Origin of the sequence: Pantoea sp. LMR881, from assembly GCF_027157825.1 — a bacterium.
GTDB lineage: Bacteria > Pseudomonadota > Gammaproteobacteria > Enterobacterales > Enterobacteriaceae > Pantoea > Pantoea haifensis.
Genome location: NZ_JAPVOK010000002.1, coordinates 1,441,378 through 1,499,048, shown reverse-complemented (window position 1 = coordinate 1,499,048; position 57,671 = coordinate 1,441,378). Strand labels below are relative to the sequence as shown.

At 52.0% G+C, this 57,671-nt stretch carries 44 protein-coding genes, 1 tRNA gene and 12 pseudogenes (2 of these 57 only partly in view); 39 read left to right on the top strand and 18 right to left on the bottom strand.

The window, feature by feature from the left end; genetic code table 11:
* Positions 1-1,041, bottom strand: the 5' portion of a protein-coding gene (gene pepD, locus O3W44_RS08955) for a beta-Ala-His dipeptidase (RefSeq protein ID WP_269292792.1). It extends 420 nt beyond the left edge of the window; the window shows 1,041 of its 1,461 coding nt (coding positions 1-1,041); the start codon lies at positions 1,039-1,041; the stop codon falls past the left edge of the window.
* A 254-nt stretch (positions 1,042-1,295) separates the two neighbouring features.
* Between pepD and gpt the strand changes: the two genes are divergently transcribed.
* The 3 genes from gpt to crl all read left to right on the top strand — a co-directional run bounded on the left by gpt (position 1,296) and on the right by crl (position 3,558).
* A complete protein-coding gene (gene gpt / locus O3W44_RS08950; protein ID WP_269292791.1) occupies positions 1,296-1,754 on the top strand; it encodes a xanthine phosphoribosyltransferase in 459 nt (152 codons plus the stop codon).
* 116 nt (positions 1,755-1,870) lie between these two features.
* Entirely contained in the window at positions 1,871-3,118 is a 1,248-nt protein-coding gene (gene frsA, locus O3W44_RS08945; protein WP_269292790.1) for an esterase FrsA, read from the top strand.
* 38 nt (positions 3,119-3,156) lie between these two features.
* Entirely contained in the window at positions 3,157-3,558 is a 402-nt protein-coding gene (gene crl / locus O3W44_RS08940) for a sigma factor-binding protein Crl (RefSeq protein WP_269292789.1), read from the top strand.
* A gap of 143 nt (positions 3,559-3,701) precedes the next feature.
* On the opposite strand, the gene O3W44_RS08935 is transcribed toward crl, so the two are convergent.
* Positions 3,702-4,811 (bottom strand): porin, encoded by a 1,110-nt coding sequence (locus O3W44_RS08935; protein WP_269292788.1) that lies wholly within the window; start codon positions 4,809-4,811, stop codon positions 3,702-3,704.
* A gap of 240 nt (positions 4,812-5,051) precedes the next feature.
* Here O3W44_RS08935 and proB point away from each other — a divergent pair, with 240 nt between their 5' ends.
* The 12 genes and pseudogenes from proB (at position 5,052) to O3W44_RS08875 (ending at position 19,254) form a co-directional block, all read left to right on the top strand.
* Positions 5,052-6,155 (top strand): glutamate 5-kinase, encoded by a 1,104-nt coding sequence (gene proB / locus O3W44_RS08930; protein WP_269292787.1) that lies wholly within the window; start codon positions 5,052-5,054, stop codon positions 6,153-6,155.
* A gap of 10 nt (positions 6,156-6,165) precedes the next feature.
* Positions 6,166-7,418: pseudogene (proA, locus tag O3W44_RS08925) on the top strand (glutamate-5-semialdehyde dehydrogenase).
* 359 nt (positions 7,419-7,777) lie between these two features.
* Positions 7,778-8,509: a S24 family peptidase gene (locus O3W44_RS08920; protein WP_269292786.1), complete on the top strand. Its 732-nt coding sequence runs from the start codon at positions 7,778-7,780 to the stop codon at positions 8,507-8,509.
* 424 nt (positions 8,510-8,933) lie between these two features.
* Positions 8,934-9,212 (top strand): transcriptional antitermination N peptide, encoded by a 279-nt coding sequence (locus tag O3W44_RS08915; RefSeq protein ID WP_269292785.1) that lies wholly within the window; start codon positions 8,934-8,936, stop codon positions 9,210-9,212.
* A 199-nt stretch (positions 9,213-9,411) separates the two neighbouring features.
* Entirely contained in the window at positions 9,412-9,879 is a 468-nt protein-coding gene (locus tag O3W44_RS08910) for a glycoside hydrolase family protein (RefSeq protein WP_269292784.1), read from the top strand.
* A complete protein-coding gene (locus O3W44_RS08905) occupies positions 9,876-10,223 on the top strand; it encodes a DUF7940 domain-containing protein (RefSeq protein WP_269292783.1) in 348 nt (115 codons plus the stop codon). The genes O3W44_RS08910 and O3W44_RS08905 overlap by 4 nt, the downstream gene beginning before the upstream one ends.
* Positions 10,220-10,512: pseudogene (locus O3W44_RS08900) on the top strand (hypothetical protein). The gene O3W44_RS08905 and the pseudogene O3W44_RS08900 overlap by 4 nt, the downstream one beginning before the upstream one ends.
* A 202-nt stretch (positions 10,513-10,714) precedes the next feature.
* Positions 10,715-12,463 carry a glycosyl hydrolase family 28-related protein gene (locus O3W44_RS08895; protein WP_269292781.1) on the top strand — a complete coding sequence of 583 codons (1,749 nt, stop codon included), beginning with the start codon at positions 10,715-10,717 and terminating at the stop codon, positions 12,461-12,463.
* 156 nt (positions 12,464-12,619) lie between these two features.
* A tRNA-Thr gene (locus O3W44_RS08890) sits at positions 12,620-12,695 on the top strand.
* Positions 12,696-13,830: 1,135 nt separating this feature from the next.
* Positions 13,831-14,298, top strand: coding sequence for an inverse autotransporter beta domain-containing protein (locus tag O3W44_RS08885; protein ID WP_269292780.1), 468 nt, complete (start codon positions 13,831-13,833; stop codon positions 14,296-14,298).
* Positions 14,252-14,800: an inverse autotransporter beta domain-containing protein gene (locus O3W44_RS08880; RefSeq protein ID WP_269292778.1), complete on the top strand. Its 549-nt coding sequence runs from the start codon at positions 14,252-14,254 to the stop codon at positions 14,798-14,800. The genes O3W44_RS08885 and O3W44_RS08880 overlap by 47 nt, the downstream gene beginning before the upstream one ends.
* A gap of 338 nt (positions 14,801-15,138) precedes the next feature.
* The gene (locus tag O3W44_RS08875) at positions 15,139-19,254 is read left to right on the top strand and encodes a putative Ig domain-containing protein (RefSeq protein ID WP_269292777.1); all 4,116 of its coding nucleotides are present in this window, start codon (positions 15,139-15,141) and stop codon (positions 19,252-19,254) included.
* Positions 19,255-19,429: 175 nt separating this feature from the next.
* Here O3W44_RS08875 and murP read toward each other — a convergent pair.
* The 3 genes and pseudogenes from murP to O3W44_RS08860 all read right to left on the bottom strand — a co-directional run bounded on the left by murP (position 19,430) and on the right by O3W44_RS08860 (position 22,841).
* Positions 19,430-20,871 (bottom strand): annotated as a pseudogene (gene murP / locus O3W44_RS08870) (PTS N-acetylmuramic acid transporter subunit IIBC).
* Positions 20,871-21,783, bottom strand: a pseudogene (gene murQ / locus O3W44_RS08865) (N-acetylmuramic acid 6-phosphate etherase). The pseudogenes murP and murQ overlap by 1 nt, the downstream one beginning before the upstream one ends.
* Positions 21,784-21,857: 74 nt before the next feature.
* Positions 21,858-22,841 (bottom strand): porin, encoded by a 984-nt coding sequence (locus tag O3W44_RS08860; RefSeq protein ID WP_269292776.1) that lies wholly within the window; start codon positions 22,839-22,841, stop codon positions 21,858-21,860.
* A 669-nt stretch (positions 22,842-23,510) separates the two neighbouring features.
* On the opposite strand from O3W44_RS08860, the gene cspE reads away from it, so the two are divergent.
* Positions 23,511-23,723: a transcription antiterminator/RNA stability regulator CspE gene (gene cspE / locus O3W44_RS08855; RefSeq protein ID WP_269292775.1), complete on the top strand. Its 213-nt coding sequence runs from the start codon at positions 23,511-23,513 to the stop codon at positions 23,721-23,723.
* Complete coding sequence (gene ymcF / locus O3W44_RS08850; RefSeq protein WP_269294404.1) at positions 23,710-23,901, top strand: cold shock small protein YmcF; 192 nt, start codon at positions 23,710-23,712, stop codon at positions 23,899-23,901. Before cspE ends, ymcF begins: the two co-directional genes overlap by 14 nt.
* Before the next feature lie 96 nt (positions 23,902-23,997).
* On the opposite strand, the gene O3W44_RS08845 is transcribed toward ymcF, so the two are convergent.
* From O3W44_RS08845 to O3W44_RS08830, 4 genes are all read right to left on the bottom strand, one after another.
* The gene (locus tag O3W44_RS08845; protein WP_269294403.1) at positions 23,998-24,513 is read right to left on the bottom strand and encodes an SRPBCC domain-containing protein; all 516 of its coding nucleotides are present in this window, start codon (positions 24,511-24,513) and stop codon (positions 23,998-24,000) included.
* 237 nt (positions 24,514-24,750) lie between these two features.
* Complete coding sequence (locus O3W44_RS08840) at positions 24,751-26,322, bottom strand: methyl-accepting chemotaxis protein (protein WP_269292774.1); 1,572 nt, start codon at positions 26,320-26,322, stop codon at positions 24,751-24,753.
* Between the two features lie 305 nt (positions 26,323-26,627).
* On the bottom strand, positions 26,628-26,759 hold the full coding sequence (locus tag O3W44_RS08835) for a hypothetical protein (protein ID WP_269292773.1): 132 nt from the start codon (positions 26,757-26,759) through the stop codon (positions 26,628-26,630).
* Between the two features lie 63 nt (positions 26,760-26,822).
* Positions 26,823-27,764 (bottom strand): chemotaxis protein, encoded by a 942-nt coding sequence (locus tag O3W44_RS08830; RefSeq protein ID WP_269294402.1) that lies wholly within the window; start codon positions 27,762-27,764, stop codon positions 26,823-26,825.
* Between the two features lie 186 nt (positions 27,765-27,950).
* On the opposite strand from O3W44_RS08830, the gene O3W44_RS08825 reads away from it, so the two are divergent.
* The gene (locus O3W44_RS08825) at positions 27,951-28,343 is read left to right on the top strand and encodes a YgiW/YdeI family stress tolerance OB fold protein (RefSeq protein WP_269292772.1); all 393 of its coding nucleotides are present in this window, start codon (positions 27,951-27,953) and stop codon (positions 28,341-28,343) included.
* Between the two features lie 45 nt (positions 28,344-28,388).
* On the opposite strand, the gene dbpA is transcribed toward O3W44_RS08825, so the two are convergent.
* On the bottom strand, positions 28,389-29,771 hold the full coding sequence (gene dbpA / locus O3W44_RS08820) for an ATP-dependent RNA helicase DbpA (RefSeq protein ID WP_269292771.1): 1,383 nt from the start codon (positions 29,769-29,771) through the stop codon (positions 28,389-28,391).
* A 413-nt stretch (positions 29,772-30,184) separates the two neighbouring features.
* Here dbpA and O3W44_RS08815 point away from each other — a divergent pair, with 413 nt between their 5' ends.
* A complete protein-coding gene (locus tag O3W44_RS08815) occupies positions 30,185-30,403 on the top strand; it encodes a hypothetical protein (RefSeq protein WP_269292770.1) in 219 nt (72 codons plus the stop codon).
* Positions 30,404-30,454: 51 nt separating this feature from the next.
* Here the strand turns inward: O3W44_RS08815 and O3W44_RS08810 are convergent.
* Positions 30,455-31,818 (bottom strand): annotated as a pseudogene (locus O3W44_RS08810) (amidohydrolase).
* A gap of 88 nt (positions 31,819-31,906) precedes the next feature.
* A complete protein-coding gene (locus tag O3W44_RS08805) occupies positions 31,907-32,767 on the bottom strand; it encodes a LysR family transcriptional regulator (RefSeq protein ID WP_269292769.1) in 861 nt (286 codons plus the stop codon).
* An 87-nt stretch (positions 32,768-32,854) separates the two neighbouring features.
* On the opposite strand from O3W44_RS08805, the pseudogene O3W44_RS08800 reads away from it, so the two are divergent.
* From O3W44_RS08800 to yniD, 6 genes and pseudogenes are all read left to right on the top strand, one after another.
* Positions 32,855-34,026: pseudogene (locus O3W44_RS08800) on the top strand (cyanate transporter).
* 221 nt (positions 34,027-34,247) lie between these two features.
* Positions 34,248-35,901 (top strand): annotated as a pseudogene (gene lldP, locus O3W44_RS08795) (L-lactate permease).
* On the top strand, positions 35,898-36,686 hold the full coding sequence (lldR, locus tag O3W44_RS08790) for a transcriptional regulator LldR (RefSeq protein WP_269292768.1): 789 nt from the start codon (positions 35,898-35,900) through the stop codon (positions 36,684-36,686). The pseudogene lldP and the gene lldR overlap by 4 nt, the downstream one beginning before the upstream one ends.
* On the top strand, positions 36,683-37,870 hold the full coding sequence (gene lldD, locus O3W44_RS08785) for an FMN-dependent L-lactate dehydrogenase LldD (protein ID WP_269292767.1): 1,188 nt from the start codon (positions 36,683-36,685) through the stop codon (positions 37,868-37,870). Before lldR ends, lldD begins: the two co-directional genes overlap by 4 nt.
* A 58-nt stretch (positions 37,871-37,928) precedes the next feature.
* Positions 37,929-38,357 (top strand): OsmC family protein, encoded by a 429-nt coding sequence (locus tag O3W44_RS08780; protein WP_269292766.1) that lies wholly within the window; start codon positions 37,929-37,931, stop codon positions 38,355-38,357.
* Positions 38,358-38,474: 117 nt separating this feature from the next.
* On the top strand, positions 38,475-38,582 hold the full coding sequence (gene yniD, locus O3W44_RS08775) for a small membrane protein YniD (RefSeq protein WP_269292765.1): 108 nt from the start codon (positions 38,475-38,477) through the stop codon (positions 38,580-38,582).
* 116 nt (positions 38,583-38,698) lie between these two features.
* Here yniD and O3W44_RS08770 read toward each other — a convergent pair whose 3' ends face one another.
* On the bottom strand, positions 38,699-38,929 hold the full coding sequence (locus O3W44_RS08770) for a hypothetical protein (protein ID WP_269292764.1): 231 nt from the start codon (positions 38,927-38,929) through the stop codon (positions 38,699-38,701).
* A gap of 383 nt (positions 38,930-39,312) precedes the next feature.
* Positions 39,313-39,963, bottom strand: a complete 651-nt coding sequence (locus O3W44_RS08765) for a CPBP family intramembrane glutamic endopeptidase (protein ID WP_269292763.1) — start codon at positions 39,961-39,963, stop codon at positions 39,313-39,315.
* A 218-nt stretch (positions 39,964-40,181) separates the two neighbouring features.
* Here O3W44_RS08765 and O3W44_RS08760 point away from each other — a divergent pair.
* Positions 40,182-42,784: pseudogene (locus O3W44_RS08760) on the top strand (bifunctional diguanylate cyclase/phosphodiesterase).
* A gap of 267 nt (positions 42,785-43,051) precedes the next feature.
* Positions 43,052-43,348, top strand: coding sequence for an I78 family peptidase inhibitor (locus tag O3W44_RS08755; RefSeq protein ID WP_269292762.1), 297 nt, complete (start codon positions 43,052-43,054; stop codon positions 43,346-43,348).
* Between the two features lie 180 nt (positions 43,349-43,528).
* On the opposite strand, the gene O3W44_RS08750 is transcribed toward O3W44_RS08755, so the two are convergent.
* Positions 43,529-43,783: a biofilm development regulator YmgB/AriR family protein gene (locus O3W44_RS08750; RefSeq protein ID WP_269294401.1), complete on the bottom strand. Its 255-nt coding sequence runs from the start codon at positions 43,781-43,783 to the stop codon at positions 43,529-43,531.
* 437 nt (positions 43,784-44,220) lie between these two features.
* Between O3W44_RS08750 and O3W44_RS08745 the strand changes: the two are divergent.
* Positions 44,221-45,494: pseudogene (locus O3W44_RS08745) on the top strand (multidrug efflux MFS transporter).
* On the opposite strand, the gene O3W44_RS08740 reads toward O3W44_RS08745, so the two are convergent.
* Positions 45,376-48,510, bottom strand: coding sequence for a beta-galactosidase (locus tag O3W44_RS08740; protein WP_269292761.1), 3,135 nt, complete (start codon positions 48,508-48,510; stop codon positions 45,376-45,378). The pseudogene O3W44_RS08745 and the gene O3W44_RS08740 sit on opposite strands and share 119 nt — an antisense overlap.
* A 263-nt stretch (positions 48,511-48,773) precedes the next feature.
* On the opposite strand from O3W44_RS08740, the gene O3W44_RS08735 reads away from it, so the two are divergent.
* The 4 genes and pseudogenes from O3W44_RS08735 (at position 48,774) to O3W44_RS08720 (ending at position 51,596) form a co-directional block, all read left to right on the top strand.
* Positions 48,774-48,923, top strand: a complete 150-nt coding sequence (locus O3W44_RS08735; protein WP_269292760.1) for a hypothetical protein — start codon at positions 48,774-48,776, stop codon at positions 48,921-48,923.
* Positions 48,924-49,129: 206 nt separating this feature from the next.
* Positions 49,130-49,384, top strand: coding sequence for an anti-adapter protein IraP (gene iraP, locus O3W44_RS08730; RefSeq protein WP_269292759.1), 255 nt, complete (start codon positions 49,130-49,132; stop codon positions 49,382-49,384).
* A 141-nt stretch (positions 49,385-49,525) separates the two neighbouring features.
* A pseudogene (locus tag O3W44_RS08725) lies at positions 49,526-49,809 on the top strand (PsiF family protein).
* Positions 49,810-50,070: 261 nt separating this feature from the next.
* Positions 50,071-51,596 (top strand): annotated as a pseudogene (locus O3W44_RS08720) (FAD-dependent oxidoreductase).
* 122 nt (positions 51,597-51,718) lie between these two features.
* Here O3W44_RS08720 and proC read toward each other — a convergent pair.
* A pseudogene (gene proC, locus O3W44_RS08715) lies at positions 51,719-52,530 on the bottom strand (pyrroline-5-carboxylate reductase).
* A gap of 91 nt (positions 52,531-52,621) precedes the next feature.
* On the opposite strand from proC, the gene O3W44_RS08710 reads away from it, so the two are divergent.
* From O3W44_RS08710 to O3W44_RS08700, 3 genes are read left to right on the top strand one after another with little or no spacing between them, the layout of a single operon-like run.
* The gene (locus O3W44_RS08710) at positions 52,622-53,131 is read left to right on the top strand and encodes a hypothetical protein (RefSeq protein WP_269292758.1); all 510 of its coding nucleotides are present in this window, start codon (positions 52,622-52,624) and stop codon (positions 53,129-53,131) included.
* Positions 53,132-53,140: 9 nt separating this feature from the next.
* Positions 53,141-53,584: a DUF421 domain-containing protein gene (locus O3W44_RS08705; RefSeq protein ID WP_269292757.1), complete on the top strand. Its 444-nt coding sequence runs from the start codon at positions 53,141-53,143 to the stop codon at positions 53,582-53,584.
* 17 nt (positions 53,585-53,601) lie between these two features.
* Positions 53,602-54,057 carry a YaiI/YqxD family protein gene (locus O3W44_RS08700; protein WP_269292756.1) on the top strand — a complete coding sequence of 152 codons (456 nt, stop codon included), beginning with the start codon at positions 53,602-53,604 and terminating at the stop codon, positions 54,055-54,057.
* Here O3W44_RS08700 and O3W44_RS08695 read toward each other — a convergent pair.
* A complete protein-coding gene (locus tag O3W44_RS08695) occupies positions 54,054-54,722 on the bottom strand; it encodes a DUF2076 domain-containing protein (RefSeq protein ID WP_269292755.1) in 669 nt (222 codons plus the stop codon). The two genes, O3W44_RS08700 and O3W44_RS08695, sit on opposite strands and share 4 nt — an antisense overlap.
* Before the next feature lie 283 nt (positions 54,723-55,005).
* Here O3W44_RS08695 and aroL point away from each other — a divergent pair, with 283 nt between their 5' ends.
* The 4 genes from aroL to O3W44_RS08675 all read left to right on the top strand — a co-directional run.
* Positions 55,006-55,530: a shikimate kinase AroL gene (gene aroL / locus O3W44_RS08690; protein WP_269292754.1), complete on the top strand. Its 525-nt coding sequence runs from the start codon at positions 55,006-55,008 to the stop codon at positions 55,528-55,530.
* A gap of 116 nt (positions 55,531-55,646) precedes the next feature.
* Positions 55,647-55,838, top strand: a complete 192-nt coding sequence (locus O3W44_RS08685) for a YaiA family protein (RefSeq protein ID WP_269292753.1) — start codon at positions 55,647-55,649, stop codon at positions 55,836-55,838.
* Positions 55,839-56,111: 273 nt separating this feature from the next.
* Entirely contained in the window at positions 56,112-56,864 is a 753-nt protein-coding gene (locus O3W44_RS08680; protein WP_269292752.1) for an IclR family transcriptional regulator, read from the top strand.
* 168 nt (positions 56,865-57,032) lie between these two features.
* Positions 57,033-57,671, top strand: partial view of an OPT/YSL family transporter gene (locus O3W44_RS08675; protein ID WP_269292751.1) — the 5' end (the start) only. Its footprint extends 921 nt past the window's final position; only the first 639 of its 1,560 coding nucleotides appear in the window; it begins with the start codon at positions 57,033-57,035; the stop codon falls past the right edge of the window.

The following is a 57,671-nucleotide window of genomic DNA, read 5'->3' as shown; positions in this document are numbered from 1 at the left end:
GTTGAGCGACGTTTCTACCACGCCTTTCGCTACGTCAGAGTTGCGGATGACGCCGTTTGGCGTACTGTTCAGCAGGTTCAGGAAGCGATCGCGGCTTTCAGTGGTCAGCGCCTGGCCTTGATGTGCCAGCGGCTCAGTCACCAGCGCGATGTTTTTCTCTTTCACGCCGTGCTCGTTTTGCAAGGCAGAAAGGAAATGCGCGGCGGCGGCTTTCAGCGCATCGACCTTGTGGCTTTCAACGGCCAGCGTGGCGAAGGCTTCACGTGGGATCGCATTACGCAGCGTGCCGCCGGTAAATTCCACCAGACGGACATCCAGCTCTGACACATGCGCGGCCAGGAAACGTGCCAGCAGTTTATTGGCGTTGCCGAGACCCATATGAATATCGGCACCAGAATGGCCGCCTTTCAGACCTTTAAGCGTCAGCTTCAGCGTTTCGAAATCGGCAGGCACCGCTTCGCGCGAGAGCGGCAGCGTAGTGATAAAGTCGATTCCGCCTGCACAACCCATGTAGATTTCACCCTCTTCTTCAGAGTCGGTGTTAATCAGGATCTCCGACTGTAGCCAGTCAGGCTGCAGACCAAAGGCGCCATCCATACCGGTTTCTTCGGTCATGGTGAGCAGCACTTCCAGTGGGCCGTGTGTCAGAGTGTTATCTGCCAGCACCGCCAGCGCAGAGGCCATACCGATACCGTTGTCGGCACCCAGCGTAGTACCGCGCGCTTTCACCCACTCACCGTCAACGTAAGGTTGAATCGGATCTTTGGTGAAGTCGTGCAGGGTGTCGTTATTCTTCTGCGGCACCATATCCAGATGCGCCTGCAAGGCAACCGGAGTGCGGTTTTCCATGCCAGCAGTGGCGGGTTTACGAATCAGGATGTTACCCACCGCGTCGCGTTCACACCAAAAGCCTTGTTCTTTGGCCCAGCCGACAATGTAGGTCGCGAGAGCTTCTTCATGGAAGGAGGGGTGCGGAATCGAACAGATTTTCGCAAAAATATCCCACAGCGGTTGGGGCGAGAGTTGAGACAATTCAGACACGACAAGTCTCCTGTGTCAGTGCGCCGGAGAAGCTGAAGGGCGCGAGTTTCCAGTGAAAGATCGCCGTCAGAGAATCTGACGAGATGAAGCTGAGAATATCACTGTTTTTTACCGGGTGTGTAATCAGACGTACTAAAAACCCGCAACCCATGCGCAGGTGCTGGTTTTTAGTGCGCCAACTCCTTATAATCTCGCGCAACCTTTTCCCTGTTGCACATTTTTTAAGCCAATTCGGTTGGCTGGGATTCCTTTATATGAGCGAAAAATACGTCGTTACCTGGGACATGCTGCAAATTCATGCCCGTAAACTGGCTCAGCGCCTGCTTCCTGTCGAACAGTGGAAAGGCATTATCGCGGTTAGCCGCGGCGGCCTGGTACCGGCTTCGCTGCTGGCACGTGAATTGGGTATTCGCTATGTCGATACCGTCTGTATCTCCAGCTACGACCACGACCATCAGCGCGAAATGAAAGTACTGAAGCGTGCAGAAGGCGACGGCGAAGGCTTTGTGGTGATTGACGATCTGGTTGATACCGGCGGCACCGCGCAGGCGATTCGCGAAATGTATCCAAAAGCTCGTTTTTGCACCATCTTCGCGAAACCGGCAGGACGTGAACTGGTTGACGATTACATCGTCGACATTCCGCAGAACACCTGGATCGAACAGCCATGGGACATGGGCGTGGTTTACATTCCGCCTATCGTGAAAAACTAATTGATCTGCCTTAAACAACGCCCGGTTTTCCGGGCGTTGTGCTTTTTGCGTCTCGCACCTTGCCATACCGTGCAGTACACTTAGCCATCGCCGCGTCTGTCGCAGGAGAGCTAAGTATGTCAGGCAAAAACCTCAGCGAGGAGCTGTTTAAACCTCGCTTTAAACATCCCGAAACCTCTTCACTTGTCCGCCGCCAGCATCATGCCACGCGCACCGTGCACAGCACCCTTGATGGCAATACGCAGCGCGGCTGGTATCGCATGCTGAATAAGCTGATGTGGACCTGGCGTGGTCTGACGCCGCAAGAGATCAGTGAAGTGCTGGCGCGTATTGCGATTAGCACCGTTGAGCATACCCATGACGCCTTGCTGGATACGGTGATTGGCTATCGCAGCGGCAACTGGAATTACGAATGGTCTAAGCAGGCTGCGCTGTGGCAGCAAAAAGCACAGGATGCCGACAACGACACTCAGGCCGGTGAATACTGGCTCCATGCTTCGCATCTTTTCAGTGTGGCGGCCTATCCCTATATAAAAGGTGACGAATTAGCCGACCAGGCGCAGGTGTTAACCAATCGGGCTTATGAAGAGGCGACCGCGCGTTTGCCTGGCGAGCTGAAATTGCTCACTTTTCCGATCAGCGGTGGCAGCCCGGTGAGTGGTTTTCTGCATATGCCACCCAATGTTAAGGCACCTTATCCCACCGTGCTGTTTTGCGGGGCGCTGGATTCCCTGCAAAGCGATCACTATCGTCTGTTCCATGATTATTTTGCTCCGCGCGGCATTGCCATGCTCACCATTGATGTACCGTCGGTGGGGTATTCGGTGAAGTGGACGCTTAATCAGGACACCAGCTTTTTGCATCAACAGGTGCTAAGAGAGCTGGAAAACGTCCCCTGGGTTGATCATACCCGCGTCGCCGCGTTTGGTTATCGCTTTGGGGCGAATGTTGCAGTACGCCTTGCCTATCTTGAAGTGCCGCGATTGCGTGCGGTGGCTTGTCTGGGACCGATCGTGCACAGCCTGTTTACTCAGCCTTCGCTGCAAGATGCGGTGCCAGATATGTACATGGATATGATGGCCAGCCGCCTGGGAATGGCTTCAACTTCCGACAGCGCGCTGCGCACTGAACTGCATCGCTATTCACTCAAAACCCAGGGATTACTGGGACGCCGGACGCCAACGCCGATGCTGGCGGGTTACTGGCAAAAGGATCTTTTCGGGCCGGAAGAGGATGCCAGACTGATCGCCAACTCATCCGCAGACGGCAAAGCTTTGGCTATTCCGGCAAAGCCTGTGATGGCGAGCTTTGATCGGGCGTTAAATGAAATTTGCGACTGGATGGATAAGCGGTTAAAAAGGTAACTGGCAAAATGCACAGTTAATACTTATGGAGAACTAGCATGACGTTACCGAGTGGTCATCCCCGCAGTCGCCTGCTTAAGCGATTCACTGAGCTGGGACCGTATATTCGCGAAGGAAAATGCGCCGAAACGCGTTTCTTTTTCGACTGCCTGGCTGCCTGCGTCAATGTAAAACCGGCACCGGAATTGCGTGAGTTTTGGGGATGGTGGATGGAGCTTGAAGCCCATGCCGACCATTTTACCTATGTTTATCATATCGGCCTGTTTGATAAAGAAGGCGACTGGTCTGTCGCAACCATCAAGGGTAAAGAGAACAATCAGCGTGTGGAAGAGACATTACGTAATTTTCACACCCGTCTGAAAGCCATGCTGAAAGAGCACGAGTTAGGTCTGGAACCGGCCAGCGGCTTTGAAGAGAAACCGGTGAAATTGAGTGCCTGACAGGTAATCAAATAAGAAAGGGCGAGTTTTTTAACTCGCCCTTTTTACAGACACATTCACATTGAGGGTAAAGCACTGCGCTATTCCATTCTCTCTGCCGCGCAGCAATCAGAGGCGGGAGATGCAGGAGTAGCGCAGATTCATCAGAACTGGTAAGTCACACCCAGCGCAACGATGTCATCGGTGTTTTTCGCCAGCGTGTTGTCGTCATCCAGCAGGTTGATTTTGTAATCAACAAAGGCTGACATATTTTTGTTGAAGTAGTAAGTCGCACCGACGTCAACGAATTTGTAGTAATCAGCATCGCCGATACCGTTTTCGATATCCTTAACTTTGGTCTGCACGTAAGCCAGTGACGGACGCAGGCCGAAATCGAACTGGTACTGGGCAACGACTTCAATGTTTTGCAATTTATTTGCGTAACCGCTCACCGCCACATCGTTACCGCCAACCTGGGCCGTTCCGCTGATGGGGTTCATATTGCGGGTTTCTGCATAGTTTGCTGCCAGGTAAACGCCATCGTTGTCATATTTCAGACCTGTTGCCCATGCTTCTGCTTTGTCGCCAGTACCATACGCAGCATCTTTCTGAGCGAAAGTACGGTTTGAAGAAGAGACCGCGCCTTTGATGCTCAGACCATCAATGATTTTATAAGAGAGTGAAGCCGCCATGCCGTCGCCGTTTGAGGCGGAATCCGCGCGTGAGGTGCTTTCATTTTTGCCCTGGTACTGTAAGGCGAAATCCAGGCCATCAACCAGACCAAAGAAATTGGTGTTGCGATAGGTTGCGACGCCGTTAGTACGGGTCAGCATGTAGACGTCAGCAGCGGTATAAGCGGTGGCACCGAACTCTGGCATCATGTCAGTGATCGCTTCTACATCATAAATCAACCCGTAGTTACGGCCGTAATCCACCGAGCCGTAGCTGCCGAATTTCAGGCCTGCGAAACCGAGGCGGGTTTTGTTGCCAACGTTAGAATCGCTTTCCGGGTTATTGACGTTGTACTGATATTCCCACTGACCATAACCGGTCATCAGGTCGTTGATTTGTGTCTGACCTTTAAAGCCAATACGGACATAAGATTTGTCAGCGTTGTTGCTGGCGTTGGTCTCTGCATCACTGATGTAACGCATCGCTTTCAGTTTGCCGTAAAAATCCAGCTTGTTGCCGTCTTTGTTATAGATTTCTGCTGCGTGTGCCGTTGATGTCAGGGCCAGGGCTGATACCAACAGTGCCAGTGTGCTCTTCTTCATTTAAAAAATTCCCAATGAGTAAATTTTGTAATACCTGTGAAAGGTTTTGTAAAACACGGACTTTTTACCGGGAAGTGATGAAAGTTTTATGACAGTTCCAATCTTTTCTTGTTAATCGCGAACTTTTGGACTACCTCACTGTCCGGTGATTTTCGTGCTTTTCCCCCGCTGGCTGTTGGCTTCCTTAGCGACTCCTGCTAAAACGTCTTTTCGCATAAATTTTTCACTACGGCAGGAAATATGAGTGGCAGTCAGACCTTAGTGGTCAAATTGGGAACCAGCGTTCTCACCGGCGGGTCACGTCGGTTGAATCGGGCGCATATGGTGGAACTGGTTCGCCAGTGTGCACAACAGCATGCAGCCGGTCACCGCATTGTTATCGTCACCTCTGGCGCTATCGCCGCAGGACGCGAGCACCTTGGTTACCCGGAACTGCCACCGACCATCGCCTCAAAGCAGTTGTTGGCTGCGGTGGGGCAGAGTCGTTTGATTCAACTGTGGGAACAGCTTTTCTCAATTTATGGCATTCACGTGGGGCAGATGCTGCTGACACGTGCTGATATGGAAGATCGCGAACGTTTTCTTAACGCTCGCGACATGTTGCGCGCGCTGCTGGATAACCACATTGTGCCGGTTATCAATGAGAACGATGCGGTTGCCACCACTGAAATCAAAGTGGGCGATAACGACAATCTCTCTGCGCTGGCGGCAATGCTGGGCGGCGCGGATAAGCTGCTGTTACTCACCGATCAGCAAGGATTGTTTACTGCCGATCCGCGTCATCATCCGCAGGCGGAGCTGATCAGCGATGTGCATGTGATTGATGATGCACTGCGTGCGCTGGCGGGCGGCAGCGTCTCGGGCTTAGGCACTGGCGGCATGTCAACCAAGCTGCAAGCGGCTGATGTTGCCTGTCGCGCCGGTATCGATGTGATTATTGCCGCTGGCAGCCGCAGCGGCGTGATCGCTGATGTGATTGAAGGCAAGCCGGTAGGGACGCGGTTTCATGCGCAACAAACGCCGCTGGAAAACCGTAAACGCTGGATTTTTGGCGCGCCGCCCGCCGGTGAAATTACTGTGGATGATGGCGCATTGTCTGCCATTCTTGAACGTGGCAGTTCGCTGCTGCCAAAAGGCATTCGGGACATTCAGGGCAATTTCTCGCGTGGTGAAGTGATCCGCATTCGCAGCCTGCAAGGGCGCGATGTTGCTCATGGCGTGTCGCGCTATAACAGTGATGCCATGCGGATGATTGCCGGACATCACAGCCAGCAAATTAGCGACATTCTTGGTTATGAATATGGTCCAGTGGCGGTGCATCGCGACGACATGATTGTCAGTTAAGGAGCGGACAATGCTTGAAGAAATGGGAAAAGCGGCGCGTGCAGCAGCCTACAAACTGGCTGAACTCTCCACCGTAGAAAAGAATCAGGTTCTGATGACCCTTGCCGATCGTCTGGAAGCTGAAAGTGCCGATATTCTGGCGGCTAACCAACAGGATTTGGCGGAGGCGCGCCAGAACGGGATGAGCGCCGCGCTGCTTGATCGTCTGACCTTAAACGTTGAGCGTTTAAGCGGTATTGCGAACGATGTCCGCCAGGTCTGCCAGCTGGCCGATCCGGTTGGGCAATTAATTGATGGCGGCCAGCTTGATAGCGGCTTGCGTATTGAACGTCGTCGCGTGCCGTTGGGCGTTGTGGGGGTGATTTATGAAGCACGCCCTAACGTTACCGTGGATGTGGCCAGCCTCTGTTTGAAAACCGGGAATGCGGCGATCCTGCGTGGGGGAAAGAAACCTGGCGCACCAATGCGGCAACTGTTCGTGTGATCCAGAATGCCTTAAAGCAGCACGGCTTGCCCGGCGCGGCAGTACAGGCTATTGAAAACCCCGACCGTGAATTAGTGAACCAGCTGCTGAAACTGGATCGCTATGTCGACATGCTTATCCCACGGGGTGGTGCAGGGTTGCACAAGCTGTGTCGTGAACATTCAACCATTCCAGTCATCACCGGCGGCATCGGCGTTTGTCATATCTATATTGATGCAACCATGGAGATTGAACCGGCGCTGGAGGTCATTGTGAATGCCAAAAAGCAGCGTCCCAGCGCCTGTAACTCACTGGAAACGTTACTGGTGGATCGCGCGATTGCCGATCGCTTTTTGCCGGTTTTTTCTGCGCGCATGGCACAGGAAAACATTCCCCTGCATGCCGATGAAAACGTGTTGGCACAATTGCAGCAAGGGCCAGCCAGCGTAACAGCCATTCAGCCGGGTGATTACGATGATGAGTGGCTGTCGCTCGATCTTAACGTCCGGCTGGTGGCCGATATGGATGAGGCCATTGAGCACATTCGCACACACGGCACGCAGCACTCTGATGCCATCCTGACACGCAGCACCCGGAATGCGACACGTTTTGTCAGACAGGTAGATTCATCAGCGGTCTATGTTAATGCCAGTACGCGTTTTACCGACGGCGGGCAGTTTGGTCTGGGGGCCGAAGTTGCGGTCAGCACACAGAAGCTGCATGCGCGTGGCCCGATGGGGTTAGAGGCGTTAACCACCTACAAATGGGTTGCCTGGGGTGACGATACGTTGCGCGCGTAACAGCGACTTTATTTAACAAAACGGGAGTCTTTTAAGGCTCCCGTTTTTTTATGCTCCATTTTTCGGTCCAGCAGATTGTAGAGGTTTTGTGGCATAAGTTTATTTTTCACGCAGGCGCGTTTGTTTTGCGCCTGCGTGCTGATTGAATTTCGCACAATTCGCTACGGAACATTCCTGAAAGCCCCTGTGATACGGGGTGTAAGCCAATATTTTTTGGTCAGCTGAAAAGTGAAGGAGATAATGATAATTAGAAATGCTTGATAAACCGGTTAGGTAGTAAACGGACGGTAATATAAAATGAACTGGTAGCAATAATGAAAATAACATCCAGTATCTCCTTAATGGCTGATTATTAACTAATGGTTAAAAAAGAAAGTACGAAAGAAGCTTTCACTGCCAGGCTGATCGCCGCTTGCGAAAGTGCTGGTATTGTCGGACATGGACGAAACAAACAGGTTGCGAAGGCGTTACAACAGCAAGGTTGTAAAATCTCCACGCCGGGTGTGTGGAAGTGGTTTAACGCACAGTCAGTGCCGGATAATGGCAATTTGCTGGCGCTCAGCCGTCTGCTTGGGGTCCGGGTTGAGTGGCTGCAGTTCGGCATGGAAACGTCGCCTGAGCCGTTGTCGCTAGCCGCTTTCGCGGGCCGTAAAAATGGCTTCCGGGTCGACAGCCTCGACATTGGCCAGAAAACCGCGGCGGGCATTCCAGCCCGTGATGAATTCGTCGAAACCATCCAGGCGATCGAATATGGTCAGGATGAGGCGCGGGTGCTGTTTAATGGCCGCCCGGCAGAAAATATCCGACTGATCGCCATCAACAACGATTCCATGTCAGACACCTTTGCGCCACGCGATCAACTGTTTGTCGACATCAGCGTGCGGATGTTTGATGGTGATGGCATCTACATTTTTACGCTGGATGACCAGCTCTACCTGAAACGCCTGCAGCTTCAGCATAAAAAAATCGCTGTTATTTCAGACAATAAGCGTTATGAAACCTGGTATCTCAGTCGCGATGAAGTCGATAGCCTGAAAGTACTGGCGAAGGTGATCATGAGCCAGGCGCGTCAGTATCAAATTCTCGGGTAAGTAGGGGGTTTGAGCCTGTATCCAGCAGACCGCTGAAAAAAATAATCGGCACAAATTCAAAATTTAACCAACAGTAAATAAAAAATTAACTGTCAGTGTTTGATAAAGCATAAGAACCTGTTAATAATTTGAACATGGATGAACGAAGCAGTTTTCATCACGGATGAGCCGCTCTTAAACAATTGAGGCGCTGCACAAGCGCGAATCAAACCACCCAAAAGTCAGTGAACTTTGGGATGGGGTGGATGCGCAACATGCAGCGTCGTCAGATGCCGTTTATTTTCCTCTCCTGCTTGCTACCTGGCTGTTATTACAGTCGGGCAGTTAGCGTGCGAGCATTAACGAACGGCATTCGGGCCCGTTCGGTACGCCGAAAGCTCGCGCCTGCCACCCCATCGCCAAAGACTCATTCACAGGAGGAGTTATGGCGATTATTCACTATGGCAAAAGCGTTTTTATGGGCAACGCACGTACTCGTCGCCACCGGCGGCGTCAACCACTCAGTCGTCTGAAGCAGAGTATTGATCAGGCACTCAACTACGAACCCGAAACACTCACCTTGCGTCGCGCAGAAAAAATTTGTCAGCGTCCGGTTACGTCTCGTGTTGACCGCGCGATAACGGCACCGCGCCCGCAAAACCCAGAATCACCTTCATTCGATAATTGTTGCCTGCCGCACGTTCATCTCTACGCCGTACGCTGAGCAACACAAAACTCACCTGTTCAACACCCACCTTTTAGCGATTTTCCAGTTTTTTCTGGACGTAATTTATCTGCTCATTCTTCAGTTCCGCTGCAGCTTCAGCCGTTTTTATCGCTGCATTTAATTTGGCACTGATCAGTGAGGGTTATGTATTGGGTTCCACAGGCCGCTTCGCCTGTACTGTCATTGAGGGATATGTATGAGTCAGATTATCGCAATACTGAATTTTGAAGAGGGCTATGTTGAAGCGCCTTATCTCGACACGCTGGGTTTTCCTACTGTTGCAGGCGGTATCCGTATCGGACCGAAGGGCGCACCGCTCACCAACTACGCCTTTCGTGTCCCGCGCCGGGTGGGGGATGTCTGGAAGCAGTGCATTCTGGAAGGAAAGATTCAGGAGATGCAGGCGCGGGAATCGATCCATAACGCTTTAAGTCACTGCAATGAGGCGCGCACGGATGTGCTGCTGAGCATGGCCTATCAACTGGGCGTGGAAGGGGTTGCGCAGTTTAAAAATATGCTCAGCGCCATTGCGAAGGAAAACTTTGACGAGGCGGCAAACGCCATGCTCAGCAGCTTGTGGGCGCGTCAGACACCGGGACGTGCACGTCGTCACGCTGAGGTCATGCGTCGCGGTACCTATGACGTTTACAGGGGGCTGCTATGAAATGGCTCATTTTTTTAGTCGCTGTCCTGCTGGTAATCATCATTTTGCTGCTTTTGCAGCGATTCACCACGCTGCAGTTTGTTTCACATGCGCGACTGTTATTTAAAACCTGGTCGGTCTGGCTGGCTTCACTGGGCTCGATGATCTGCGCCTGGGTGCAATCTTTCCCGTCATCAGCGTTAGATGCGTGGAACACCTTACCAGAAGACGTTAAATCCATCATTCCCCACAACTATCTTGGCTTTGTCGGCGCCTTCATGGTGGCGATGGGAGTCATTGCGCAATTTGTTCGGCAGAAAAACTTGCTGAACGAGAAACGACAAACAGAGGGAAGCAAATCATGACGTTTATCACTTCACTACTTGGCGGCGGCTGGCACTGGCTGGCGGCGTTAGCGGCTGTTATCGCTGCGCTGGGTGCCAGCTATTTCGGCGGCAAAAAGGTTGGCGCGGTGAAAGAAAAAGCCAAAGCGGATGTCGCCAGCGCGCAAAAGAGGCGGCGCGCGTTAATGACATTGCACGCCAGCAACAGAAGAACCGTGAGGAGGCCATCCGTGTGGAGACTGACAACCGTAACCTTGATGACGCTGCTGCTCGCAACAAGCTGCAGCAGTCGAAATACAACCAACCCTGAGCCGGTAGCCATTACCGATTCAGCCTGCGTACTTTTTTCCCTATTTACACCCACGGTGACGATGCCAAAAGATAGATATTCGCACCGTTCGCGCTATCAACACCCATAACGACATGTGGGACACCCTGTGCGGCCAACCGGCCCAATCGAAGTAACCTGCTGATTATCAGCGAATTATCACACTTATCCTGAGGAGGATATTATGATTGAAGTTACCTCATTTGCAGCACTCCGCACGACTGCTCCGTCTAAATCTGGCGAAGTTGCCTATCTCAACCGTTACTACGATAAAGACTCCTCTTTCCGTGGCGGCGGTGACTTTGTTGGCTTTATCGGCACTACAACGCTGAAAGATGATGGCGGCACCGTCGCGGTAGGGAGTGGTTTCTACTGGAAACGCACCATTAACGATCCTACTGAAGTGAATATCTTACACTTCGGTGCAAAAGGTGATGGTACTACTGATGATACCGATGCCTTTAACCGCATGATGTCGTGGGCGCAAAGCTATAACGCCAACGTGAAGGATCTTCCGGTTCGTTTTCCTGGCGGTAAATTCCTGATCAAGCCGATCGATATCAGCGATACAGAGATCGCTTTCTTTGGCTTGATGGGCGATGACCAGGAGTTAGGCTCGCTGCCGCGCACCACTATCGTTTCTGATAAAAGTGCGAACACGGTGTTCAAGGTAAAGGCGCGCCGTACCGCGATCAAAGGTATTACCTGGAACGGACAGGCAACAGCCGACGTTACCACCAACAAAGGCACTATCACGGCCGATATGTGCAGCAACGTTCAGCCGTTCTTCGAAAATACCTGTATCGAAGGGCAAACCGTCAATATCAGTTGCTTCCGCGCCCAAGGCACTGGCGGCACGGTGTTCAAACTGCAAGATACGCTCGACAGTAAGTTTGATCAGATCTACACGCTGAATACTTTCTCACGCGTCTTTGATGTGGGCTGGTCAAACTCACCGAACGGTGTCTGGGATCACTCCACTGCTATCGAGTTAAGCAACGCTAACTTCCAGACCGGTTACGGTGACGCCACGCTTTATATGCCACGTATGACGCAGGGGATTTTGCGTAACGTGTGGATTGAGCATACGCGTAATCCTGGTAACCTCTCTGATGGCGGCTGGACAATTGATACGCTCAATATTGAGGATTGTGGTAGTGCATTCAACCTTGATAACGCCCGCGTGCTGATGCGTCAAACTGGCCTGCAATCTGGCGCGACGGTGAGTAACAATCTGGTGGCGGGTAAGTGGCTGTCGACCTTTGAATATGGTTTCCGCCGTGATGAGCACCATGGTACTTACATGACGGGTTCACTGCGTGCTGGCTACTTTAGTGGTTATAAAGTGACCAATAATACCACCACAGATAACTGGTATCGTCTGGGACAATTTTTCTTCCCGAACGCCAACCAACAGTGGGTCATTGAGTTGACTGGTAAAGCTGACGCCACTACACCGTCAGGCACCGCTGGCTCGCCGGTCAATGTGGCAGGCACCGGTAAAACCTGGATCAACCTGCAGCGGCTGGAAACGGTATGGGCAGATGCCTGCCATATGGGACAGCCTGCGGTGCTGGATATGCGTTATAGCCGCGTCGGCACCACCTATGCTGTGGTCTGGGTGAAGCTAAAAGCCAACAGCGGTGACACCATGTTTAACCTGAAAAACACCGGCCCAACGCGCTTCGATACGGGCTCATGCTCGCTGTTCCAGGCTGACCTGTCGGTGGCGACAGATACCACCAAAATTGGCACGCTGAAACCAGCGGCACGCTTTGGTTTACATAACGGACTGGCAGGAATTGGTGCCAATGAGAAAGGTGTACTCACACTCGCGACGAGTGCAGGTACACCGACAAACAAAACCACGCCGACAGGCTTTGTTCTGGTCAATATCAACGGAGTAGACCGTAAGGTCGCTTACTACGATTGATGATCGGTACGTTTTGGCGAGGCTTCGGCCTCGCCTTTTTGGTTAATTACGGCAAACCGCGTTGTTTCTGCTGACAAAACCAGCAACTGCGCACCGCCTCTCTTGACTCATTTGCCGCTTTTTTTTAACGTAATCCCCGCAGCCATTCCCTGTACTGCCGGTATAGCTCAGTTGGTAGAGCAGCGCATTCGTAATGCGAAGGTCGCAGGTTCGACTCCTGTTTCCGGCACCAGTCAAATCAAGCAGTTAAGCATCATTGGTTCCTTTCCCCCTTAGCATGTAGGACAGATTTGGGACAACCGTTCTCATAATCGTATTAGCCTGTTTCGCGTGGCTTCAGGAAGCACCGTGTGTATTTATGACATAACGAAAAAGAAAAGTCTGTTAACACCCGATTCTCATTGTGAGAGTGACAGGCTTGAGATGATGTGAGGCTATTCAGATAAAATAGTTTGGTTATCTCACGATAAACAAAGAGGAGCTGTTAATCATTTGTGGTGAACGAGATAAACAAATAAACCTTCAGTGTTAAATAAATTGCTGTTAATTTGACTTAATATTTCTCTGGCTGATTACAGCCGAGTTTTCATGGTTATTTTCGCCATGGAAAAAACAGGGATTATTTAAGGTTAGGGTGCCCCTTTTTATCAAATTTCGCTCTCTCTTGTGATTTTTTACTGCTTGTGCTTTTTTGACAAACCTACATCCTTAACCTGATCTCATTATTTTTTTTTATTGTTATTTAATTAAGTTTTGAGTGGGTTTTTTATTTTTATTGTGATTGTTATTTTGTTTTTTTGTTGGTTTTCCGCGTCTCTTTTTTTTACTTTTGTTATGAATAAACATTGCGTCGTGTCATGTGACCGCATGTTTTATCACTCTTTTTTGATTTTAATCAATTGTATGAAGGCCATTGTTATTCATCTTTTTTTCATGCTGTTTATTCATTGCAGGTGCTCTGGTAGCGTAACCCTTACCGCGCAGGAACAACGCGAGCAGGGTGTTTTGTAATACGCAATCCGCCTGTCTTGTATCAGGTCTGGATGGGTGTGATTGTTATTTTTTATTTAATCAGCGTTGAAAGTTAATTCGTTGGTTAGGCGTTTTAATTTAACAGTGCGCTGGAGTGTTATGCGCATTTGCAAAGTGAACGAACGCTGTTTTTTGTTTTTTCGGTATTTTTCAGCAAGGAATATCTTTAAAGGTCAGGCTTATGTCAACGCTGCACTCTTATGTTTTTTTCGCTTTTTTTCGTTGAGAAATATTGCCTGGTTATGCCTTTTCCTGCAATTTTTTTCATTAGCACAGTAACATTAGCTTCTTTTTCATCGGCACAATTCACCGCTTCGAATGAATTTAGCGCCGTTATGTCGTTACAGGCCAAACCTTATATTTTGCGAAAAGGGGAAACCACAGAAAAAGTGGCAAAACGTTTCGGCCTGACGCTGGAACAACTGAGGGCATTTAACCAGTTTCGTATTTTTCAGCAGCCTTTTTCACAACTCGGCGCAGGAAGTGAGATTGATGTGCCTGCGCGCTCTTTGCGCAGTGAGTCCGGTACAGAAAAACAAAGCCCGTCACAGAAGGGGAAGCGCGTAAATGACGCAGAGGAAATCCGCCGGCTGACTGACAATCTGCAGCTTGCCGGTCATACGCTGAAAAATTTTCATAACCTCGATACTGTGACCAGTAAGATACATTCGCTGGCTAACAGCAAAGTAAACAATGCGCTACAACAGTGGCTGAGTCAGTTTGGCACCGCACAGGTAAATCTTGGTATCAGTGAATATGGCGAGTTTGCTAACAGTGCCGTCGACTGGCTGCTCCTTTTATAACTCACCAAAGCATACCTGGTTTATTCAGACCGGAGGCCGTAACCATGACAATCGCAATACGTTTAACGTCGGATGGGGATATCGCTACGTCACTGATGAGTGGATGTTAGGCGGCAATCATTTTTTTGATTATGACATAACAGGCAATAACCGTCGTTTCGGTTTCGGTGTTGAGTACAGCACCCGTTATCTGCAATTTACAGGCAATACCTATCTGCGACTCAATAACTGGCACCCGTCTCTGGATGCTGATGACTATGATGAGCGTGCAGCCAACGGTTTTGATATTCGTGCAGAAGGGAGACTGCCAGGACTTCCGCAGTTGAGTGGAAAAATAGAGTTTGAACAATATTACGGTAAAGAGGTGGCGCTCTTTGGTAAGGATAACAGACAACGCAATCCTTATGCGGTCACAAGCGGGCTGAGCTGGACGCCTTTTCCCCTCTTTACGCTGGGTGTGGACAGGCGTTTGGGGGCGGAGGCCAGAATGAAACGAATCTGAATCTCGAGTTTACCTGGCGGCCTGACGAATCATGGGCGGCACAACTGGCACCTGCGAATGTTGCTGCCATCTATCAACCAGAAAGCAGGCGACATGCTCTGGTTAAACGTAATAACCAAATCGTACTGGATTATCGTAAGCAGACGCTGATTAAATTATCCCTTAATACAACCGCAATTACCGGCCCGGCGGGAAGTCGTCAGTCACTGATAGCGAACGTAACGGCAAAATATGGCCTGTATAAAGTCCATCTGTCCGCTGATTCTCTGATTGCGGCGGGCGGGAAAGCAACACCGCTAGATAAAACCCACTTCTCGCTTACGTTACCGCGCTATCAAATGCCTGACCCTCTCTCAGACGTTAACCCTTCGAACGCCTACCTGCTTAGCCTGGTGGCAGAAGATATGAAGGGAAATCGTTCTCCATCTCAAAGCGTAATCCTGACCGTACTGCCCGCCGAAGTGGATTTTAACGGAGAGTTGCAGGTCATAAATGATGGTGCGCCAGCCGACCAAACCACACCCGTTACGGTTGTGGCGCTGCTTGAGGATGCCGATAAAAACAAGGTTGAGGATCAGCAGGTTAAGTTCAGCGTCCGCTATGCTGACAATAAAACTTCATCGCAGACGGTAAGGACGGATGTTCAAGGCAAGGCGACACTCGCTGTCACCTCTGCAGTTGCCGGTGTGACGAGCGTCACAGCAACCGCAGGGAAAAAAAGCAAAACCACAACATTACGTTTTATTCCTGTTACGGCTATTTCTTCACGTTCCATTCTGAGCATCGATCCGTCAACCCTGGTGGCTGATGGACACGCTCAGGCGGTTATCTCCCTTCAGGCGATTGATGAGGCTGATGAACCGGTAAGAGGAAAGGCGGGCGAATTGCATTTCGTCGCAACTGGCGTAAACAACATTCATGTCACCGCCATCACAGAAACCCCTGCAAACTCTGGCAACTATAGTGCTCAGGTCAGTGGCCTTACGGCTGGCCAGGCCACATTTTCACCCGAACTGAATGGCGTAAAGATCAGCGCGCTGACGAGCACACTGACGCTGACAGAACCGCTCAGTGTGCTCCCCGCCATCACGACAATCACCCTGACGGCAGGACAGAAGAACGTGAGCATTACGCCGGTGACGGCCAGCGGCGGCACGGCACCTTATCACTTTACCGTCACGCCTGCGCTGCCAGCTGGCCTGGTGATGGCACCTGACAGCGGTACTCTGAGCGGTACGCCGACAGTGCCCGCAGCAGGCAATTATACCGTGACGGTGACTGACGCAAGCGGCGCAACGTCAGCGCAAAGCTTTTCGCTGACCGTGATCGATGCGCTGGTTACCAGCCAGCGGCTGCCTGCTATCACACTGACGGTGGGGCAAACCGGCGTCAGTGTGCTGCCGGTGACGGCCAGCGGCGGCTCCGCGCCATATCATTTTGCAGTGGATCCGGCACTGCCGGATGGCCTGGTGATGGAGGCGGACAGCGGCACCATCAGCGGCTCGCCCACCACGGCGGCAGCGGGTAGGTACACCGTGACGGTGAGCGATGCGAACGGCGTGACGTCAGATCAAACGTTCTCACTGACAATTAACGGTGCACTGGTCGCTATACAGCAACTGCCTGCTATCACCCTGACGAAGGGGCAAACCGGCGTCAGTGCGGTGCCGGTAACGGTTAGCGGCGGCTCCGCACCGTATCATTTTGCAGTGGATCCGGCTTTGCCGGAGGGTCTGAAGCTGGAGGCCAGCAGCGGCACCATCAGCGGCTCGCCCACGGCGACGACGGCAGATATTCACACCGTGACGGTAAGCGACGCCAACGGCATGACGTCCGCTCAAACCTTCTCGCTGACGGTAAATGATGCGCTGATCGCTATCCCGGCACAGCCAACTGTTACGCTAACGGCGGGTCAGGCTGATGTCAGTGTGGCACCGGTAACGGCCAGCGGCGGCACCGCGCCTTATCAGTTTGCGGTGCGTCCGGCACTGCCCGGCGGCCTGATCATCAACAGGGGCAGCGGCCTTATTAGCGGCTCGCCCGCCACGGCAGCAGCGGGCACCTATACCGTGACGGTAAGCGATGCGAACGACGTGACGGCGGAACAAACTTTTTCACTCACGATCAGCGGTGCGCTGATCGCCAGCCAGATGCAGCCCACAGTGACACTGACAAAGGAGCAGAGCAGCGTCAGTGCGTTGCCGATCAAAGCCAACGGCGGCACTGCGCCTTATCAATATGCGATTACGCCGGCACTGCCAGACGGCCTGGTAATGGATGAGAGCAGCGGGGTGATAAGCGGTTCGCCTTTAACGGTAGTCACAGAGGATCACACCGTGACGGTGAGCGATGCGAACGGTGCGACGGCGGATCAAACCTTTTCACTGGTGATTAACGCTGCGCCAGTTACCCTGCTGCGGTTGCCGACCGTCACGCTGACGGCGGGTCAGACGGGCGTCAGCGTGATACCGGTTACGGTCAGCGGCGGCACTCTGCCGTACCGCTTTGCAGTGAGTCCGGCGCTGCCGGAGGGGCTGATATTCGATGAAAGCAGCGGGACGTTAAGCGGCTCGCCGGGTACAGCAGCGGCAGGTCATCATACCGTGACGGTAACCGACGCCAACGGTGTGGCATCAGAACAAACTTTCCTGCTGACCGTGAACGCAGCGTTAACAGCCAGTCTGGCGCAGCCGACCGTCACGCTGACGGTGGGTCAGACGGGCGTCAGCGTGATACCGGTTACGGCCAGCGGCGGCACTCTGCCGTACCGCTTTGCAGTGAGTCCGGCGCTGCCGGAGGGGCTGATATTCGATGAAAGCAGCGGGACGTTAAGCGGTTCGCCAGCCACCGCAGCGGCAGGTCATCATACCGTGACGGTCACCGACGCCAACGGTGCGGCATCAGAACAAACTTTCCTGCTGACCGTGAACGCAGCGTTAACAGCCAGCCTGGCGCAGCCGACCGTCACGCTGACGGCGGGTCAGACGGGCGTCAGTGTTGTACCGGTTACGGCCAGCGGCGGCACCGCGCCGTACCGTTTTACCGCCACGCCGGCGCTGCCGGAGGGCCTGATATTTGATGAAAGCCGCGGGACATTAAGCGGTTCGCCAGCTACCGCAGCGGCGGGTCAGCACAGCGTAACGGTAAGCGATGCCAACGGCGTAACGTCAGCTCAAACCTTTTCGCTGACAGTGAATGCTGCGCCCCTTGCCAGCCAGCAGTTACCGGTTGTCACGCTCACGGCAGGGCAGCCCCGCGTCAGTGTTGTGCCCGTCACTGCCAGCGGTGGCACTCTACCGTACCGCTTTACGGTAAGCCCGGTACTGCCGGACGGTCTGGTAATGGATATAACCAGCGGCACAGTGAGTGGTTCGCCTTTAGCAGCAGGATCGGGCAGTCACACAGTAACGGTGAGCGACGCCAATGGCGTGACAACAGAGCAAGCCTTTTCATTGACGATTAACGATGCACTGGTCGCTCTTCAGGCGCAACCCGTTATCACCCTGACGGCAGAAATCGCCGGATCCAGCGCGGCACCAGTCACCGCCAGCGGCGGCACCGCACCTTATCACTATACGATAAGGCCGGCGCTACCAGATGGCCTGATCATGGATGCCACTAACGGCACGCTAAGTGGTACACCTGCGGTTGCGGCGGCGGCAAAAACCTATGCCGTAACGGTAAGTGATGCGAATGGCGTAACGGCAGAAAATACCTTTTCGCTGCGGATAAATGTCAATGTCGTTGTGGCCTCCGATACCTCAAACGTTATCTTTAATATTAATAATAAAGATATTTATGCGAAGCCGTTTTCCAGTCGGGGAGGCAGGGCACCTTACACTTACGCAATAATTGAGGGTGATTTACCACAGGGGATTACGCTGTCGGCCTCCGGGGAAATTTCGGGGCGGATCTCGGATGTCGGCTCGCATAACTTTGTGACCATTCAATCCACAGATGCAGACGGAATAACCTCTTCAAATAGCATAACGGTAAAAATTTCCTTTATTACTGCGGGGGTGATCAGAGTGGGTGCCGGTTTAAGGGTCTCCCATCCGGAATGTCTGACGGATGGGCTGTACACCACCGACTATTTTGCTTCATGCGTGACCTATTCACTGATCGCTAATTTGGGATTTGTTGAGAATGAGACCTTCTTTGATGTTGGCTTTGGCGGCGAATCCGTGGTGATGAAAGGCGCACAGCTGATTGGCTACTGGCGACAAAACAGTCCGGGAACCATGGGCAACTGGCAGCTGGAGGGATGCTCAACCTTATTGTGCAGCGATACCACCGTTATTGCCGGCCCTGTTCCCTATGCGATGGGACAAATTATTTCCAGCTCGAATCGCAAAGCCTATCCCGCTTACCGGTTTCGCTACGTTGGCGGTCAGGCCAGTGCAAATGGCGGCGGGGGAACCGGATCGATCACTGAATTGTTGACACTCTTTTAGTGATTGCCGATGGGGATACACTCCCCGGGTTGCAGCAAAAAAAGAGAGCGATGATCCAAAGGTTAAGGGGAATGTTTTGATATGAAGTAATGAATACTGCCCGCATCATGCGGGTGCGGGCAGTATCAAAGAGAGACGTTACGCGAGGCTACCAGTGACGCGCCTCTGGCAGGGGTCAGCTTAAATCAACATTTTTATGGCCAAAGAACCAGGTAATGATAAAGCCGAAAAAATAGGAGATCAGTACGCCAGCGGCGTAAATTGCCATGCCAGCATAGATCCCCTGTCCTGACGTCATCAGCGGCAGGGAAACCAGGCCTGACGGGCCAAACACCGTGTTGAGGCCGATTGGTAATCCCAGCCAGGCAATCAAGCCAATAAAGAACCCGCCGCAGGCTCCGCCGATACAGGCCGTCACAAAAGGTTTTACGCGGGGCAGCGTGACGGCATAAATCAGCGGCTCACCAATGCCAAGCAGTCCTGGAATAATGGCCCCTTTGACCTGGTTACGAATAGCTGAATGTGGCGCGGAGCGATAATAAAGCGCCAGTGCTGCGCCTACCTGACCGCCACCAGCCATCGCCAGAATCGGAAACAGTGAGTTAAAACCCTGTACATCCATCAGGGCAAAGTAGACCGGAATAAAGCCCTGGTGCACACCAAAAACCACAGCGATCAGGAACAGCCCCGCCAGCACTGCGCAGCCAAAAGGATTGCCGTTCAGGTGTAAAAAGAGCCACGACATGCCTTTAAACAGTTCGCCGCCGAAAGGCATGATAACGGTAAACGTCAGTGCACCGGTGATCAGTAGCGTCAGCATTGAGGTGACAATCATGTCGAGATTATCAGGCACGACTTTGCGAATTTGTCGCTCAACCCAGGCGCCAAGAATAGTGGCAATCAACACGCCGATAATGTTGCCGCGTGGATCAATCGCCATGTCAAAGAAATTATCGATGCCAGAGAAATAGCCCGTGGTCGCTGCCGGGTTATAACCAAGCAAGAACAGAGAGGCGATAATGGCACCGTTTACGCCCGAACCCCCAAAAGCCTTTTGTGCGTTATAACCAATCAGAATCGGCAAAAGGTAAACAACCCTTTGCCAAAAATTTTCATGTAACCCACAGCGTGGACAAGCAGGCCATTTTTATCAGCCACATCTGCAAGCAAGCTTTGTTCGATTAATGTAGCAAAACCTAACAGCATGCCTGCCGCGATAAAGCCCGGGATCAGTGGCGTAAAAATGGTGGCAAATTTCGTCAGGAATTGATGAACCGCGCTGGTTTGTTTCGCTTTCATCTTTTGTTTGGTATGACTGGCAGAGGCCGCCAGAGAGTGTGGTTCAGCCTCCGGCGTCGTGCTATCCGCCAGCATCGCATTCATCATTTCTGCTGCTGTTTGCGCTTTTCCTGGGCCAACGATAATTTGCAACTGATCGTCGCTGTTAACGACGCCCAGCACGCCCGCCAGAGATTTCAGTTGGCTGTAATCAACCCTGCGATCGTCTTTGAGCGTGAGACGCAGGCGTGTCATACAGTGTCCACAGGTTTGAATATTCTCTTTATTGCCGACAAGGTGCAGTATTTGAGCAATAAACGGCTGCGTAATTTTCGCCATTACCGGGCTCCTTCTTGTGCCAGGGCTGGTCGGATAAACCCATCGAACTTCTCTAAACGCGCTCTGGCCTGCTCATGGGTCAGGTTTGCCAGCACCATGACGATGGCCGTTTTGCAATGTCCATCACAGGCTTGCAGCGCCTGTGATGCTGTCTGTTGATCGCATTCGGCTGCCTGCATCACAATGTTGACCTGGCGCTGTACCAGCTTCATGTTGGTGGCTTCAACATCCACCATCAGATTGCCGTAGACTTTACCGCTGCGGATCATGGCACCGGTTGTCAGCATATTAAGTACCAGCTTCTGTGCGGTGCCTGCTTTCAGGCGCGATGAACCGGTTATCACTTCAGCACCTACCACAGGCGTTATCGCGATATCGGCAATTTGCGTGATGGCACTGCCTTCATTACAGGTCAGCGCAATGGTGCGTGCACCCAGGCTTTTTGCATGCTGTAGTGCGCCCATAACGTAAGGGGTACGACCGCTTGCAGCGATCCCGACCAGGACATCGTCAGCGGTAAAATGAATGTTATTTAAATCCTGCTGCCCTAAAGACTCACTGTCCTCGGCATTTTCTACCGCTTGTAAAATCGCCTGATGCCCTCCGGCAATCAGTGCAACCACCTGTTCACGGGGTGTGCCATAGGTTGGCGGGCATTCACTTGCATCCAGAATCCCTAACCGTCCGGACGTGCCCGCGCCGCAATAGACCAGCCGTGCATTTTTTTCTGAAGGCGGCAACAATGAGATCTACCGCCTGGCTAATCGCGGGGATCACCTTTTCGACCGCCAGTGCCACTTTTTGATCTTCATTGTTGATGACTCTTAACATTGCTTCTGTTGAAAGCATATCGATATGCGCGCTGTGGCTGTTACGGCCTTCAGTGGTCAGGGCAGATAAATCAATTTTCATTACTTTTTCGCCATTGAAATCGTTAACGCGGCAACGCTATGTCGCCGCACTTAAAGCAAAGAGAAGAGGAGGGGTTAAAATTCGTAGCGCAATCCGGCGTGATAGAAGTTCTGTGATGCTGAACTGCCGCCAAACGATACCGTTTTACCTGTGGTGATATTTTTACCATCCTGGCCATTGCGCAGAACATACGAGGTATAAATCGAGCTGCGCGGTGTCAGTTTGTATTGCAGTTCAAAAGTGGTATCACGTAACACCAGCTCATCGCCGCCGTCGTTGTTGAGATAGCGATAACCAGCACGTACCGTCCAGTCGCTGTTGAGATCATAAGCCGCGGTGAACTCCCAGTTTTTATCTTTACTGTCAGTGTGGCCGTTGGTGTAAGTCACGCTATCTTGTGAATAGAGCACGCCAAGCATAAAAGAGCCGAGATAGTAGCGCGTACCCACGCCGCCATAGGTAAAGGTGTCTGCTCCCGCGGTGCGGCTGTTGATACTCTGCTTCGCCCGGGTTTTTTGATAAGCAATAACAGGCGCCAGCTTACCGGCTGTACCCATATCCAGCGTGTAACGCAGGGCCGTATTGAAGCCATAATCTAAATCAGATGTGCTATTGCCGAAGATATAAGCGGTAGAGAAATCAATATTGCCTAACGTATTTTGATACTGCACTGTGCCATCCTGACGGAAGACCTGGACAGCGGTTGGATCAATGTGTCTTGCCTGACGACCTGTTGATACATCAGAACTGGCGAAAACGTCACCGATGTCTGTGAACATAATCAATCCGGAAGAGACGCGACCCGCAGTCACTTTGCCATATTCTGAAAAATCCAGACCAGCCCAGACATAACGTGCGGTCAGGCTGTCATTTTCGCCCTCGACATTATTGGCATATTCAGAAGCATTGACTTGATATTGCGCAAGCCCGATTAGCGAGACCTTGTCATTGACTACCTGACGTCCACTGATCCCTAAACGCCCGTCAAAATCCCCTTGGTCATTTCCGGTTTTCTTATCAGAAATGTTAAAGCCTAATCGCCCATAGAGATCGAGCACAGAACCGTCATTATTTCGATAAATTTCAGCGGCCTGTGTCGTAAAGCTTGTGAGAAGAGCAAGAAGTGAGATCGTACAACGCATTGTTTTCATTATTATTACCCTGGTATTGAAAAAGAAAAAGCCGTTTCAAAGCGGGAGGAATAATTAATTATTTTTTATTCTTATAAAAGGAATATTTTATTCCTGTTGTCTGAATTGTGAGCTAAATCATGAAAATCATTAGCATTGTTTAAGATCAAACTTAAGGGTTTTCAGGCGAAAAATTGCGCGTCAGACGAGGAAGAATGATGATTAATCGCGGTTTTTTTGAAAGAACGGGCGTTATTCCGTCAACATTATTTGATAAAACTTCACGGGAGTTTAAAAAAACGCTAACGATGGCTTTATTTTCACTTACCGGGAAAATAAAATTATTTACGCCTGTATTTTAACAAGATGGGCAAAGCACACCGGTTTAAGTATGAAAACCGCTTGCATCTCAGTCTCAAACGTGACCTAATGCACCGTCGGTTTGATTAACAGACACTATCAAAGTAAGTACCCAAAGCAGTTCTCATCTCTAAGTTTGTCGTGAGACATCCCTTCTTTTGAGTCTTCTCTTACGTTCTGATTGAAATCTGTTCTCAGGCCATTTATGCCGGAAGGCTCAATATTAAGGAATTAAACATGTCTAACAAAATCCGCGGCACCGTAAAATGGTTTAACGCAGAGAAAGGTTTCGGTTTCATCTCTCCTCAGGATGGCAGCAAGGACGTATTCGTCCATTTCTCTGCAATCCAGGGCACAGATTTCCGTTCACTGGATGAAGGTCAGCAAGTTGAGTTTACAGTAGAAAACGGTGCAAAAGGCCCGGCTGCTGCGAACGTTGTTGCTCTCTAAGGACGGCAAAATTACGCGTTTTAAATGCCCACACTGTAATGGCTCACAGTACCGTACATCACATTTTGATGTAACAAGAGCCAACCCGCATGGAGCGAAGTGCATTTTTTGTAAAACGGTTGTTGTTCAAATCAACACGGCAAGGATGGCATATCAGAGCCAGCCCGGTGCTCTCTGATAAAGGCGACTTGAGCTTTATAGCGTTGTTGCATTAACGATAATTTGAAAGGCTGCCATCTGGCGGCCTTTTTGTTTTGAAGTCGGTGATCAAACGTTAACGGCGATTGTTGCGCGCCGCCGCCACCAGACCATCAAGCCACTCCTGATGACCATTGATCATCGGATTCGGTTTCGCTTTCGCTAATTCTTCCGCTGGTTTTCCTTTTTGCGTTTCCTGCGTCAAAATGCGCACACGATTATCAGGTAAATCTTCTATCAGCCAGGCGTGCAGCACATCTAAACGCTCTGCCGAGCCTTCTTCTCCTGCCCAGCCATGCCATGATACCCGAGCCGGTTCGCCTTGCGCGGCGGCGGCGTATTCAGTGACGCGGGCTTCCACCGGAAAACCGAACGTTTCAAAATAAAAACGCACACCCTGTTCCAGCTCCGGTCCCTTGTTGTCATAAAAACGCGCGTTTGCCGAATTTTGATAATAGGTTGGCCACAGAGCGGGAGTAATAAGCAGTGGCCAGATATCAGCAGTAGAAAGCCCGGCCACAATCACTTCATTGGAACAAAAGTTTTCAGTAAAGCCAGGAATAAAGCCTTGCGGCCAGTTAATCGCATGCATTTTCATCGCAGTTATCTCTTCAACAATTTAAGACGCTGCTTCAGAAAAGCTGAAACAGCATGGCGGTATTGAAAGAGTGTGACAGCGGAAATGTTATAAATGAAATCGTTATATTTTATTTTAAATATCATCATTAATGATATCTGATGGGGATGCTGGCTGTAACTGGCGCGGGGTGAGGGTGAGCTGCCATTGAAGACAGGAAACGTTGCCCGGCAAACATTGCCGGGCAAGGCATTATGCGTGGTTAACCGACATCTGACCGACTTTGAATACGCTCATCGCCTGAGCCATACGCTCAGCCTGATCCTGTAACGCCTGCGACGCAGCAGAAGCTTCCTGCACCAGCGCAGCATTTTGCTGAGTAACCGCTTCCATTTGCGTGATTGCCAAATTGATCTCACTAATGCCGCTACTTTGTTCGCTGCTGGCGATAGTAATTTCGCTCATGATATTTGCCACACTTTGCACGCTGCTCACCACGTCACCAATGGTGGAACCGGCATGGGTAACCAGTCTGCTGCCTTCATCAACTTTGGCTACCGAGTCTTCAATCAGAACTTTAATTTCTTTCGCAGCAGAAGCGGAACGCTGCGCCAGATTGCGCACTTCTGTTGCCACCACGGCAAAACCGCGCCCTTGTTCACCGGCGCGTGCAGCTTCAACCGCAGCGTTAAGAGACAGAATATTGGTCTGGAAAGCAATGGAATCGATGACACTAATGATGTCGACAATTTTCTTCGACGACAGGGCAATCGCTTCCATCTTCTCGATCACTTGTTCCATGACTTCACCGCCTTCACGCGCTACGGTTGAAGTCGATGCCACCAGTTGGTTTGCCTGCCGGGCGTTATCCGCATTATGTTTCACCGTTGACGTCATTTGCTCCATAGCAGAAGCGGTTTCTTCCAGTGAACTGGCCTGTTGCTCAGTACGGGTTGAAAGGTCAAGGTTACCGCTGGAGATTTGATTTGATGCCACGGCAATGGTGTCAGAACCGGTACGAACTTCAGTCACGATAGAAAGCAGGTTGTCATTCATGCGCTGGAGCGCCTGCATCAACACGCCCATTTCATCACGCGAGTTGACCTGAATTTTTGAGCTGAGATCGCCTGCCGCAACATTTTCCGCCACATTCACAGCGGCAACCAGTGGGCGAACAATAGAGCGGGTCAGGAAATAACCCAGCAGAACAGAGGCTGCAATTGCCAGGGCTGAGAAAATCAGGGTAATAAGAATGGCGGAGGAGCCGTCGGCTACAATGTTTTGGCCTTCATTACGCAACTGAGAATCTTGCGAATTAGCAAATGTCACTGCGTCATCAAGAAATTTATTTTGCGTAGCCGTCATCGACTTCAGGACATAGGTGCTGGCGGCGTCAAAATCACCGGTTTTGACAATAGCGATTAATTCGTTTTTCACTTTTTCAAACGCTTCACCAGAGGCGATCAGCCCGGCAATCTTTTTCTTGCCAACTTCAGTGACCTGAATAGCTGCGATTTTTTTCATCGCCTCGTTAGTGCGTTGTGTCGCCTCGTCCAGTTGGCCGAAACGCTTAACGTTGTACTCCGGATGATGGGTATCAATAACGATGCCGCGCAGATATTTAATCTGATCGTTAACGCCGTCACGCACATCAAAAGCCAGACGTACTTTAACGTAACGATCGTCAACGATCGACGCGATCCCGCTTTTGATGTTATTAATTTTGCTAATGGAGGTGACGCCGATCACTATCAGCAGCGCGACCACAATACCAAAGGCGATGGCAAGCCGGATACCGACCTTCATATTTTTGATACTGAACATCTTTCTCTCCCCGTTTTTTTTAATAGAGTTAATTCAACAATTAATATCCATTGCCAATCCGTTTATAGCTTTCGTTTGCGCGGTGTGTCAGCGCGCAAATAAAGGGTGTTCCAGCGCACTCAGTTATCGGAAGCTTTAATTTTAACTTTAGTTTTTTTGATATAAATCAACGTTAAAGCGCGTCCGCGCCTGAACTAATTAGATGTTTTAATGTTTGGTGGGAGGAAGAAACAAATAACACTTCAGGCTGCCAGCAACGCGCTGACAACCTGAACGGATCGTTTAAGAGAGAGGGAACGGGAGGATCAGAAGATCAGAATGAACAGGCCAACCCAAAAAATACTGCTCATAATGATGGCGGTAATCCAGCTCAGTTGACGCAGACGCCCGTGCAGAAAAGAGCTGGACTGTTTCGTTGCGATTGTTTCGGTATTCATCTTCTCTGTCCTGCATTGCTATGCCGCTCATCAGCGGCAGACGTTAACGATGGTCGGTCTGGGTTAACCTGCCGCTTCAAGCACGCTGGAAATCACATCGGAAAGTTCATTCAGCTCGAATTTAGCCACGTAGCCGTCAGCACCGACTTTACGCACATGATCCTCATTGGCGCTGCCGGAAAGCGAAGAGTGAATCACCACCGGAACCTGCTTCAGAATTTCATCGCGCTTGATGTTACGGGTCAGGGTGAAACCGTCCATTTCCGGCATTTCAAGATCGGTCAACACCAGGGCAATCTTGTCGCGAATCGGCAAGCCTGCGGCCTGGGCTTCCTGGCTCATCTGCTTGATTTTTTCCCATGCCTCAAGACCGGTGTTATACATCAAGGCAGGAATGCCCATGCTTTTCAGTCCCTGCTCAAGTAGCTGACGCGCTACTTTTGAGTCTTCTGCGACAATGGCAACGGCCCCCGGCTGAAATTTAAACGCGCGGGCGATTTGGGCTTCTGGCTCTGCGCCGCGTACAGACGGAATGATGTCATACAGAATTTGTTCAACGTCCAGCACCATCGCCAGGTTGTTGCTCTGCTTGTCATTATCTAAGCAGGCGATACTGGTGATGTTGCGCCCTCCGATGCCCGCTTCTGCCGTATGAACCTGACTCCAGTCAAGACGCACAATGTTCTCAACAGACTCCACCGCAAACGCCTGGGTATTGCGCGCATATTCCGTCACCAGCAGTAGATTCAGGCCCGTTTCTGGCACGCAGCCCGCCACGGCAGGTAAATCGATAACCGGAATAAACTGATCGCGAATGCTGGCCATGCCAAGCAGCGGTGATTTCATGCCTGCCGCTTTAGTGATCGTGGGCATAGGCACAATTTCACGCAGCTTAAAGACGTTAATACCGAACAGTTCTGATTTGCCTTTTCGCTGATCTGAGCCTAAGCGAAAAAGCAGCAGTTCAAACTTGTTCGATAACGCGAGGTTCGCTCTCTCATCTATCTCTTTTGAAAATTATCCATTGTTGCCTCTGCATCGGCGCAGGTGATGAACAGTTAGTGATGAAGTTATCGGCAGCAGACGAAAAAAGGTGAGAGCAACCAGGGAAATTAAACGGCCGTCGATTATTGTGCCAGGCTTAACGGTGACAATGTGAAATGGATAACCTTTCAGATAAAGGAGCGCATAATGAAAAAAGTCATGTTAGCCACACTGTTAGTGATGTTGAGTTCAGGTGTATATGCGGAGAAAGGCGGCTTTGAAGGCGGTGAGACAGCACCCTCGCAGTCAAAGCAGGATGCAGGCTATAAAGGATCGGAAGACACCGGACAGACGCATATTAATCAGATTCGTGATTTTCGTCAGGATGGTTATGTCACGCTGGAAGGCTATATTGTGAAAAAAGAGCAGGGCGATCGTTATCAGTTCCGCGATACAACCGGCACTATTACCATCATTGCGCCGGAAAAAACCTTTGACGGGAAAACCTATCAGGCGAATGACAAAGTCCGCGTGAATGGCAGAGTCAAAGGCAAAGGTGAAGATACCACCTTGCAAGTTACCGCGATTGAAAAACCTTAATATTTACCGGGCGAGGTGATGCCTCGCCCGGCCTGTCTGAATCTGTCAGTCCTTCAGTAAAATTGCCCGGCAGGTTTTGCCTTTGATTTTTCCCTGCTTGAGTTTTACCAACGCATTCTTAGCCTGTGCCGCGTCAATCGCGACATAAGCGTGTGTCGGTGTCAGGACAATTTTTCCAATTTGTTCAGCGCGATAGCCCGCTTCACCCGTGAGGGCGCCCAAAATATCACCCGGACGAATTTTGGCTTTGCGACCCCCATCAATACAGAGCGTCATCATGGCGGCGGGTAAGGGTTTACTGCTGCCTTTTTTCAGCGTGCTGGCGGCAACCCACGGCAGCGACTGCTGTAAAAAGTCTTCCAGCGCGTGCGCACGCGCCATCTCATCGGCTGCGACAAAACTCACGGCTGCGCCCTGTTCGCCGGCGCGTGCGGTACGCCCGATGCGATGGACGTGTACTTCAGGATCCCAGGCCAGCTGGTAGTTTACGACGAGTGCCAGCGATTTAATGTCCAGACCGCGCGCCGCAACGTCGGTTGCGACCAGTACGCGACCACTGCCATTAGCGAAGCGGATCAGAACGCGCTCGCGATCGCGCTGTTCCAGATCGCCATGCAGCGCCAGCGTACTGATGTCACGATCGTTAAGCGCAGCAGCAATATCATCACATTCGCGTTTGGTGTTACAAAACACGACACAGGATGAGGGCTGACGTTCGCTCAGCAGGGCGATCAGCAGCGGCAGCTTTTCACTGTTACTGGCCTCAATAAATTGCTGTTCAATGTTGGGTAATTCGCTGACCTCTTCAGTCACTACGCTCAAGGCATCGCGCTGAAAGCGCGTGCTGATTGCTGCAATGGCTTCGGGCCAGGTAGCAGAAAACAGCAGGGTCTGACGCGAGGATGGCGTCGCTTCAATAATGGCTTCCATATCGTCGCGAAACCCCATTTCCAGCATGCGATCGGCTTCATCCAGTACCAGCGTGCGCAGGTTATCTAACTGAATATTTTCACGCTTAATGTGATCAAGAATACGGCCTGGCGTGCCCACAATAATATGGGGTGCATGGTTAAGCGAATCGCGCTGGGCACTAATGGGCTGACCACCGCAGAGCGTCAGTACCTTAATATTGCGCGTGAAGCGTGCCAGCTGGCGCAGGGCATTACTGACCTGATCTGCCAGTTCACGGGTTGGGCATAAAATCAGCGCCTGGGTCTGAAACTGCGTGCTGTCGATCTGCTGCAACAAGCCAATACCAAAAGCAGCGGTTTTGCCGCTACCGGTTTTCGCCTGTGCACGCACGTCGCGTCCCTGCAAAATAGCGGGCAGCGTGGCGGCCTGAACAGGCGTCATGCTGATATAGCCCATCTCGCGCAGGTTATCGAGTTGACTGTCAGGAAGCGTATTAAGAGTAGAAAAAGCGGTCACGGGCGCGGCCTCTGCGGCAGAAAGTGAAGGGCATTATTGCGCGCGCAAGTCTGGCAGAAAGCGCATGCAACGGCAACGGGAACCTTGAAGATGAATCAGATGCAGCAATCAGGCTAAACAGCATTAGGATTAAACCGAAGTTTGAAATTAATGGTTGGTATTTTCTAATACATTTAGCAAATCTTGATCATTTCGTGGCAAATAAACCGCACGATAAGGCCAAAGATATCTTTATAAACAGGCGATTTTGATACTTATTTATGCGTTAAATCAGAACCGTCTGTTTTATTTACTACAGTAATAAAATTAATCATTAAAAAATATAACCTGTGTTGCCGATAAAAATCTTAAGCCAATTGCTTTATATTTAGCGCGCCATATTCCTATTACAACGACCGTTAGAGGGTTTTTCATTGAGTAATAGTATCCAGGGATCACATGAAAATGTGCTTAAAATAGTGGGCCGCGCCGTGTTGACGTTGCACGTTCATGGAGAAAGCTTATCTGCCGATAAGATCGCTTCCATGATCGGCTGTTACGCGGAAGATGAGCCCTGTGATCAGGAAGATCGTCGCTTGTATGCGCTGGCAATGGAAATTATGTCGAAAAATGATCTGTCAAAAAGCGCCTGACACGGCAGATTTTCAGATTGATTAAAGCCTCCTTATGGAGGCTTTTCTTTTTCACCGGGAGGAGGTAAATACCGCTTTACCGCGAGCAAAGGTCGCAACGACCGGAGAAACACGCGCAACCGCCTCTGCTGAACAACTCGCTGTCACAATCATCATACTGGCGTCATCTCCCTGCTTCGGCCATTGACGCTCGCCTTGCGCTGACAGGGGCAAAACACCTTCTGTGGCAATAGCCAGGGCGCGAGTCAGTGAATACTCATCTGAACCGCGATAAAGCTGCGCATAAAGATTCGCTTTTTCCAGCATGCTGCCGGTGCCAAACGGTGACCAGTGGTCAATAACGCTGTCGGTGCCAGTGATTACGTTAATGCCTGCCGCCTGAAGCTGCGGTAGCGGCATCGTGAGTTTGCCGATGGGCAACGTTGACGCCACGCTAAACTGCTGTTCGGCCAGATCATGAATTATCTCGTCCAGTTCGCTGCCATCAAGTGTTGCGAGGGCAAAGCCGTGGCTGAGCGTAACTTTCCCTTTCAGGGCTGGATTTTTTGCCACCGTGGCGATCATATAGCGAATCGCTGCTACGCCAGCGGGCGACGTTTCATGCAGGTGAATATCAACACCACGCTCAAAGTCGAGCGCAATCTGAAACATCGCATCCAGCGATTTCTCCATCGCGCCATCAACCTGGGTAGGATCGAGCCCACCGACAAAGTGCACACCCCGCTGCATCGCCTCACGCATCAGACTATCCACCTGTGAATGCAGTAAACCATGCTGAGGAAAAGCGACAATCTCGCAGGAAAAATCGGGGTGTTTAGCCAGCGCGATTTGCAGATGTTCCAGACTTTTCAGACCGCTAACCGGATCGATATTGCAATGGCTACGCGCACGGGTCGTACCTTTCGATTGCAACAGACGTATCAGGCTTTCGGCACGTGCGCTGGAGGTTGGCAGTAACTGAGGGATCAAAACCTGTTCACGCGCAATCATATCCATAATCGTTTTCCCTGGCGCGGGCGCGGAGCGTGCCAGGGACCGCCGTAAAACGTTTTGTCGAGATGGATGTGCATATCCTGTGTGGAGGGCAACAACAACCCGCCTTGTGCATCCCAGGCGGGCAGAGTGGCTGGACCTTGTCCTGCCGGGAGAAGCTGCTCAAACTCACCGTTATTAATCGTGATGTCATACAACGCGGTTCTGGTCGCGACGATCTCACTGCCATCGCACTCAAATCCCTCTTCGAGACGCACATTGCGCAGCAGATAGCGATCCGCATGCGGCAGGGAAGAAGGCAGTTGGGGGTGTGCGGCTGCAACAGCAGTTTGCATGCCCGCAGCAATTAAGCTGCCAGCAGCTGTCCAGCGCAAGCCCTGGCTCAGAAACGCGCGGCGGCTGGTGGGAGGTGAAAGTGTCATCAGAGGCTCCGGCAAAAAAGACTCTCTTAATCTGACAAAAGGTTGTGCCCGGTGCTGCGCTATTTTCCACTGGCAACTATTTAATAAATCACTGCCAGTTAAGTTGGCCAAATTCCACTAACGCAGTGGCCAGCTGACGCTGAAGCGCATCGTCAGGATGCCGACAAAACAGTGCCAGCTCAAAAGTATTGATTTCAGGCAAGCCGTGCTGATGGTCCAGCACGCGATGCTGGGGTAAGCGACAGCTGGCTGGCAGCAGCGTTAAACCCAGCCCCTGCGCACTGGCAGCGGCCAGCGCCACCAGACTCGCACTGCTATAGCTGATGCGCCAGCTACGGCCCAGCGCATCCAGCGTCTGGCACATCTCTTCGCGATACAAACCCTGCTGCGGGAACATCACCAGCGGAACGGGCGCTTGTTCAAAACAGGGGTGTGCCGCACTGTCCAGCCACAGGAGCGGCTCTGGACGTGCTGCCAGTGGACGTTCACCATGAAGCTGTTTTATCAGCATGATATCCAGCTCCTCACGCTGCCAGGCGCGCCGCAGTTCAACCTGCATACCACTCATCACATCCAGTCGCAGGTGTGGATGTTCGCGGCTAAAATTTGCCAGCAGTCCGGCGGTAGGCGCGGCAAAATCTTCCGGTACGCCCAACCGCAGCACGCCGTCGCGCCATTTATCACTCAATACATCATGCGCTTCGCCATTCAGCGTAATAATGCGACGGGCATAGCCAAGCAGCTTTTCACCCTCTTCAGTGATCTGAACCTGATGCGATGAGCGTGACAGCAGTGCTTTACCAACCATCTCCTCCAGCCGACGCACCTGCTGGCTCACGGTAGACTGCGACAGATGAACGCGCTCGGCGGCGCGGGTAAAGCTGGCGGTTTCACACACAGCGACAAAGCTCAGTAGCTGTTGCGGGGTGAACATAGGATGTCGATTCATTTTTCCACTACCAGCATGCGTAATATTTTATTTCCAAATAGTAACTAACGCTGTCAGGCTGGCAATCTTTAAATTTTCGGATTGTGCATGAAACGATATACAGAAGCGGTGACCCTCTTCGCGCTGATTCTGGCGGGCCTGAATATGCGTCCTCTTATGACTGCCGTCAGTCCATTGCTGAATCAGCTACGTCAAAGCACTGGACTATCCCCGCTGGCAGCTTCACTGCTGCCCGCCGTACCGATGATCATGATGGGCGCTATGGCGCTGTTAAGTGCGCCACTGATGCAGCGTTTTCCGGTGCGTAACGTGCTGACGGGCGGATTGGTATTGCTGCTGTTTGCTACCGGCAGCCGTTTGATGATTTCCGGGGAAAGCGGGCTGGTATGGAGTACCGTACCGGGCGGATTGGGAATTGGCGTCGTGCAAATGGCCATGCCGGGCCTTATTCGCCAGCAGTTTGCTAAACGCAATGCAGTCATCACCGGCTTGTGGGCCGGAGCGTTAATGGGCGGCGGCGGTTTAGCGGCGGCAGCCACTCCATGGTTAAGCACACATTTTGGCTGGCAGGGCGCGTTAAGCTGCTGGGCAATCCCGGTATTGCTGGCACTGCTGCTGTGGATGTGCGTTCCGCTCAGCGCAGCACAACCATCAGCCTCGTCAGCGATGCCCGTGCTGTGGCGCAGACCACGCGCCTGGGCGCTGGCAACCAGCTTTGGCCTGGTAAATGGAGGTTATGCGATTTGTGTGGCGTGGCTGCCTGACTTCTACCAGCAACAGGGCTGGAGTGCACAGGCGGGCGGCAGCCTGCTCGGCATGATGATCAGCTGTCAGGTAGCTGGCGCTCTGTTATTGCCCCTGCTGGTACGGGGCGCGGATCGTCGCCCGCTGCTGTTGCTGGCACTGTGTATGCAGCTCAGCGGTATGGTGGGATTTTTGTTAGCCCCCAGGCCGCGCCGTGGCTGTGGGCCGGTATTGCCGGTTTTGGGTTGGGAGGTGCGTTTCCGTTAGCGTTAGTGCTGGCGTTAGATCATCTGACACAGCCCCAGGCCGCTGCGCGACTGGTGGCGTTCATGCAGGGTATTGGCTTTATCATTGCGGGATGTATGCCGTTTATTGCCGGGCAGCTGCACGCCTTCGTCTCTTCTTTTAGCAGCATATGGGCGCTGCAGGCTGCCGTGACGTGTCTGCTGTTTTTACTCAACCTGCGCTTTCATCCACGCAGTTACCGGCGCGCTTTTCCCATGCAAAACGGCTGATTTGGTCCTACCAATTTTATGAAAAAATTTTCCTGCTTCACAGAACAGGAAAAATCACGCCATACCTGTTGTCTCAGGTTAATAAAGCGTTAAACATCTGTTGCCAGTAGGCCTCGCTGCCCGTTTTTGGTCTGACCAATCCGGGCAGATAAAAGGTTATCGGTGCGCTTGTGTATAAATGATGGCGCACGCTTCTTCATCGTTTCTCTGGAGATAACGGCATGCAGGTTTGGCAACAAAATTACGATCCGCTCGGCAATATATGGTTGTCGAGCCTGATCGCGTTGATCCCCATTCTGTTCTTCTTCTTTGCGCTCATTAAGCTGAAGCTAAAAGGCTATGTGGCCGCCACGGCTACCGTGGCGCTGGCGCTGCTGGTGGCGCTGTTGCTCTACCGTATGCCGACCGGACAGGCGCTGGCCTCTGTGGGCTATGGTTTCTTATACGGTTTATGGCCGATTGCATGGATTATTGTTGCGGCGGTGTTCGTTTATAAAATTTCGGTCAAAACCGGACAGTTCGACATCATCCGCGCCTCGATTTTATCCATCACACCCGATCAGCGTTTGCAGATGCTGATTGTTGGCTTCTCGTTTGGTGCGTTTCTTGAAGGCGCGGCGGGTTTTGGCGCACCGGTTGCTATTACCGCTGCACTGCTGGTGGGCCTTGGATTCAATCCGTTATATGCCGCCGGTCTGTGCTTAATCGTCAATACCGCGCCAGTGGCGTTTGGTGCAATGGGCATTCCCATCATCGTCGCCGGGCAGGTTACCGGGCTTGATAGCTTCGCCATTGGCCAGATGGCAGGCCGCCAGCTACCGCTGCTCACTATTATCGTTTTGTTCTGGATTATGGCGATTATGGATGGCTGGCGAGGCATTAAAGAGACCTGGCCGGCAGTTCTGGTGGCAGGAGGATCCTTTGCGATAGCGCAGTTCCTGAGTTCGAACTTCCTTGGCCCGGAACTGCCCGATATTATCTCTTCACTCGCTTCGCTGGTCTGCCTGACGCTGTTTTTGCGCCGCTGGAAACCGGTACGCATCTTCCGGTTTAACGATGTGGGTGCGTCGATTGTTGATCAGGATTTGACACGTAAACAATACAGTACCGGGCAGGTTATTCGAGCCTGGATGCCGTTCCTGTTTCTTACCGCCACCGTCACGCTGTGGAGTGTTCCACCGTTCAAGGCTCTGTTTGCCAAAGGGGGGCACTGGCCGATTGGGTCTTTAGCATGCCGGTTCCGTTGCTCAATGAACTGGTGGCGCGCATGCCGCCAGTGGTGGGCAGTGCCACGCCTTATCCTGCCATCTTTAAATTCGATATCGTCTCGGCGACCGGCACGGCTATTTTGCTGGCAGCCTTCATGGCAATGGTGTTCCTGCGCATGAAGCCAAAAGCCGCAATACAAACCTTTGGCGAGACATTAAAAGAGTTAGCGTTGCCCATTTATTCTATTGGCATGGTGCTGGCGTTTGCCTTCATCTCTAACTATTCAGGACTCTCAGCCACGCTGGCACTGGCGCTGGCGCATACCGGCGATGCTTTTACCTTCTTCTCGCCGTTCCTCGGCTGGTTAGGTGTGTTTCTCACCGGATCTGATACGTCGTCGAATGCGTTGTTTGCCGCATTACAGGCGACTACTGCCCAGCAAATTGGCGTATCGGATGTGCTGCTGGTGGCAGCGAACACCACGGGCGGTGTCACCGGTAAGATGATCTCTCCGCAGTCGATTGCCATCGCCTGCGCGGCGGTGGGACTGGTGGGCAAAGAGTCCGATCTGTTCCGCTTCACGGTTAAACACAGCCTGATCTTTACCTGCATGGTGGGTGTCATTACGACCCTACAGGCTTATGTCTTCCCTGGATGATTCCATGACGCAAAACAGCCCGCCGCTGGCGGAACATCTGGTGGTACGCCTCAAAGCGTACATCAGCGAACACCAACTGGAGCCTGGCATGCGGTTGCCCGCTGAACGTCAGTTAGCCGCCGAGCTTGGCGTGTCACGATCATCGCTGCGCGAGGCGATTCAGCAGCTGATCAGTAGCGGTCTGCTGATCAGCCGACGCGGAGGGGGAACGTGGCTACGTCAACAGCTTGCACCCTGGTCAGAACAGCGCATCGTTGAGCCAATTCGTCAGTTGCTGGTCGCCGATCCCGATTATCGCTATGACGTGCTGGAAGCGCGTCACGCGATTGAAGCGAGCACTGCGTGGCACGCCGCGTTACGCGCAACCGAGTCTGACAAAGAGAAGCTGCAGTATGCCTTTGATGCCACGCTGAAACTGAAAGAGAGCGACGATCCCGATCTCGCAGCACAGGCCGATCTGCGTTTTCACCTGGCTATCGCAGAGGCATCACACAATGTCGTGCTGCTGCAAACCATGCGCGGCTTTTTCGATCTGCTGCAATCCTCGGTGCTGCAAAGCCGTCAACGCATGTACACCCAGCCGGTGATTTTTGCGCAGATAACGGAACAGCATCAGGCGATGCTCAACGCGATCCTTGCCGGAGACGCCGAAGCCGCACGCCTGGCAGCAATGCAGCATCTTGGCTTTGTCCACACCACGATAAAAAGCCTGCACGAAGATGAAGCTCGCCAGGCACGCATTACCCGCTTGCCGGGCAACGAAATTCGTAACCGTAAGGAAAACGACTCATGATCATTTCTGCTTCCAGCGATTATCGCGCCGCCGCGCAACGCATCCTGCCGCCGTTTTTGTTCCATTATGCTGACGGTGGTGCTTATGCAGAGCATACCTTGCGTCGCAATGTGGATGATTTGGCTGACGTCGCGCTGCGCCAGCGCATACTGAAGAACATGTCAGATTTAAGCCTTGAGACCAAACTGTTCAACGAAACTTTGTCGATGCCGGTGGCGCTGGCACCGGTTGGCTTATGCGGCATGTATGCGCGGCGTGGTGAAGTTCAGGCGGCGCGTGCGGCGGCGCTGAAAGGCATTCCGTTTACCTTATCAACGGTGTCCGTTTGCCCGATTGAAGAGGTTGCACCGCAAATTAATCGCCCGATGTGGTTCCAGCTTTACATACTACGCGATCGGGGTTTTATGCGTAACGCACTTGAGCGCGCCAAAGCGGCAGGCTGCTCAACGCTGGTATTTACCGTGGATATGCCTACGCCGGGGGCACGCTATCGTGACGCTCATTCCGGCATGAGTGGCGCCAACGCGGCGCTGCGGCGTTACTGGCAGGCGATAACGCATCCGCAATGGGCGCTGGATGTTGGCTTGCACGGTCGCCCGCACGATCTGGGCAATATTTCGACTTATCTGGGTAAACCAACCGGATTAGAAGATTACATCGGCTGGCTGGCGAATAATTTCGATCCGTCCATCTCCTGGAAAGATCTGGAATGGATCCGTGAGTTCTGGGACGGTCCAATGGTGATCAAAGGCATTCTCGATCCGGAAGATGCGCGTGATGCGGTGCGCTTCGGCGCAGACGGCATTGTGGTCTCTAATCACGGCGGTCGCCAGCTGGATGGCGTGCTCTCGTCAGCACGTGCCTTGCCTGCTATCGCCGATGCGGTGAAAGGGGACATTGCTATTCTGGCCGACAGCGGCATCCGAAACGGGCTGGACGTGGTGCGTATGATTGCGCTGGGTGCCGATACGGTGTTGCTCGGACGCGCCTTTATCTATGCTTTAGCAACTCACGGTCAGCGTGGCGTGGAGAATCTGCTTAGCCTGTTCGAGAAAGAGATGCGTGTTGCGATGACGCTCACCGGGGCGAAATCGATCGCCGAAATTACCCGTGATTCACTGGTGCAGGCCAATGCACTCATGAACGAACATGTGATCCCCGCCCGTCCACGGGCGGTAAGCTGATCCGGCGAAGTCAGATCTGTTGTCTATACTTACCTTCTTTACCAACAGGAGGAATGACATGACCATTCATAAGAAAGGTTCGGCGCATTGGGAAGGCGATATTAAAGGAAAAGGTACGGTAAGCACCGAGAGCGGTGTGCTGAGCCAGCAGCCCTATGGCTTTAATACCCGTTTCGAAGGGGAAAAAGGCACAAACCCAGAAGAGCTGATTGGTGCTGCGCACGCGGCCTGTTTTTCCATGGCGCTGTCGCTGATGTTGGGACAAGAAGGTTTTCCACCGAAAAGCATCGACACGACGGCAGATGTCTCGCTGGATAAAAAAGGCGAAGGTTTTGCCATTACTAAAGTGGCGCTGACCAGCACCGTTGAGCTGCCAGGCATGGATGAGGCGACATTTAAGGAGATCATCAATAAAGCCAAAGAGGGCTGCCCGGTTTCTCAGGTATTGAATGCTGAAATCACGCTTGATTACACCCTGAATAATTAAGTCCGCAGCGGTCGCCTTTGGCGGCCTGAACGGCTGAAAACAGCACGGTCCTGCTGATGACCGTAACAGATGCGCCTCAAGGCGCATCTTCGCTTTCTGGCTGGGGAGGAAACGGATGTGGCAAGGTATCTGGCTGCGAAGAAGCACTGGAAAATGGTGCTGGTTCTGCTCTGTATTTGTGGCGCCTTACTGCTGATTCGTTGGGCTGCGATGATATGGGCCTGAAATCATGGATTTGTCGGCATAAACTCGGCATTTTGGTGATGATCGTGCTGGTGCTGGAAGTCATCCACTATGTTATGACCGCATCATGGCTGCCGTGGGAATGGCAGTAGTCGCGGCTACACGTATTCGCTTTCGCGTCGTTTGCTACGCACATCGCTGCGTGCAATGCGATACGCTTTGCCAGGATCGCCTGCCACAAACTCAAAGGTCGGAGAGTAATAAAAAGGCAGCCAGCCGCCATAGCCGCTCTCCCATTCCCATCGGACAGGACACGGCCACAGAATGCCATCATACAAAATGTAATAAACCCAGCGTCCGTTTGGACGACGGGGGCGTGATGTTTTCATGGGATTCACAACGGTAACAGTGAACAACAGCTTATATTTTGTACGCTAATGCGCCAGCTTGCAACGTTATGAACGTGCTTTCTCTCGCTGGCCCTGGATTATCGATGAACTTCTCCACAAAGCAGGACCACATTAGGCCGTACTTTATAGATGCGGTCCGCCATTTGTTCGCAGGCCTCTTTGGTGGGGTAAATCCGTTCTGACACCGGTAAAGCATCACAAGCATCATGGCCGCACGCGCTCACTAACAATACAAATCCAATTAACATTGCTCGACTCCTTTACACGGTCTGGTGGTCCGGACTGTGGCGTTTTTTAATCCTTTTTGATCCATTATAGACAAACGCGGCGGCAGAGCATTATCAGCCTGAGCGATGATTGCTTTAGCCAGAGAAATACCAGGCGGGAAGCAGTGCGATAAGGTTGTTTAGCGTATGCAGAAAAATGGGCAGGGCCAGACTGTTGCTGCGTAGCCGGGCATAGCAGAGCAGCAGTGAAAACAGCGTCAGCGCGATGAGGGTTTCCCAGTGAACATATTGGGTATGCATCATCGCGAACAGCAGGGAGGTCAGTAACATACAGGCAAAGCGGCTGCGTGGTGCCCACAGCAGAAATGCCTGCAATAAAAAGCCGCGGAACAGCACCTCTTCAAATACCGGCGCAAGCAGGACGGCGGTGAGCAGCAGGATCAGCAGTGAGTGTCGGTCTTGCTGCGCCTGCTCAACCAGCCAGCCTTCCGGCTGTAAAAACTGGGTTTGCGCGGCCATCAGAATAAATAAAGCCACAATGAACAGCAGGGTTTGCAGCGGACGTAGCTCACCCAGCGGCAGATCGCCACGACGCTGGCAGTAGAAGCGATACAGCGGATAGATGACAGCAAATTCAAACAGGCAGAGCACCGGCACCAGTAAGCCGTCATTACGCAGCACGCCGTAATTAGGAAACAGCGTAATCAACATAGTGACGAGGTAATAGACCACAAAGCTGCCAACGTAGAAAAGCGTTAGCGTCACTTTGTCGGAATTGGTGTTCATAGGCGACCCAGCCAGCGAAGGTTAGCGCATAGTAGCAATGCGCCAGATCGCTGTCGAGTCAGGCTGCGCGACAAAATATGTGCGTTAAATTGCACCATCAGGCTAAACCACCCGCAGACGGAGCCGATAACTGAGGAAATGAATTTGGGTTGGGCAGCATGAGTCGCTATTCGCGTGCCACCCGAACCGAACTTTCCGCTTTGTTGTGAGCTTTCTTAATGACTTTTGTACCTCAGGAACCGTCACCGCGCCCCTTTGTAAACGGAGCTGAAGATCGCACTGTGCGTTTTACGCGCCGCAGTTTACGCACGCTCACGCTGCTGCTGTTCGGCGTGCTGATCCTTTCAATGCTGATGGTGTTGTCCATAGCCCAACGTCAAAACCAGGCGTCGATTAAGCACGACCAGGCATTGATGCAGCAAGCGTGGGAAAGTCATAAAAAGGCGATGATAACGGATATCCGCGATTACGCTTTCTGGGGAGAGGCGTGGCGTAATTTACATATCACAGTAAACAAAACCTGGGCTTTTGATGAGGAAAATTTCGGGCCGGGTCTCTATCAGGAATATCACTATGATGGCGTTTTCGTGGTCAACGGTGAGGGCAAGACGGTGTATGCCGTCATCAATGGCGAACTCAGCCTTACGCCCCTGGAAACCTGGCTCGGTGACAGCAGCCTGCCGCTGATTACGCACGCGCGCACGCTACAAGACGCCGCCATTGCGCGTAATGCGCTGGTGTTACATCAGCCTGCCATTGTGGTCGCCGCACCTGTCAGCACCGGTAAAGTGCCGGGCCTGCCGGAAAAGTCAGGTCCGCCGTCGGTGATGGTCTTTGTGAACCTGTTCACGCCTGACAAGCTGGAGACGTTAGGGGCATCGCTTGAAGTGCACGGTTTACGCCTGGCTAAAGATGCCATTGATGCCGAACTGGAGCCTCGCCTGATTGCAGCGATACCCGGCGCCGATCCGTTGATATTACGCTGGATCCCTAAAATGCCAGGCATGGGGTTAATTTGGTTTTTGTTACCGCTGCTGCTGGTGATGGGGATCATTATTGCGTGGATCACCCGCCGCGTCAGTCGCCATGCCTTACATAATGCTATTTTGTCAGACCGCCGCTTTGCCATGCTGGCGGTCAGTCAACAGGAGCTGGCAAACAGCGAAGCGCGTTTCCGTGATCTGGCCGAGGCCGCGTCTGACTGGATTTGGGAAACGGATGAAGAGGGGCGGTTAATCTATCTGTCGGCGCGTTTTACCACCGTGACCGGCCATGATATTCCTCACTGGCTGGGACGCCATATCGATCATTTACTGACGCATCCCAGTCATTCTTTAGTCACCTGGCTGATGCGTCAGGAATCAGAGCCGCAGCGAATGCCGCTGCGCTGTCAGTTTATGTCGGCGCAAGGCGATCGCCGCATTGGCCAACTGGTGGCTAAAACGGTCTGGCACAACAACAAACGCATCGGTTTTCGCGGCACGGTGTCCGATATTACTCAGGGCATGGAAGCGGAAGCACGCATTCAGTTTCTGTCGCGTCACGACGTGCTGACCGGCTTACCCAATCGCGTTCAGCTGCAGGAGTTTCTTACCAGTCATCTTGAGCAATACAATCTGGATGTGCCGTTGACTATCATCAGCCTCGACCTTGATCAGTTCAAACCGATCAACGAGACCTGGGGCCACGCAGCGGGGATTTAGTGTTGAATCAAATGGCACAACGTCTGAAAGCCTGCGTTGGTCCCCACGAGCTTACCGCGCGTCTGGGCGGAGATGAATTTGTATTGATTATGCGTGAAGGCGATCGCGACAAAATCGATGAACGCTGTGCGCAGCTATTACATGAAGTTCAGCAGCCGATTACGACCGGGCAACACGTTCATTATCTCACAGCCAGTATGGGAATCGCCTGCGCACCACAGGACGCCTGTCATCCGGAGGCGCTGCTGCGAATGTCTGACATTGCCCTTAACGAAGCGCGGGAAGCCGGGCGTAATAAATGGGTGTGGTATGCCAATGAAATGGCCAGCATGCGTGAAAGCAAGCGCGACATGGCGCGCCGCATTGAGCGCGCCCTGAAAAACAATGAGTTCCGCCTGCATTATCAGCCGCGTTATCAACTGTTAAGTGGTCAGCTGGCAGGGGCAGAAGCCCTTATCCGCTGGCAGACCGCGCCCGATCAGTGGATTACGCCGGATCGTTTTATTCCGCTGGCGGAAGAGAATGGCCTCATCGCGACGATCAGTGATTGGGTACTCAGGCATGCCTGTGAAGATGCGCTGGGCTGGGGTGGCGATCGCTATGTTTCGGTTAACATTTCACCCATAGAGTTCCGCACCACTGATTTGGTCCAGCGCGTTGCCAGGGCGCTAAAAGAGAGTGGATTACCGGCAACGCGGCTGGAACTGGAAATTACGGAAAACGTCACGTTTGAACATCCACAGCAGGCGCTGGAAGTCATGCAAGGGCTACGTTCGTTGGGCGTGCGTTTAACGGTGGATGATTTTGGCACAGGTTATGCGGCGCTGGGCTATTTAAAGACCTTTCCGTTTAACGGCCTGAAGATTGATCGCTCATGGATGAAAGATTTTCCCGAATCTCAGCAGGCACAATCGGTAGTCGCGGGGATCATTGCACTGGCCCGTGCGTTTGCGCTGACTATCACGGCAGAAGGCATTGAAACAGAAGCGCAACTGAACCAGCTCAAAAAGCTTTCATGCGAGGAAGGGCAAGGCTATTTCCTTGGCCGACCGATGCCGTTAGCGGCATTCAGTACGCTTCTGGAGAGAACAACTCAGCATCACAAGGATCAGGCTTAACGTACTTTAACGGCAACCAGAGTCATCAGTACGGCAAAGCCAATAAAGATTGCAAGTTCCATCATTTTTACCTCAGATAATTCTTAGGTAATTTTAGCTGCCAGGCGTCGAAATTTTACACAGTGTGTGCGATTTATCTGAAAAATTGTGATCGCAGCCGCTTTTATTTTTTGATCGTCATGAATGCGTTGGCTGAGCAGGTGTTAGCGGTAAGAGACGTTTGCTACCCTTGAGGCAGGGTTTAACACGTCTAAGAGGAGAGCAAACGTGAAACATTATGGAAAAGTGCTGATGGCAATGGGTTTTTTGGCGTTAACTGCCTGCCAGTCAGCCAGCAAACCCGAAACCGCTGCGGCATCGCAGGATGCTGAGAGCGATCGCTGCGGTGCCTCGCAATATCAGAGCTACGTTGGCAAGCCTTTATCTTCACTTAACAGCCAACGATTTGAGCACCCGGTGCGCGCGATCCCGTGGAATGCGGCGGTAACCATGGATTTTAATCTTAATCGCCTGAACTTTATGGCAGACAAAAGCGGCAACATCAGTCGCGTTTATTGTGGCTAATCCATAAAAAGCGAAAATTGTCATATGGCTGTCATCGCAGCAGGCGAGGATAACGGCGCACTAAAGAGATTTCCTCGTCACTCTCAATATGCAATGCTCGTCTTGTTTATTCCCGCTACGGCGGGAATTTTTTTATCCGTTTAACACGCGGCAGAGCAAATGAGGATCTCAACGGACCGATCAGGCATCATTGGGCCGTGTTTCAATTAGTTGCGCTAACAGGGTTCGGTAATTTTGCAGGCGTTTTTCATCACCTTCAAATTCCAGCTTGTCGATGACGCGCGCAATGATCGCTTTATTGGTGGCAGGTTGTCCCGCTTCCATTAGCTCACGCAAAATCGCGGCCAGTAAATCTGATTCTGGTGGCGCGTTCCAGTCGGGGCTGTTGAAATAGTCGGTGATAGCACGGCTGGCGCTGTTTGGTTGCACTCTCATCATCCACCTCCGCTAAAACAACGACAGGCCCACTGCGCGGCTGCGCAATGAGCGTTTATCTCTGAGTAAAGTCAGTTGTTCTTAATAGTGCAGATGAGTAGTGACTCGCCTGATTAAGAACATTGCGCGGGCAAGAATAGCCTGCGTCATGCATCGGGCTGCTGTTTTTTTAAACATAGATCGACCGATGATAATTGTCAGTAACAGCCTGAAATATTTTTTCATAGTGATCGAGCCACTGCCAATAGTCAGCAGGGCGAATGATTGTTTTTGCACATAATCGCGCTGTGAAATTCCTCTCCTGAAAAATTTGCACGCAGCATGACGGAAAAACACAGCGTAAAACCGCGTTTTGCAGCCGGTGCCATGTTTTGCCGTTCCGCCATGTTGAGTCATTGTTAGAATCGTGGCTCATTTGTCCTGCAAGTTATCTGCACATGCCTCGCTCAACAGAATCCTGGAAAATTAACCTGATCTCGGTCTGGTTCGGCTGTTTCTTTACTGGCCTGGCGATCAGCCAGATCATTCCTTTTTGCCACTTTATATTGAACAGCTGGGGATAAAAGGCGGAGAAGCCCTGAGCCTGTGGTCGGGCTTAACCTTCAGCATCACTTTTATCGTATCGGCAGCGGTTGCGCCGTTATGGGGCAGCCTGGCGGATCGTAAAGGGCGCAAGCTGATGTTACTGCGTGCAGCTTTTGGCATGGGCGCGGTGATACTGTTGCAGGCTTTCGTGACGCAGGCCTGGCAGCTGTTGCTGCTGCGGGCGCTGATGGGACTGACTTCAGGCTATATTCCCAATGCAATGGCGCTGGTTGCCGCGCAGGTGCCGCGTGAGCGCAGCGGCTGGGCATTAAGCTGTGTGACCACCGGTCAGATTGGCGGTGTCATTTTGGGGCCGATGCTGGGCGGCTTGCTGGCAGACTGGGTCGGCTTACGGCTGGTGTTTATTATTACGGCAGCACTGCTGATGATCAGTTTCCTGGTGACGCTGTTTCTGATTAAAGAGACGGGTTACACGCCCGTGAGCAGGCAGGACAAACTCAGTGGACGTGACGTATTTCGTTCGCTGGATAACCCAAAACTGATGATCTGCCTGTTTTTTACCACCATGGTGATCCAGATGTGCAACGGCTCGGTGAATCCAGTTCTGACGCTGTTTGTACGTGAACTCGCTCCGACAGCGGAAAATATTGCCTTTCTCAGTGGCTTTATCGCCGCCTTGCCGGGGATTTCCGCGTTGATTTCTGCACCACGACTGGGACGTCTTGGCGACCGCATTGGCACACAGCGTATTTTACTGACAACAATGTTGATTTCGCTGCTGCTGTTCTTCGCCATGTCGTTTGTCACGAACGCAACGCAGCTTGGTGTGCTGCGATTTTTGCTCGGCTTTGCGGATGGCGCGATGATGCCCGCAGTACAAACGCTACTGGTGCGTCACTCCCGTGACAACATCACCGGTCGAATTTTCGGTTATAACCAGTCGTTTATGTATCTTGGCAATGTCGCCGGACCGCTGCTGGGGGCCGCGGTCTCAGCGATAGCCGGTTATCGTTGGGTATTTTTTGCCACCGCGATAGTGGTCCTCATCAATGTCTTTTTTCTGCGCCGTTTTTACCGTCGGCCAAAAACTCAGCTGGCGCAACCTGTTGATGAATCGTCACAACATAATGCCAACGCTGCTGACTCAGCAAAAACTCAGGGCTGACGCTGGGGCTCCAGGAGTCATCACCGCCGACGCCCATGTGAGCGGCATCGATGTGCAGCCAGCAGCCCGCTTCAGGCTGCAACAGATGACGATGTGTCGTGTCACGAAGCTGCTCCAGACTGTAGCGGCTCAGCGAAAAGGCGAAGTCACCGTTTACCTGCCAGCTGCCGCTATCAAGCTGCCTTGTCTTGCCGCGCAAACCGTTTTCGCTCGGGAAAACATACGGCGTATAGAGATCGTCTAACGGCAACTGCCAGCGCGAAAACTGCGCTGAAAGCTGGCGATCGGGATAGTTTTCATGCGGTCCTAATCCCAGCCATTCGACGTTTTCAGGCGTATGCGCAAGCTGACAGCGTAAACCGATGCGTGCCGGTAAGGGCAGGCCAGGCGCATGTTCAACCGACACGCTGATGCGCATTTCGCCATGAGCGTTAATGGTGTAACGCTTGCGGCTGATAAACGCAATCTGGCCGTTTGCTCGCCAGCTGTGCAGCGTATCAAGCTGTACTTCATCCTTCAGCGCATTCACTTCCAGTGATTCAACCTGACTCTCCATCTGGTCATATCCCGCGGCCTTCCAGCGTTCAACCCACGCATTGGGATCAACCCGTTCCGCCTCGCTGGTGCCAATATCATTATCCAGCGGCGCACGAATAAAACAGTCTCGCAGCGGCGATAACAGGGTCTCTTTCTCATTGACGAACCATTGCACCAGTTCGCCGCTGCGGCGTGAGAAATGCCAGCGTTGCTGCGGATGGGTGACGGAGATTAAATCGTGATTGAATTCCAGCTCCGGCGGATAACCCACCCCGGACGTGGCTAACGTCAGCGACGCCGGAAGCGGCCATTGATGCCAGGCGACGCGCCAGTCAGCGTCAGCCCAGCTTGTTGCGTTAATCTGGTGAACGGCGACGTTTAACCAGCATTCGCCCTGTAACCCTTCTGGCGGCGTAATCTCAATGCGTTGCTGACCTTGTGCATCAATGTCTAATTTGACCTCGCCAGAGGCCACGATCTCGCCTTGTTGCTCGATGCGCCAGCGCAGCAGCTCGTTGTCACTGCGGCGAAACAGGTATTCACTGCTCACCGTAAAGGCAAAAGGATGCGTGTTGTCCACGTCGAACTGGAAAAACTGCTGTGCGCGCTGTGCTTCGAACAAGGCCGGGTGAGGCGTACGATCGGCAAACACTAAGCCATTCATACAAAACTGGCGATCGTTCGGCTTATCGCCAAAATCACCGCCGTAGGCTTGCCACGGTTGGCCTTGCTCATCGTAACGCGTCAGGCTTTGATCAGCCCAGTCCCAGACAAAGCCGCCTTGCAGGCGCGGAAACTGGCGAAAGGCTTGCCAGTATTTGGCGAAGCCGCCAAAGCTGTTCCCCATGGCGTGAGCGTACTCACATAAGATCAGCGGGCGTGTTTCTCCCGGTAGTCCAATCCACTTTTTCAGTGACCATTTCGGGACAGCAGGAAAGGGTTGATCCTGATCGACTCGCGCATACATCGGACACACAATATCGGTGGCAGCCGTGTTGGCTCCGCCACCTTCATATTGTACCGGTCGTGTGGGATCGGCACTTTTCACCCAGCGATAAAGCGCATCGTGTGTAGTGCCGTGGCCCGCTTCGTTGCCCAGTGACCAGATGATGATGCTGCAATGATTGCGATCGCGCTGCACCATACGTGTTACGCGCTCACTGTAGGCGGCGAACCAGCGAGGATCGTCTGACAGGCGATTCATTGGCTGCATGCCGTGCGTTTCTATATTTGCCTCATCGACGACATATAAGCCATAGCGGTCGCACAGCCGATACCACAGCGGGTGATTCGGGTAGTGCGAACAGCGCACGGCATTGAAATTATGCTGCTTCATCAACACAATGTCGCGGCGCATTGAAGCTTCATCAACGACCTGACCCTGCACCGGATGGTGTTCATGACGGTTAGTGCCGCGAATCAGCAGCGGTTTGCCGTTAAGGCACAGCAGCCCGTTCACAATGGTAACGCTACGGAATCCGACATCGCAGGCTTCGACCTCAATGATATTTTCGCTGTCATCCAACAGCGCCAGCGTGGCGCGATAAAGGTGCGGCAGCTCTGCGCTCCAGAGCGTTGGCCGTTCTACCTGTAAGCGCAGCAGGGCACGCTCGGGATAATGCCCCCGTTCATCAACAATCGCACTGCCCAGCGACTGCACAACGTGACCGATGATCTGATCACCTTGCCACAGCGTCAGGCGCAGGCGATAACCCGTGCTTTCTGTGAGTGGCAGCGTCACTTTCACCCTGGCGCATAAGTCGGCGCTGAGAAATTCCGGGCTGAGTTGAGTTTCAAGCTGTAGATCCGCCAGGTGCACATCCGGCTTGTGCAGCAGCGTCACATCGCGAAAGATGCCACTCATGCGCCACATGTCCTGATCTTCCAGATAGCTTCCGTCACTCCAGCGCAGCACCATAACCGCAAGGCGATTTTTGCCTGGCCGCAAATATGCGCTCAGGTCAAATTCAGCGGGCAAACGGCTGTCCTGGGAATACCCTATCCAGTGACCGTTGCACCACAGATGAAAGGCAGAATTAACACCGTCAAATATAATGCGCGTTTGTCCAGACGCCAGCCACGCTTCTTTTACGCAAAATGTGAGCGAATAACATCCGGTGGGATTCTTTTCAGGAACCAAAGGCGGATTAACCGTAAAGGGATACTGTACGTTGGTATAAATCGGCGCATCGTAGCCGTGCATCTGCCAGTTAGCCGGAACCGGAAGCGTGCCGGCATCGGGTAAATCCTGTAGCAGCCAACTGCCCGGCACTGCTTCTGGCCGGGCGAAATAGCTGAATGACCACTGACCATTCAGGCTTTGAAGAGAGGGTGAGGCGAGATCGTTATGCGCTGCCTGCTCGCTGCGCCAGCTGGCAAACGGCGGATGGGCATCCAGGCGATTGAGCGAGGTGATAACCGGATTTTCCCAGTCACGACGGGCAATGATTTCACCAAAAGCAGAGAGAGCAGCTGACATAATCGTATCCTTTAAATGTTTGCGCTCACATTGCGTAAAAACACGCACGTTGTAAAGCACGTACCTTAATGATTTAAGCAAAAACCTGATCGATTTGCCGTCAGCACTTAGTGGCGAAGTGTTGGCTTTTTGCGTCTTTAGTGCCAGTTATTCGTTAAGGTTGGTCAGTAAAGATTAATAACGTCGGGATACGGAGAATTCTGTATTGTCGGCCTTTCGTACCACTCATACACTCAGCCCGTTCTTTCTACCTTGAGGTTGATATGAGAATTTTTAAACTGGCGGCCGTTGTGGCATTGGTTACAGCATTAAGCGGATGTATTTTTCCTCCTCCGGGCGGCGGTGGTCACGGCGGTGGCGGTTGGGGTGGTCACGGCGGCGGTCCGGGCCGTGGCTTCGTCGATCCGCGTTAATTGAGAAACACGCAGCGATAATCACGAGCGAAACGTACAACGTACACGAAATTATTTGCGAAAACGTTTCGCTCGCACGCAAAATTCACAGGAAATTCGGTCTGTGACGGTCGGTTTTAACTGCCTGAAAAAATACCAGAAACTCCCCTTGTTTTTTTATTCAGACGGGTGATAACTTCAGCGTTTTATCCCCCTGAGTTAACGGCATGAAACATCTTATTGCTGAATTACTGGTTAAACTGGCAGAAAAAGAAGAAGCGTCAAAAGAACTGGTGGCTCAAGTTGAGGCACTGGAAATTGTGGTGACGGCGATGTTGAGAAAAATGGAGCCTGAACAACAACAATCAATTACAACCGGCATAGAAACCGCTATGGTGAATACAGGTGCCGATGCTTCTGATGAGAATGTTGTTTTACTGCGTAATTACATCGACAGACTACTTAATCACCCGCGCGAATAGTTTCCTGACGGAGGATTAGCCCCGCATTTGCGATCCTCCTGTCAATTCTGCTCATTAGTTCCCCCGCTTTGTTTAGCGCCTGTCAGACTTACCAGGATAAATAGACCTGGAGATGCAGATATCAAAGGCTGTTTGTTAGTCATGATCCTGGCAGCAGTGCTGACTGGCACTACTGTCAATGCAGCTGAAAAGAGAGCACAGCAGGAAAAAATGACGATATGTAACCAGCACCCCAGCTCCAAAACCTCAATGGCGATGCACGCAAAACCTTTATGAGCGACTGCCTGAAAAAAGAGAGCAAGATCTCCTCTATGACGCCACAGCAGATGAAAATGAAAGTCTGTAATAGCGAAGCGGACGATAAAAAGCTGACGGGTGAAGCACGAAAAACCTATATGAGCCAGTGCCTGAAAAAGAACACATAAGAGGCATTGATTTTCTGTCAGCAACAGGCTTAACGGCTGCTCCGGCGGCCGTTATTTTCTCTCATGCCTGAACCCTGTTATCGCACGTGCCTGAAGACTGTTAAAAATTAAAAAAACCAGTTAACAACAGATTAGCCGTCTCGATTTACATTCAGACACGGGCTCGCTGGATCTTTTGCCACACTTACTGTTTGTAGGGTATTGCGTGGCGTTGCGCTTATCGCCGCGCAAAAGATAATTAATCAGCAAAGGAGCCATGTCGTGAATTATCAATTTATCATCGCCCTGAAAGATTTGCCGCAGCGTCAGCCAGTCAAAAAAAAGCTCGGTGAAACAGAAATTTTGCTGATTCGTGAAGGGGAGAGCGTTCGCGCCTGGCAGGCAAAGTGTCCCCATGCCGGCGCACCGCTGGAGCAAGGCGCTATTTGTGGCGACAAGCTGGTCTGTCCGTGGCACAAAGCAGTTTTCCAGCTGGCAGACGGCAAAATGTGTGAGCCGCTGGCGCTGGCCGATCTCAAGCAATATCCATTGCGGATTGAAAACGGAGATGTGTTTGTGAATCCCAAAGCAATGTCACCCGCTGCTCCTGTCGGCAGTGGGGCAACGTCGCCGGTTTATGTCGTGCTTGGTGGGGGGCGGCAGGAAGTGCCGCGTTATGGACCTTGCGTCATGAAGGTTTTAAAGGCCGTGTCGTATTAGTCGAGCGTGAAGAAGACGCGCCTTACGATCGCACCACACTCACTAAATTTGTGCCCTCCGGCAAGATGGATATCAGTGAAGTTCCGCCCATACTGAAGGGCGATGTACTCGAACATATCGAACGTATTCATGCCAATGTGGCGCGCGTTGACAGCCAACAGCAACGGCTGATTTTTGAACAGGGTGGCGAGCTAAAATTCGATAAATTACTCATTGCCAGCGGCGGAGTACCGACCAAACCGAATCTACCCGGTAACGATTTAGCCGGGGTGCATCTGCTTCGCAGCAGGCGTCAGACGGATGCGCTGTTGAAAGAGGTGGATGAAAGCCAGCAAATTGTGATTACTGGCAACAGTTTTATTGGCATGGAGCTGGCATCGGCTTTGCGTAACCGTGACATTGATGTCACGGTGCTGGCTCGCCATCCTTTGCCCTTCGCTAAACAGTTTGGCGAAGAGATCGGCCGCTATTTCTGTAATCTGCACAAAGCCAACGGCGTGAAATTTATTACCGGGGAAACGGAATCGCTGGAAGGTAAGCACCATGTCACCGGTCTGCGCCTGAAAGACGGAAGGCTGCTCGCTGCCGATGTGGTGCTGTTTGCCACCGGCATTAAACCGGCAACGCCCTTCATTCATGACTTACCGCTGCTGGAAGATGGCAGTCTGCAAACGGATGAGCAGTTACGTGTAACGGAAAATATTTGGGTTGCCGGTGATATCGCGACCTTTCCGTCGGCGCAAGGGCCGTTGCGCATTGAGCACTATCGTGTCGCCCATCAGCAAGGCCGCATTGCGGCGAAGAATATGCTTGATCAGGCGATCGTGTATGACCGCGTACCCTTCTTCTGGACCACACAGTTTGGTACCCGTTATGAATATGTCGGTCATGCGAAAGAGTGGGATGAATACAAACTAGTCGGTTCGCTTGATGAGAAAAATTTTATCGCCTTTTATGGACAGCAAGGCCGTCTGGCTGCCATCAGCGCCTGCGGGAAATATACGCTGACGGCAAAATTTGTTGAGCGGATGCAGCAGCCAATGACGATAGCGGAAGGGCTGGCGCTGCTTGAGGAGAGTCAGGCTTAAAATGTGCGTTTCGTTCTGCTAAAGGCAAAATGAAAGCAACCGATAAGGAGAGCCTGCACCGCAAAATGTTTTGCTGCCGGACTCTCCTTTTCGGCACCCACAGAAAAGACAGCGAGAGAAGATTAACTGCGACTCAATTTTTCAGACTTCGCCATACACTGCTGCATCGCCTCTATTACCGCTGCGCGAAAGCCTTTCTCTTCCAGCACTTTCACGGCTTCGATGGTGGTGCCTCCCGGTGAACACACCATATCTTTTAGCTCACCAGGATGCCTGCCGGTTTCCAGCACCATTTGCGCAGAACCTTTCACTGCCTGAGCGGCAAATTCATAAGCCTGCGCACGCGGCATGCCACCGAGCACGGCGGCATCGGCCATCGCTTCGATAAACATAAAGACATAAGCCGGTGCAGAGCCGCTCACGCCAACAACGGAATGAATTAAATATTCATTCACCACTGCTGCTTTGCCAAAGCATTCAAAAATCGCGACGACTTCGTCAGTTTCTTGCGGCTCCACCAATACATTAGGCGTAACCGAAGTCATGCCTTCGCTAACCAGCGAGGGCGTATTGGGCATAGCGCGAATAATTTTGCGATCGTGCCCCAGTACCGAAGCCAGCGAATCGAGCGTCACGCCAGCGGCAATCGACACCAATAACGCCTCTTTTTTAACTGCCCGGCAAGATCTTTTAGCACCTTCAAAATCACGTTGGGTTTAACCGCCCCGAACAGGATATCGACTTCACGCGCCAGCGCCTCAGCACTTTCAGCGGCATTGATGCCGTACTGTTTAGCCAGCGCCTGATTGGTTTCGGCTTTGCGATCGTAAACCCAGATAGCAGATGGCGCGATTTGCCCGCTGTTCACCAGCCCGCCAATAATGGCCTTCGCCATGTTGCCACCGCCGATAAAGCCTATTTTTTTCTCCAACACCGCCATCTCCTTAGGAAATTTTCGATTTTTTGAGCGTTTTAGCTTACTTCAGCCAGGATTAATAACAAGTCAGCTACGGAGAGAATGCCTGATGTCTAATGATGAACAGCGTAGCCGGGACTATCCGGTAAAAGAAAGCATGTGGTGGCAGCGTTTTGAATGGCGTGTTCAGCGTTTCGGTTATTTGATATTGGTCCTGATTATGATTGCCGGTGCCTGCGGTGCCTTTTCCAAAGGCTTCATCAGTAACCAGAACGCCAGCAGCAGTGACGGGCGGCTACAGGTAAGGTATGAACGCTTTGGTCGGCTCGACAGCACCATGGACATATCCATGCATCTCACTCAGTTGCAGGGAAAAGAGTATCAAATCACCTTACAGGGTCAACAGCTCGACGATTTGCAAATCCAGACGCTACAACCGCAGCCGGATGAGGCCTGGAGCGATAAAAATACCCTGATCCTGCGCTGGCACCCACGGTCCAATCAGCAAAACGCAACGGTATGGCTCACGGCACAACCGAAAAGCTATGGACGATTTCCGCTCACCATTCAGCTCGACGATCGCAGTAAGGTAAATATCACTTCGCTGGTTTATCCCTAGGAGGAAAGTATGGAAACGGTATTACGTGCCGCCAGTATGTATATTCTGCTGATGATAGTGTTAAAAATAGCAGGACGGCGCACCTTAATGGAAATGACATCATTTGACTTGATTTTGCTGCTGATTATCAGTGAAGCCACACAGCAGGCATTGTTAGGTGATGATTTTTCTGTGACTGGGGCAGCGTTAACCATCATTACGTTAATCGTGATTGATATTCTGTTTGGCACGCTGAAAACCTGGTTTCCCCGTATTGAGATGCTGATTGATGGCGCATCATTAATATTGGTGGAAGAGGGAAAATTACTCTCACAGCGAGCGCGAAAAGCAGGGATCAGTGAAGATGATATTTTGCAAAGTGCACGCAGCTCGCAGGGACTGGAGCGCATGGATCAAATTAAATTTGCCATTTTGGAGAAGAACGGCAAGATCTCCATCATTCCCCGAGAGTAAAAAAGTAAGGAACTGAGATGTTTATTTGGGTCGACGCTGACGCTTGTCCAAATGTCATTAAAGAAGTGCTGTACCGCGCAGCGGTCAGAACCCAAACCACCGTGACGTTTGTGGCGAATCAATTCCTGCGCGTACCGCCATCGCCTTTTCTGCGCACCTTGCAAGTGCCCGCCGGGTTTGATGTGGCCGACAATGAAATAGTGAAACGTGCCCAGCCAGGCGATCTGGTGATCACGGCAGATATTCCCCTGGCAGCAGAAGTGATTGAAAAGGGGGCTGCCGCACTTAATCCACGCGGTGAACGCTATTCACCCGCAACGATTCGTGAACGCCTGACGATGCGCGATTTTATGGATACCCTGCGTGCCAGCGGCGTACAAACTGGCGGCCCTGCGGCAATGAGCCCGCGTGACCGCCAGCAGTTTGCTAACGAACTGGACAGTTGGCTCAGACAGCGTAAAAGCCAGGCTTAAACGAAGCTGTCGTCGTCAAAACTGTTGTTATCAAAGTCATTAAGATCGTTATTGTCGGCAAAGGTGTTATCCCAGCCGCTGTTCTGATCGAGGAATGGCTGATCATTACCGTTAAAGGTATCAAGATTGTTACTCACATCCGGCAGCGGCGGTTCGTTGATGATATTCACGATCTCTTCCGGCTGTGAGTGATGGAACATGCTGGTCAGCATATCTGCCATGACCACACCGCCCGCCACACCCACCGCTGTTTGCAATGCACCACCTAAAAAACCGGTGCCGCGTGCGGCTGGCGCACTGGCATATTGCGGCGGCTGCTGTGGCGGTGCGCTGTTCCAGACCGGCGGCTGTTGAGCAGGAGTCTGCTGGCGCGAACCTCCGCCAAACAGGCCGGAAAGGAACCCACCGCTGCTCTGTTGAGGCTGCTGGGGTTGCTGCTGCTGCGCCATACGACTCTCCAGCTCGCTAATGCGCTCATTCAGCTTTTTCATCGCCGCTTCCTGGATCAGGATCGCCTGCGCCATATAGTAGGGCGCGCCAGGCTGCTCCCGCAGGTGCAGCTTGATCAGCTGTTCAGCAGCGATATCACGCGCCGGGGTTTGACTCTCAGCCTGTTTTAAACGGCTAAACAGTCCATCGATTAATTGTTGCTCTTCGCGTTGCATGATGGTTCTCCTGTTACGACTTATATCAGTATATGGGGACGACAGCAGACAAAGTAAAATCAGGCCCGTAAGCAAATGTTGCAAACCCGGCGGCAAAGAGTGGATGCACAAAACGTGCATCATTTATCCATTATAAATCAATGATTTGATTTGTTCCTGCTGAGGGTGTTAGGCAAAATATGCTTGACGGGTGGAGGTGATAATAAAATCCAGTTATTATGCGTCGCATTATTGAGCTGAACGCGCAGCCGCTCTGGGCTGCCACGGCGGAGGAACTGCCCTGATGTCTTTATCCATCTTTTTGATTGGCGCGCGCGGTTGCGGCAAAACCACCGTTGGCGAAGCGTTATCGCAGGCGCTGGGTTATGCCTTTCGCGATACCGATCATCATTTGCAATTAATGACGCAACGCAGCGTAGCTGAAGTGGTCGCAGATGAAGGCTGGGAAGGTTTCCGGGCGCGTGAAGCGGAATCGCTGATCGCGGTGACTGCGCCAGCGACAATCATCGCCACAGGCGGTGGCATGGTGTTAGCCGAAGCGAACCGTCACTTTATGCGCGAGCAGGGCCGCGTTATCTGGTTAAATGCTCCGCCAGAGGTGTTGGCTAAACGCCTCGAAAACCAGCCAGAAGCGGCACAGCGACCTACATTAACCGGACGCCCAATCGCAGAAGAGATGAGCGATGTGTTGCAGGAACGCGCTCACCTTTACCGTGCCGCCGCGCATCATGAAGTGAACGCCATGCAAACGCCGGAACGTGTCGTTGACGACATTCTGCACTCGCTCTCTTTGGCGCGTGCGAGCTGAACTAACCCTCAGATTTTTCCCGCTTTCATCTTGTTTTCATTCCTGTTGTCTATACTTAGCTTCTGACGGGCAACAGCCTGTCTTGTGGAATGCTATTTAGCCAAGAGGGACTGATTATGCCAACAAGACCACCGTATCCACGCGAAGCGCGCGTTGTAGCCGTAGAAAAAGGCGCAGAAGGCAATAAAGTCACTTCCTATGAATTACGTGCCGATCATCCCAAGCCGAATTCGCTGATCAGCGAACATGAGACTGAATCTGAAGCGCAAGATGCCAAGGTGCGTTACGAGGATGTGGAAAAAGAGTAGGGCATTTCCACTGGCAAGGATGCCAGTTCTGTTAGTACATACTTAAAGCTTATCGCTCTATTCCCCTTATTTTTCTGCTTAACGACTTACCTGTCCGCTTCTCTCCTGTTTCCTTTTGCAGGGTGACGCAACCGGGCAGTGAAGCTATTCATTTTCCCTTATTTAAGGGGACAAAAATCACGCTGGAGAAAATTTAGGCTTGACCGCCGCCGCGTCACGCTTTATTTTTTGTTATCAAAATAGGAACTCTGTTCCATATAGTGAAACTTTGCCATGACAACACTCGAAAATGCAGCCGCCGTCCTTAAGTTATTTCAGCGTAAAGGTATTACGCAGGGGCACGTCGGGCTGACGTTTACTGAGGTGGTTGAGGCGTTAACGCTGCCAAAAAGTACGGTGTCGCGCTTGCTGGCAACCATGGAAAATCAGGGGTTACTGGAACGGGATGCTGAAAGCCGCTGTTTTCATATTGGGCGCGTACTGTTAGCTGCTGTCGGACATTATCTTTCCGCGCCACTGGTTGACAGCGTTTCTCCTGCAATGGTGCGCCTCGCTGCGAATACCGGCTGTATGGGGTATGTCTCCAAGCTAGACGGGCGTGAAGTACTGGTGATGCGCATGTTTCATGGCCGCCACTTTACGCAACTGGTGACGCCGCCGGGTAGTCGAATGCCTGCTACTGCGACATCAACCGGACGAGCCTTGCTCGCGCTGTTGAGTGATGAAGACGTAAAAGCACGTTATCAGGATGTATGGCAGACGGTTTCGCCCAACTCGCCACAAAATGTTGAGGCACTTTGTGGCGAGCTGGCAGCTATTCGCCAGCAGGGTTGGTCACTGGCGCGCAATGAAACGCTGGGCGGTATTAGCTCGTTGTCGGTCGTAGTGCATAACAAACATCACGGCGAATCGGTGGCGCTCTGCCTGTCGTTTCTGTCGCAAGATGCTGAGCCGGGATACCCGCCAGCAATTTTGGAAGCATTACGTGCAACTGCCACAGAGATGGCTGAAAAATATGGCACGTAATCTCTCAACGATTTTATCGGCGTAATACTTTCGCCACACCGGGAAAAACGCAGGCCTTCGGGCCTGTTTATTTCACTTCAGGGATGAAATAAAAAAACAACGTAAACGAGCCTTTTGGCTCGTGAAGCGTTATTTCATTTCGTCTGGATACTTAGTGGCGAGGATCGTATGGAACGGAGTAATCCTGTAAAGCAGGCTGGCGTAGCATTGGTTTTAATTTTACTTTCAATTGCGGGTGCAATAATTGGTATCCAGTTAATCACCACCATTGGCGTAACACCCAACACTTCTATTATCGGCGCGCTGTTTGCGATGTTATTAGCGCGTATCCCACTTCAGGCCTTTCGGCGTTATCGCTCTGTTGAAATTCAAAATCTGGCGCAAACCGCTATCTCTTCCGCGACCTTTGGTGCCGCCAATAGCTTATTGATGCCCATCGCCGTGCCCTGGGCACTGGGCGAACCGCAACTGGTTTTTCCCCTGTTTTGTGGCGTCAGCGCCGCCATGCTGCTGGATGCTTATCTGCTCTATCGCTTATTTGATACGCGCGTCTTTCCCGCCAGCAATGCCTGGCCACCGGGCGTCGCCGCCGCCGAAGCGATTAAAGCGGGCGATCGCGGTGGGCGTCAGGCGTGGTTACTGGTTATGGGCATAGTGGGTGGCATTGTCGGATCGATGCTCAAAATTCCGATGTCAGCCTTTGGTACGGCTTTTATCGGCAATATCTGGGCGCTCAGCATGTTGGGTATTGGCTTTTTGATTCGCGCTTATGCGCAACCGATTGCTGACATTGATATCAATGCGCTT

Coding starts and splice junctions, on each gene's coding strand:
- proB (WP_269292787.1), top strand. CDS start 5,052: ATGAGTGGCAGTCAGACCTTAGTGGTCAAATTGGGAACCAGCGTTCTC.
- O3W44_RS08880 (WP_269292778.1), top strand. CDS start 14,252: ATGGCGAGTTTGCTAACAGTGCCGTCGACTGGCTGCTCCTTTTATAAC.
- frsA (WP_269292790.1), top strand. CDS start 1,871: ATGTCAGGCAAAAACCTCAGCGAGGAGCTGTTTAAACCTCGCTTTAAA.
- O3W44_RS08920 (WP_269292786.1), top strand. CDS start 7,778: ATGGTTAAAAAAGAAAGTACGAAAGAAGCTTTCACTGCCAGGCTGATC.
- O3W44_RS08680 (WP_269292752.1), top strand. CDS start 56,112: ATGACAACACTCGAAAATGCAGCCGCCGTCCTTAAGTTATTTCAGCGT.
- O3W44_RS08840 (WP_269292774.1), bottom strand. CDS start 26,322: ATGTTCAGTATCAAAAATATGAAGGTCGGTATCCGGCTTGCCATCGCC.
- iraP (WP_269292759.1), top strand. CDS start 49,130: ATGAAACATCTTATTGCTGAATTACTGGTTAAACTGGCAGAAAAAGAA.
- O3W44_RS08780 (WP_269292766.1), top strand. CDS start 37,929: ATGACCATTCATAAGAAAGGTTCGGCGCATTGGGAAGGCGATATTAAA.
- O3W44_RS08700 (WP_269292756.1), top strand. CDS start 53,602: ATGTTTATTTGGGTCGACGCTGACGCTTGTCCAAATGTCATTAAAGAA.
- O3W44_RS08835 (WP_269292773.1), bottom strand. CDS start 26,759: ATGAATACCGAAACAATCGCAACGAAACAGTCCAGCTCTTTTCTGCAC.
- O3W44_RS08915 (WP_269292785.1), top strand. CDS start 8,934: ATGGCGATTATTCACTATGGCAAAAGCGTTTTTATGGGCAACGCACGT.
- cspE (WP_269292775.1), top strand. CDS start 23,511: ATGTCTAACAAAATCCGCGGCACCGTAAAATGGTTTAACGCAGAGAAA.
- O3W44_RS08885 (WP_269292780.1), top strand. CDS start 13,831: ATGTCGTTACAGGCCAAACCTTATATTTTGCGAAAAGGGGAAACCACA.
- O3W44_RS08705 (WP_269292757.1), top strand. CDS start 53,141: ATGGAAACGGTATTACGTGCCGCCAGTATGTATATTCTGCTGATGATA.
- O3W44_RS08935 (WP_269292788.1), bottom strand. CDS start 4,811: ATGAAGAAGAGCACACTGGCACTGTTGGTATCAGCCCTGGCCCTGACA.
- O3W44_RS08805 (WP_269292769.1), bottom strand. CDS start 32,767: ATGAATCGACATCCTATGTTCACCCCGCAACAGCTACTGAGCTTTGTC.
- gpt (WP_269292791.1), top strand. CDS start 1,296: ATGAGCGAAAAATACGTCGTTACCTGGGACATGCTGCAAATTCATGCC.
- O3W44_RS08845 (WP_269294403.1), bottom strand. CDS start 24,513: ATGCATGCGATTAACTGGCCGCAAGGCTTTATTCCTGGCTTTACTGAA.
- O3W44_RS08825 (WP_269292772.1), top strand. CDS start 27,951: ATGAAAAAAGTCATGTTAGCCACACTGTTAGTGATGTTGAGTTCAGGT.
- lldD (WP_269292767.1), top strand. CDS start 36,683: ATGATCATTTCTGCTTCCAGCGATTATCGCGCCGCCGCGCAACGCATC.
- O3W44_RS08695 (WP_269292755.1), bottom strand. CDS start 54,722: ATGCAACGCGAAGAGCAACAATTAATCGATGGACTGTTTAGCCGTTTA.
- O3W44_RS08765 (WP_269292763.1), bottom strand. CDS start 39,963: ATGAACACCAATTCCGACAAAGTGACGCTAACGCTTTTCTACGTTGGC.
- O3W44_RS08710 (WP_269292758.1), top strand. CDS start 52,622: ATGTCTAATGATGAACAGCGTAGCCGGGACTATCCGGTAAAAGAAAGC.
- O3W44_RS08875 (WP_269292777.1), top strand. CDS start 15,139: ATGCCTGACCCTCTCTCAGACGTTAACCCTTCGAACGCCTACCTGCTT.
- O3W44_RS08895 (WP_269292781.1), top strand. CDS start 10,715: ATGATTGAAGTTACCTCATTTGCAGCACTCCGCACGACTGCTCCGTCT.
- O3W44_RS08905 (WP_269292783.1), top strand. CDS start 9,876: ATGAAATGGCTCATTTTTTTAGTCGCTGTCCTGCTGGTAATCATCATT.
- O3W44_RS08770 (WP_269292764.1), bottom strand. CDS start 38,929: ATGAAAACATCACGCCCCCGTCGTCCAAACGGACGCTGGGTTTATTAC.
- O3W44_RS08735 (WP_269292760.1), top strand. CDS start 48,774: ATGAGAATTTTTAAACTGGCGGCCGTTGTGGCATTGGTTACAGCATTA.
- crl (WP_269292789.1), top strand. CDS start 3,157: ATGACGTTACCGAGTGGTCATCCCCGCAGTCGCCTGCTTAAGCGATTC.
- O3W44_RS08750 (WP_269294401.1), bottom strand. CDS start 43,783: ATGAGAGTGCAACCAAACAGCGCCAGCCGTGCTATCACCGACTATTTC.
- aroL (WP_269292754.1), top strand. CDS start 55,006: ATGTCTTTATCCATCTTTTTGATTGGCGCGCGCGGTTGCGGCAAAACC.
- O3W44_RS08910 (WP_269292784.1), top strand. CDS start 9,412: ATGAGTCAGATTATCGCAATACTGAATTTTGAAGAGGGCTATGTTGAA.
- lldR (WP_269292768.1), top strand. CDS start 35,898: ATGACGCAAAACAGCCCGCCGCTGGCGGAACATCTGGTGGTACGCCTC.
- O3W44_RS08740 (WP_269292761.1), bottom strand. CDS start 48,510: ATGTCAGCTGCTCTCTCTGCTTTTGGTGAAATCATTGCCCGTCGTGAC.
- O3W44_RS08685 (WP_269292753.1), top strand. CDS start 55,647: ATGCCAACAAGACCACCGTATCCACGCGAAGCGCGCGTTGTAGCCGTA.